This is a genomic window from Marichromatium sp. PS1, assembly GCF_041155115.1.
In the GTDB taxonomy this organism is placed as follows: Bacteria; Pseudomonadota; Gammaproteobacteria; order Chromatiales; family Chromatiaceae; genus Marichromatium; species Marichromatium gracile.
This window is the reverse complement of sequence record NZ_BAAFHB010000002.1, coordinates 1,247,087-1,303,446: the sequence shown is the minus strand read 5'-3', so window position 1 is coordinate 1,303,446 and position 56,360 is coordinate 1,247,087. Positions and strand designations below refer to the sequence as shown.

The following is a 56,360-nucleotide window of genomic DNA, read 5'->3' as shown; positions in this document are numbered from 1 at the left end:
TCGGCGTGGCCGGGGCAGTCGACGTGTGCGTAGTGACGCGTATCGGACTCGTACTCGACGTGCGCGGTGGCGATGGTGATACCACGCTCACGCTCTTCCGGGGCGTTGTCGATCTGGTCGTAGGCACGTGCCTCACCACCGAACTTGCGCGCCTGGTGCGTGGTGATCGCAGCCGTCAGCGTGGTCTTGCCGTGGTCGACGTGGCCAATGGTGCCAACGTTGACATGTGGCTTACTACGTTCGAATTTTTCTTTGGACATGAACGGCTCCCCGCATGTTTCAAATCGACCAGGCGCGCCTGGATGCGCGCAACCGTACCGAGAAATTGGAGCCCATGACCGGAATTGAACCGGTGACCTCACCCTTACCAAGGGTGTGCTCTACCATCTGAGCTACATGGGCAAAACTTGCTTTAAACGCGCTGCCAGCGCCTTAACTTCTTGGAGCGGGTGATGGGAATCGAACCCACATCATCAGCTTGGAAGGCTGAGGTTCTAGCCGTTGAACTACACCCGCAAGACTGGCGTACCAGCCTGCGACGCTCGCCTTCGACACAAGGCCGATCACCGCAGTGCCATGACTTGATCATGACGCCCGCCAACTAGCGGGAAACTTGGTGGAGGGGGGAGGATTCGAACCTCCGAAGGCTGAGCCGTCAGATTTACAGTCTGATCCCTTTGACCGCTCGGGAACCCCTCCAAAAGAGCTGCTCATTCTAGGCGCCGATTTAGACCCTGTCAACACTCTCTTGAAACTTTTTAACTCCGTCCCTGACCGTTTCTTTAACGTCCCAGACACTGCGGACTGATACTATGCTCGCGACAACGCCAGCAACGACGGGCCCGAGAGACTGAAACGATCAAATTCTACGGCCAGGATCGGGGGTCAATCCCCATCGCCAGCACCGGAGTAGCCCCTTAAGATACTCTCACTTCACCCCCGTACGCAACCCGATTCATCCAACATCAATTCAGTCAGACTCGGAGATCTCCCGATGGAAGTAACGATTTTCGGCAGCGGCTATGTCGGCCTGGTCACCGGCGCATGTCTTGCCGAGGTGGGCAACGACGTCCTCTGCATCGACGTCGACCCGGACAAGATCGACCTGCTCAACAGCGGCGGGGTGCCGATCTACGAACCAGGACTCGACGAACTGATCCGCAACAATCGCGAGGCCGGACGACTGCGCTTCTCGACCGACGCCGAGGCCGGGGTCAAGCACGGGCTCTTCCAGTTCATCGCCGTCGGCACCCCGCCCGACGAGGACGGATCGGCCGACCTGCAGTACGTGCTCTCGGTGGCACGCACCATCGGTCAGCACATGGAGGGCTACCGCATCCTGGTCGACAAGTCGACCGTCCCCGTCGGCACCGCCGACAAGGTTGCCGAGACCGTCCGCGCCGCACTCGCCGAGCGCGACCAGAGCATCGACTTCGATGTCGTCTCCAACCCCGAGTTCCTCAAGGAAGGCGCGGCGATCGAGGACTTCATGCGTCCCGATCGGATCATCGTCGGCACCGACAACCCACGCACCGCCGAGCTGTTGCGTGCGCTCTACGCCCCCTTCAACCGCAACCGCGACCGACTAATGGTGATGGACGTGCGTTCGGCCGAGCTGACCAAGTACGCCGCCAACGCCATGCTGGCGACCAAGATCAGCTTCATGAACGAGCTCTCGAACATCGCCGAGATCGTCGGCGCCGACATCGAGAAGGTCCGTGTCGGCATCGGCTCGGACCCCCGCATCGGCTACCAGTTCATCTATCCCGGCTGCGGCTACGGCGGCTCCTGCTTCCCCAAGGACGTGCGCGCACTCGAGCGCACCGCGCGCGGCGTCGGCTATGACCCGCAGTTGCTGCAGGCGGTCGAGGCGGTCAACTTCCGCCAGAAGGAGCTGCTGTTCGACAAGCTCAAGGCGCAGTTCGACGGCGACCTCGCCGGGCGCACCATCGCGCTCTGGGGGCTGGCCTTCAAGCCCAACACCGATGACATGCGCGAGGCCTCGAGCCGGGTGCTGATGGAATCGCTGTGGGCGGCCGGCGCCAAGGTGCAGGCGTTCGACCCAGTGGCGATGGACGAGGCCCGCCGGATCTACGGCGAGCGCCCCGACCTGGTACTCGCCGAGGACGCCACCGCCGCACTGGCCGGTGCCGATGCGCTGGTGATCGTCACCGAGTGGACCCAGTTCCGCAGCCCCAACTTCCGCCTCATCCGCGACACCCTCGCCCGCCCGCTGCTGCTCGACGGGCGCAACATCCTCGATCCGCAGCAGGCCACCGCCGCCGGCCTGACCTATCTCTCGATCGGTCGCGCACCGGCCACCCCCGCCTGAGACATCCCGCCACGCGGTCGCGCACCGGCGCGACCGCGCCCTAGCCCACCGTCAGAAACGCCGACTCCAGGCGATCTCGATGTCGAGCTGCTGCATGTACAGGCTCCCGGTCTGGTCCTGGGTGATGCTCGGATTGGCGCCGTCGAGCTGCTCCTCCGGCATATAGGACACGGCCAGGGTGAAGCGGTCGCGGTCGCTCGCCTGATAGCTCGCCCCCAGCGTCAGGTGCCAGCGCACGGTCGCCGGGGTGAGGATGTTGAACAGGGCCATGGAGCCATCGGTGAAGTCGCTGTTGTAGCTCACCCCACCCATCAGACTGAGCCGCTCGTCGACGTCGTAGCGCACCCCGAATTTGAAGACATCCATGGTCTCCCAGCCGAACCCCACGCCATTGTCGCCACCGAGACAGTAGGAGGGCTTGGTGCCGGGCGCGAAACAGGCGGAGATGTCGCGCGCATTGGAGTTGGCGATGGCGTCGATGTCACCATAGAAGATGCGCTGGTAATCGAGCGCTAGGGTCAGATCACGCCAGGGCCGGTAGCTCAGACCGAGATTGAGCATCGCCGGGATGTCGAATTCGCCACCACCGGCGAACAGCCCCTCGTAGTCGTCGAAATCGGTCATGTAGATGCGGGTGCGATAGGAGGCGCCGAGCGCCAGGCGCTCGTTCACCTGCCCGTACCAGCCCAGGTGCAGACCGGCACCATAGGACCACTCCTCACCGTTGTTGGTCACCCGGTCCGGGGCGACCGAGGCGCCACGGAAGGGCTCCAGGCCCTCGGCCTCGAAGCGCTGGATGGCGAACACCGGCGCGATACCCAGCGCTTGACGGCCACCGGCGAATCGATAGGTATAGGGGATCTCGATGAACAACTGCTCGAGGCTGACACCGGTCGGCGTGGTCGCGGTGAAGTAGCCACCGGGGTTGGCATTGTTGCCCGCCGGCGGCGGCGGCACACTCGGGTCGGTCACCGGCTGCGGCGGGTTGGTCGGCAGGAACAGCAACCCGCCCGGACTGGCGATCTGGCCGGCGCCCGGAACCCCGGCGAGCTGATCCGGCGCAGCGGCAAAGTTCTCCCACACCGCACGATCGCGATACCGGGTGTTCATGCCGCCGTTGCCGAAGATGCTGACCCCGATGGTCGCTCGCTCACCGAGCGGGCGGTTGTAGCCGAAGCTCGGGATCAGGAACCAGTCGGCATCGCTGTCATAGTCACCCGGGGTGACGAAGGGACCGGTCGGGAACCCCGTCGCCGGATCGACGGCGAAGTCGGGGTTGGCCTCATAGCCACGCGGCGACGGATGAAAGAAGGCGACGCCGATATCGAACCCCTCGCCGACGAAGGCCATGCCGGCGGGATTGGTGGCCGCGGCCAGACCATCCTGGGGGAGCGCGGTGGCGACCCCCGCCATCGCCTTGGAGCGCGCACCCCAGCCGTGCGAGAAATACCCATTGGTCGCCGACGCGAGCGTCGGCAGGCCACCCAACACCACCGACGCCACCAGGGCGCCTCGAAACGCTGAACCCATGCACTGCCCCTCCGTTGCGTGATCTGAGACGAAGCACTCGACGAACCGGCGGACTGCACACCCTGTACAGCGATCGAGCCGTCCTGGCACACGCCGAGCTCGTCGGCATCAGCGCGACGACGACCGATCAAGGGGTTGGGAGGGAATCCTGCTGGAACGATTGCGTTTTGTCAAAGACCGGCAATCATCGGCATGAGCGAGGAGAGCGTTCGCCCAGGAGAGCGGGCGACACCACCGACGGAGACGACGGAGAAGGGATCAGCGCCCGGCGTGCAGACGGTTCATCACCTGCTGGAAGCGCCCCTGCAACAGATCATCGAGGGCACGCTCGGTCTCGAACAGGGCATCGTCGATCGCCTGGCGATCGCTTCCCGAGGGCCGACCGAGCACATAGCCGGTCACCAGCGAGCGATCACCGGGATGGTCGATGCCGATCCGCAGACGCCAGAAATCACGCCCACCCAGGGCCGAGATCGAGTCGCGCAGACCATTGTGCCCGGCATGCCCGCCCCCCTGCTTGAGCCGGACCGCGCCGACCGGCAGGTCGAGTTCGTCATGAGCGATCAGGATGCACTCGAGCGGGATGTCGAAATAGCGCGCCACCGCAGCCACCGAGCGACCACTGTGGTTCATGTAGGTCGAGGGCTTGAGCAGGCGCAGGTCGCGACCACCGATCACGCAGCGACAGAGTTCGCCATGAAAGCGGCTCTCCGGGCGGAAGTCGACGCCGGCAGACCTGGCGATGGAGTCGACGAACCAGAAACCGACGTTGTGACGTGTCGCCTCGTACTGGGCCCCGGGGTTGCCCAGACCGACGATCAGACGAATGCCATCATTCGACATCTATGCAGGTCATTCCGTACAGAGGGACAGATTCAGGCATCGAAGAGATGCCCGGAAAAGAACAGAGACGCCTTGCGGGCGTCTGCCCCGGCGGCACACCGCCGGGGCCTGGAGACCGATCAGGCCTCGGCGGAATCCTCGCCCTCGGACTCCTCATCGGCACCACCGCGCGGCGCCTGGATGGCGACCACCACCTCGTCACCTGCGGCGTGGGCCAGCTCGACACCGGCCGGCAGCTGCAGCTCGGAGAGGTGGAGGATGGCACCAACCTCCATCGCGACCATGTCGATCTCGATGTACTCGGGCAGATCCTGCGGCAGGCAGCTCACCTCGACCTCGGTCAGCGAACGCGAGACCAGACCACCGGCCTTGACGCCGACGCAGCTCTCCTCGTTGAGGAAGTGCAGCGGCACGCTCATGCGCAGCTTCTCACCCTGGGTGACGCGCTGGAAGTCGACGTGCAGGATGAAGGGCTTGGCGGGATGACGCTGCAGGTCCTTGAGCACCACCGAGGAGGTCTCGTCACCGACCTGAAGGGTCAGCACGTGGGAGTAGAAGGCCTCGTGCTCGAGGTGCTTGAGCAGCTCGTTGTGCGGCAGGGTGATCATCTGCGGCTCCTGGTGGCCACCGTAGACGATGGCAGGCACCTCGCCGGCGCGACGCAGGCGGCGGCTCGCACCCTTCCCCACGGTTTCGCGCGGCTGCGCAACGATGTTGAAATCGACGCTCATCAGCGTTCTCCAGATCTATCAAGGGACTCAATGAAATACGCCGGGGTCCCGCGACCAGGACCCCGGCGCTCGGTGGCCACATGCTTGCGGCCGGGTCGCGCGCCAAGAGGGAGCGGCACGCGACGCAAGGACTGACTCAGTCGACGAACAGCGAGCTGACCGATTCCTCGCTCGAGATCCGACGCATGGTCTCGGCGAGCAGCTCACCGATGCTGAGCTGGCGAATCTTCGGGCACTCGGCCGCCGCGCCCCGCAGCGGGATGGTATTGGTCACCACCAGCTCATCGAGCACCGAGTTGGTGATGTTGTCGACCGCCGGCCCGGAGAGCACCGGATGGGTGCAGTAGGCCGCAACCATCTTGGCGCCATGATTCTTCAGCGCCTCGGCCGCCCGACACAGGGTGCCGGCGGTGTCGACCAGGTCGTCGACGATCACGCAGGAGCGATCGCGCACATCACCGATGATGTTCATCACCTGGGCCTCGTTGGCACGCGGACGACGCTTGTCGATGATCGCCAGGTCGGCATCATCGAGGCGCTTGGCCACGGCACGCGCACGCACCACGCCGCCGACGTCGGGCGAGACCACCATCAGATCGTCGTGCTTCTGGCGCCAGATGTCGCCGAGCAGGATCGGCGAGGCGTAGACGTTATCGACAGGGATATCGAAGAAGCCCTGGATCTGGTCGGCGTGCAGATCGACGGTGAGTACGCGATCGGCGCCCACCTTGCCGATCATCTTGGCCACCATCCGCGCACTGATCGGCACCCGCGCCGAGCGCGGACGCCGATCCTGGCGGGCATAGCCGAAATAGGGGATCACTGCGGTGACGCGCTTGGCCGACGCCCAGCGCAGGGCATCGACCATCACCAGCAACTCCATCAGGTGGTCGTTGGTGGGGGCACAGGTCGGCTGGACGACGAAGACGTCACGCCCACGCACGTTTTCCTGGATCTCGGCCATCACCTCACCATCACTGAACTGGCCGACGACGGCCTTGCCCAGCGGGAGATTGAGGCGACTTGCGATTTCAGCCGAAAGCTCCGGGTTGGCATTCCCGGAGAAGACCATCATATGGCTGGCGGGCACTGGCATCTTCCTGTCTGCGCGACTGCAGAGCTGATATGGCTGGGGCGCCAGGATTCGAACCTGGGGATGCCGGGATCAAAACCCGGTGCCTTAACCGCTTGGCCACGCCCCAAAAGATGAAAGACGATGTTCGGTTTGATACGACGAGACGCGCAGTCCCTTACGCTGGGCCATGCCGACTCGACAGTCGAGCGTCGATATCTGCGAGTCGATCGAGCAGCGGAGAGCGATTGCAGCCGCGTGCCACGAAGCCGTCGATTCCAGCGGGGCGTTGCTCCCAGGCCGCGAGTGCCTGATCGCGCCCGGCAAATGCCGCGAACACACAGGCCCCGGTCCCGGTGAGCCTGGCCTCACCCCATAGGGACAACCAATTAAGGGCATCGGCAACCGCTGGATACTCGTCGCGGACGACGGGGAGGCAATCGTTGACAACATCCCCGCCTGTAAAGTCCGCAAGTTTGATCGGTTTCGAGTCGCGTGTCAATCGCGGATGCATGAACACGGCCTGAGTCGACACCGAGCAGCGCGGCACCAGCACCAGGAACCAGGGCTCGGGGAGTTCGACCGGGGTGAGCCGCTCGCCGACCCCCTCGCCCCAGGCCGCCTGACCACGCACGAACACCGGCACATCAGCCCCCAACGGCAGCGCCAGCCGAGCCAGTGCCTCGGTATCGAGCCCAGTCCCCCAGAGCACGTTCAGCGCCACCAGGGTGGTCGCCGCGTCCGAGCTGCCGCCACCGAGCCCACCGCCCATCGGCAACACCTTCTCACAGCGGATATCGACCCCGAGCGAACAGCCGCTCGCCGCCTGCAGCGCACGCGCGGCGCGCACCGTGAGATCGGCCTCGGCAGCGACCCCGGGCAGCTCGCCATCGCGTCGCACCTCACCGTCCTCACGTACCCGGAAACCCAGGCGGTCGCAGCGATCGACGAACTGGAACACCGTCTGCAGCTCGTGGTAGCCGTCGGCACGCCGCCCCACCACCCGCAGCATCAGGTTGAGCTTGGCCGGAGCGGGCCAGACACTCCAGGCATCGTTGTCGGTGACGGCTTCGTCGATCATGGTTGCGACTCTCTTGGCTGCAGTTGGTTGTCATCGTCGGAGACGGTGTGCGAGGAGCGATGACGCTCGATCACGTCCATCAGATAGGCGTGCCCCGGATGCGTCTCGAGCGCCGCCTCCCATACCGCCCAGGCATCGGCATGACGGCCCAGCGCCCACAACACCTCGCCGAGGTGCGCGGCGATCTCGCCGTCATCGAGCGCGGCCAGGGCGCGCTCGAGATAGTCGAGCGCGGTGTCATAGTCACCGAGCCGGTAGTGGACCCAGCCCATGCTGTCGAGGATCGCCGGCTCCTCGGGCTTGAGCGCATAAGCGCGCTCGATGTAGTCGCGCGCCTCGCGATAGCGCTCGGTGCGATCGGCCAGGGTATAGCCCAGGGCGTTGAGCGCATCGGCATGCTCGGGATCGGCGGCGATGATCCGACGCAGATCCCGCTCGGCGAGATCGAGACGGTCTCGTTCCACGGCATAGAGCGCGCGAGCATATAGCAGGTTCGGCTCGTCCGGGTAGACCTCGAGGGCCGCGGCATAGACCGTCATCGCCTGCTCGGGCCGATCGACCTCGGCAAGGATCTCGGCCTCGACCATATAGAGTGCAATGGCGTCCTCGGGGGTGCGATCACGCAGTCGCTGCAGGATCTCGCGGGCGCGCTCGAGATCCCCGCCGCGGGCCTCGATCAGGGCGATGCGGACCTGGGCATCGGTCTCGTTGGCATCACCCACCCGGGCGTACCAGATGGCCGCCTGAGGGTCGCGCCCGGCGCGCTCCTCGGTCTGACCGAGATAGAAGGCGGCCTCGTCGCGTCGCTGCCCGGTGCCGTAGAGCCGCTCGAGATAACCGCGCGCGGAGTCGAGATCGTCGAGCTGCAAGGAGAGGATGCCGAGCGCGAACAGCACATCGGGCTGCTTGGGCTGATTGGCGAGCAGCCGCGCGAACACCTCGCGCGCGGTGCCGTATTCCTGATCGTCGACCAGCAGCTGACCGTAGAGCATGCGCAGCGCGGCATCGTCCGGGCTGTTGGCGACGAAGCCCTCGAGCAGGGTGCGCGCCTCCTCGCGCCGATCCTCCGAGAGCAGCAGACGGACCAGGAACAGCCGCGGCTTGTTCCAGTCCGGGCGCAGCGCCAGGGCGCGCCGCGCCGCCGCGTCGGCAAGTTCGAAGCGCCCGGCGCTGGCCGCCACCATCGCCAGCGACTGACGCGCCTCGGCGCTCTCGGGGAAGACATCGACCAGCGAGCGCATCAGCGCCAGACGGGTCTCCACGTCGGGGGCGCGGGCGACGATCGAGACCACCTGAGCATAGGCATCGGCGACCGCGTCGCCGGCCAGCTCGATGATCCGGCGCAGATGGTTCAGCGCCGCCCCCATGTCGCCGGCACGGATGCTCAGAAAGGCCGCGACCTGGTGGGCCGAGACCGCCTCCGGCGCAAGCGTCAGCCACAACCGGACCGCGCGCCAGGCGGCGGCGTCGGAGTCGGCGCTGATGGCGCTGCGCACCGCCAGCTCGGCCAGACGCGGGCTGCGCGTCAGCGTCGCCGCCTCCAAGTAATAGTGATGGGCCAGCGCCAGCTCGCCGCGCTGCGCCGCGACCTCGGCGGCGAGCACGGCGAACACCTGCTCGGCATCGGCGCCCGCGGCCGGTGCGGCGGCGAGCGCGCTGAACGGCCAAACCAGCGCCAACCCGAGCAGGCTGGCGGAAATCGGCTTGAGAGGCATCGAGGACATGGAGGCTTCCAGGCACTTGGCATCTGAATGTGGACTCTGCCGGCGCCGCGGTCGATAACCGGGCGCGGCGCTTGCGCGCGACGCCGACGGGGCACTATTGTGCATCACGATGCGCCAGCGGCGCGCAACCGGTGAGGGCCAACCGTGGCGCCCATCCCCCGACGGCCATAAACCGTCGAGACGACTGCGCCAGGTCAATCCGCATCCGTTTTTGCAACGCCTGAAGGGTGGACGGCATTGGTCCAGGGCGGCAAAAAGTTGCTACCATGTTGCTGCTTGCACCCATTGGATGCGCAGTCTATCGGTGGCAGGAACTCGGACGTAAGCCCTTTGAGATGATGCGACCGTGACGCCCCATGGGGCCGGGCCGGCGCCGGCAGCAACGACGGCAGCCCGACCTCTCCCATCGCTGAGCGAAATTCCAAGACAGATACCGATATGAAGCTGCTTGTTCTCGGACTCAACCACAAGACCGCCCCGGTCGACATCCGCGAACGGCTGGCGTTTGGTCCAGACATCATCGCCGGAGCCCTGCGTGACCTGACCGGATGCCAGGACGTGAGCGAGGGGGTGATCCTCTCCACCTGCAACCGTACCGAGCTCTACTGTGCCATCGAGGACGGCGCCGAGCTGTCCGTGCGTCACTGGCTCAGCCAGTTCCACGGCATCGAACTCGAGCGCATCGACCCCTTCATCTACGCCTATGCCGAACGCGACGCGGTCACCCACCTGCTGCGCGTCTCCAGCGGTCTCGACTCGCTGGTGCTCGGCGAGCCGCAGATCCTCGGGCAGGTCAAGAACGCCTACCAGACCGCCAAGGACTGCGGCGCCACCGGCAAGCTGCTCGGTCGGCTGTTCCAGCACACCTTCTCGGTGGCCAAGACGGTCCGTACCGAGACGGCGATCGGCAGCAACCCGGTCTCGGTCGCCTTCGCCGCGGTCAACCTCGCGCGCCAGATCTTCAGCGACCTGTCGCAGCAGACCGCGCTGCTGATCGGCGCCGGCGAGACCATCGAGCTGGCCGCCCGTCACCTGCACAACAACGGCATCGGCCGCATCATCGTCGCCAACCGCACCGTCGAGCGCGCGCACGAACTCGCCGCCCAGTTCGATGGCTTCGCCATCGCCCTGACCGAGATCGCCGGCCACCTCGCCGATGCCGACATCGTCATCGCCTCCACCGCCAGCCCGCTGCCGGTGCTCGGCAAGGGTACGGTCGAGCGCGCGCTCAAGAAGCGCAAGCACCGCCCGATGTTCATGGTCGACATCGCCGTGCCACGCGACATCGAACCCGAGATCGCCGACCTCAACGACGTCTATCTCTACACCATCGACGACCTCAAGGAGGTCATCGACGAGAACCTGCGCTCGCGTCAGGCCGCCGCCGAGCAGGCCGAGGAGATCATCGCCTTCCACACCGAGGAGTTCCTCGCCTGGTTGCGCTCGCTCGACGCCGCCGGTCTGATCCAGGACTACCGCCTCCGTGGCGAGGCGCTGCGCGACGAGGTGCTGGCCCGTGCGCTGCGTCAGCTCGACGCCGGCAAGCCCCCGGCCGAGATCGTCAAGTTCCTCGCCCACACCCTCACCAACAAGCTGCTGCATGCGCCCAGCTCGCGGCTGCGGCAGGCGGCGCGTGACGGTGATGCGGAGATCCTTGAGGCGGCCAACGAGCTGTTCCAACTCGACACCAACAACCGTACCGCCAATTCATGAACCCATCGATCCGGGGCAAGCTGGAGCGTATCTCGGATCGCTTCGACGAACTCATGGCGCTGCTCGCGGACGCCGAGACCCAGGCGGACACCAACCGCTTCCGGGACCTCAGCCGCGAGTATGCCCAGCTCGATCCGCTGATGGCCTGCTATCGGCGCTATCTCGAGGCCGAGGACGACATCGCCACGGCCCGCGAGATGCTCGCCGATGCCGAGATGGCCGCGCTCGCCCGCGAGGAGCTGGCCGAGGCCGAGGCGCGCTGCGCGGCACTCGAGCCCGAGCTCATCGCGCTGCTGATCCCGCCCGACCCCAACGACCGCTGCAACGCCTTCCTCGAGGTCCGCGCCGGCACCGGCGGGGCCGAGGCGGCGCTGTTCGCCGCCGACCTGATGCGCATGTACATGCGCTATGCCGAACTGCTCGGCTGGCGTGTCGAGCCGATCTCCGAGAGCGCCGGCGAGCTCGGCGGCTACAAGGAGGTGGTGCTGCGCATCAGCGGCAGCGGGGTGTTCTCGCGGTTGAAGTTCGAGCCGGGCGCGCACCGCGTGCAGCGCGTCCCCGAGACCGAGTCGCAGGGACGGGTGCACACCTCGGCCTGTACCGTCGCCGTGCTGCCCGAGGTCGAGGCGATCGACTCGATCGAGATCAACAGTGCCGATCTGCGCATCGACACCTATCGCGCCTCCGGCGCCGGTGGTCAGCACGTCAACAAGACCGACTCGGCGATCCGCATCACCCACCTGCCCAGCGGCATCGTGGTGGAGTGTCAGGAGGAGCGTTCGCAGCACAAGAACCGCGCGCGCGCCATGTCGCTGCTGCAGGCCCGGCTGCTCGCCGAGGCCCAGGCCAGCCAGACCTCGGAGCAGTCCGAGTCACGCCGCCTGCAGGTCGGTAGCGGAGACCGCTCCGAGCGTATCCGCACCTACAACTTCCCGCAGAACCGGGTCACCGACCACCGCATCAACCTCACCCTCTACAAGCTCGACGAGGTGATGGCCGGGGCGCTCGATCAGGTCATCGAGCCGCTGCTCACCGAATACCGGGGTGAGCAACTCGCCGCGATGATGAGCGGCGCCTGAGGGTGGCCCGAGCGCCCTCCCCCGCCACCTTCGCCGAGCAGCGCACCGACGAGACCCTGACCCGCGCCGCTGGCGCACTGGCTGCACTCGCCGGCGCGGCGGCCCGGCTCGAGGCCGAGCTGCTGCTCGAGCAGTGCAGCGGCTGGTCGCGCACCAGCCAGCGTGCCTGGCCCGAGCGCCCGCTCGATGCCGCCACCGCCACGGCCTTCGCCGCGCTGCTCGGACGTCGACTCGACGGCGAGCCGATCGCCTACATCCGCGGCACCCAGGCGTTCTGGACGCTCGAGCTCGACGTCACCCCGGACACCCTGATCCCGCGCCCGGAGACCGAACTGCTGGTCGAGACCGCGCTGGCGCGCGGCCCGGCGGGCACGGCCACCGTGCTCGACCTCGGCACCGGCAGCGGCGCGATCGCCCTGGCCCTGGCCAGCGAACGCCCGCGCTGGCGGATCACCGCCACCGACCGCAGCAGCGCAGCGCTCGCCGTGGCACGCGCCAACCGCGACCGCCTGGGACTCGACGTCGACCTGGTCGCGGGCGACTGGCTCGGGGCCGTCGCCACCGGGAGCTGCGACCTGATCCTCAGCAACCCGCCCTATATCGACGGCGACGACCCCCATCTCGACCAGGGCGACCTGCGCTTCGAGCCCCCCGGCGCGCTGACCCCGGGTGCCGACGGGCTGGCGGCGATCCGCGCCATCCTCGCCGATACGCCGCGCTGTCTGCGTCCCGGCGGCTGGCTGATGGTCGAGCACGGCTGCGACCAGGGCGCTGCGGCGCGCGCGCTGTTCGGCGGCGCCGGGCTCGTCGAGGTCGCAACCCTAGACGACCTCGCCGGACTCGACCGGATCACGCTCGGGCGCCGCTGATCGCGGCGCAGGCTGACCCTCTTCCATCCCCAACCGCCGCGCCGCGGTCTCGCGCATCCACTGCTCGACCCGCGCGCTGAGCCGCTCGGGATCACCGTCGCCACAACCGATCGGCGCCCCGATGATCAGCCGGATACGCCCGGGGCGGCGCAGCAGCGAGCGCGCCGGCCAACAATGACCGGCATCGTGCACCATCGGCAGCACCCGCACCCCGGCCTTGCAGGCGAGCTTGGCACCACCGCCGTTGAACCGCCCGATCCGCCCCGGCGGCTGGCGCGTCCCCTCGGGATAGATCACCACGCTGATGCCCGCGCGCAGCCGCTCGCGCCCGACCCGGAGGATGGTCTTGAAGGCGTTGACCGGGCGGCCGCGATCGATCGCGATCGGCTTGAGCAGCGCCAGCCCCCAGCCGAAGAAGGGCACCCACAGCAGCTCGCGCTTGAGCACCGTGGCCTGCGGCGAGACCAGCAGCTGCAGATAGAAGGTCTCCCACTGGCTCTGGTGATTGGCCATCACCACCACCGCCTCGCCGGCGGGGATGTGCTCGCGCCCCTCGACGACGATCTCGATGCCGTTGAGCCGGCGCAGCAACCACATGGTGGCGCGCGACCACAGGTTGACGAAGCGATAGCGCTGCGCGAAATCCATCCAGGGCGCCAGCAGCAGCGAGATCAGGCTGTGGACGATCCCCATCAGGTTGTAGAGGACGAAGAACAGGAGGCTGCGCAGCCACACCCCCAGGTCGGCCTTGTCGTTGTACATCGGCAAATCCGCTCCCATCTCTCGGACAGCAGGTCTACGGCCATCGCACCCGGCAGCACGCCCGGGATCAGGCCCTGCGCGCGCCGCCGACGCGACATCGTCACCCGTCGGAACAGGCGACACGCGGCCCGATTATAGCCACCGCCGCGACCGACCGGTCCGCCCGGGTTGATTCTTTCGCAACCACGACTAGCATTGGGCAGCCACTATGGACAGCGTCGACGTCGACCGTATCAAGGAGCGCGAGATCCCGTTCCAGGAGTTGCATCCGAACCCCGATCAGGCCGCGACCGCCGCGGCCTTCCTCGCCGAGGTCGAGGGCGTACTCGCCACCGAGGCGCTCTCGCCCTGTCTGCTGCGGGTACGCTACGACGTGCTCCAGCTCACCCTGCAGGAGATCGACGAGGCGCTCGGCGAGCTCGGGTTGCATCTCGACAACGGACTGCTCCCCAAGGTCAGGCGCGCGCTCTATCACTACACAGAGGAGACCCAGCGGGCCAATCTCGGCTACCCCAGGTGCAAGGGCAACTGTCTCAAGCAGGTCTTCGCCAAGCGCTACGCGCAGATCGAGCACGGCTGTCGCGACCAGCGGCCCGAGCACTGGCGCCGCTATCTCTGAGTCGCCACGACATCCGCCCGGGCCGGCCCGCAGCAGTACCATGAACCCGCATCCAGACCCACGCTACAGCCGCCAGATGCTGCTCCCCGGCTTCGGCGAGGACGGTCAGCGACGCCTGCGTCAGGCACGCGTGCTGCTGATCGGACTCGGCGGCCTCGGCTCGCCGATCGCCATGTATCTGGCCGCCGCCGGTGTCGGCGAGCTGCGCCTGGCCGACTTCGACGCCGTCGACCTCTCCAACCTGCACCGCCAGATCGTGCACGACAGCACCACCGTCGGCCGACCCAAGGTCGACTCGGCGATGACCCGGCTGGCGGCGCTCAACCCCGAGGTCGCGCTGGTGCCACTCAAGGGCAGCGCCACCGCCGCCCGGCTGCCCGAGCTGATCGCCGACGTCGATCTGGTGATCGACGCCTGCGACAACTTCGCCACCCGCTTCGCCATCAACGCCGCCTGCATGAGCGCCGGCATCCCCCTGGTCTCGGGCGCGGCGATCGGCACCGAGGGCCAGGTCAGCGCCTTCTCCGCTCGTCCCGGCGGCCCCTGCTATCAGTGTCTTTATCCTCGCGAGGTCGGCGAGGAGGAGGGCTGCGCGGTGCGCGGCGTGCTCGGACCGGTGGTCGGCATCATCGGTGCCACCCAGGCCACCGAGGCGATCAAGATCCTCACCGGCATCGGTGAGCCGCTGTTCGGTCGGCTGCTGCTGATCGATGCGCTGCGCATGCAGTGGCGCAGCCTGACCCTCCCCCCCGATCCCGACTGCCCGGTGTGCGGCGGGCACGGATGACCAGCAGGCCGCCTCGCGCGGCCCCGCAGCCGGAGACCCCTCAGATGCGATTCGCAGTCAGCCCCGACGAACTCCGCCGCGCCAAGGTGCCGCACGAGCTCTTTCTCACCAACCTGATCGGCAACCACATCCTGATGACGGTGGCCATCGGCGGCATCGCCGGCAGCTTCCCCTGGCTGCTGGCGCTGATCCCGACGATCTCCTTCGCCATCCTCGGCTTCATCCTGTGGCGGGCACGCCGCGCCCGCGGGCGCGACCCCTGGTACGTGATGTGTCACTGGCAGGTATGCGCGCGCCGCAGCCGAATCTTCCTGACCATGCTGACACTGCTGGTGGCGAGCGCGACCCTCGGCTGGGTCGGCTACACCTATGGCGGGATGATGAAGGAGGCGGTGTGGGCGCTGGTCGCCGGCACCGGCATCCTGCCGGTGATGGCGACCGTGCTGGTGCTGGTGATCGTCGAGTCCGACGCCCTCTACCACGCCCACGAGGCGCGGCTACCGGCCTGGGTGGTGGCGCGCCATCCCGCCCCGATCGCACAACAACGGATCGAGGGCGAGGCTCAACCGAGCGCGTAGTCGAGCACCAGCCCGACGAACACCGCCATGCCGAAGTAGTTGTTATTGAGGAAGGCGGCAAAGCAGGGGTCGGGCTCGCGCGCGCGGATCAGCCATTGCTGATAGAGGGCCAGCCCGGCGGCGGCGGCCAGCCCGAGCAGGTACCAGCCACCGCGCCCGGTGGCCATACCGACCCACAACAACAGCGCCAGCATGATGAGCTGCAACAGCCCGATGATGACACGGTCCCAGCGCCCGAACAGGATCGCGGTGGACTTGACCCCGATCTCGAGGTCGTCCTCGCGATCGACCATGGCGTACTGGGTGTCGTAGATCAGCGCCCAGATCAGGGTGGCGACGAACAGCACCCAGGCATAGAAGGGGATGGTCCCGGTCACCGCGGTGAAGGCCATCGGGATCGCCCAGCCGAAGGCGGCGCCGAGGAAGAGCTGCGGCAGATGGGTATAGCGCTTCATGAAGGGATAGAGCGCGGTCAGCGCCACCGCCACCACCGACAGCGCGATCGTCTGCCAGTTGAGCAGCAGCACCAGGCCGAAGGAGGCCAGACAGAGGACGATGAATACCCCCAGCGCCTCGCCTGCGCTCACCAGGCCGGTGGCCAGCGGGCGCTGGTTGGTGCGCCGCACATGACCGTCGAAGTCGCGATCGGCATAGTCGTTGATCGCGCACCCGGCCGAGCGCATCAGCACCACCCCGAGGACGAAAATGAGCACGATCGACCACGGCGGCTGCCCCGCGCCGGCGAACCACAGCGCCCAGAGCGCGGGCCACATCAGCAGCAGACTGCCGATCGGCCGATTGAACCGCACCAGCAGCATGTATCCATGCAGCCGCTCACGCCAGAAGGCGGGACGCAGCGCCTTGGCTGTTACCTCTTGAAGACTCATATCGCAGGTCGACTCTCACCTGATTCGTGACATTGGCGACGATGCCCCCGTCGGTACGACGGAGGACGGGACGGTCGGCAGGGGTCGCGACGAGGCGGCCACGGGAGACGGGCCCCGGCATCGTCCGCAGGTGGAGCGATTATCGCACAGCCGCGCCGGGGGCGATCGATGCGGCTCAGGCGCGACCGTAGTCGACGCGATCCCCGAGCCAGCGACGCACCAGCGGCTCGAACAGCCCGCGATGGCTGCTCAACACCAGGTCGGCGGCCTGCTGGGCGGCGGGCAGCAGCTGCTGGTCGCGCAACGGGTCGGCGATACGGAACTGCACCGCACCGGTCTGGCGGGTGCCCAGCACCTCGCCGGCACCGCGCAGCGCCAGATCACGCTCGGCGATCTCAAAGCCGCTGTTGGTAGCGCGCAGGATCCCCAGGCGCTCGCGCGCCACTGCCGAGAGCGGCGCACGATAGAGCAGCAGGCAGTGGCTCTCGACCGCGCCGCGCCCGACCCGGCCACGCAGCTGATGGAGCTGGGCGAGCCCCAGGCGCTCGGGGTTCTCGATGATCATCAGACTGGCGTTGGGCACGTCGACCCCGACCTCGATCACCGTGGTCGCCACCAGCAGGTCGAGTTCGCCCGCGGCGAAGGCGGCCATCACCGCCTCGCGCTCGGCGCCACGGATGCGCCCGTGCACCAGCCCCACGCGCAGCCCGCTGAGGCGCTCGGCGAGCTGACGCGCGGTCTCCTCGGCGGCCTGGCACTCGAGCACCTCCGACTCCTCGATCAGGGTGCAGACCCAGTAGGCCTGACGCCCCTGGGCACAGGCCTCGCGCACCCGCTCGATCACCTCGTCGCGGCGGGCATCGGGCACCGCCGCCGTGGTGATCGCCTGGCGCCCCGGCGGCAGGGCGTCGATCACCGAGAGATCGAGGTCGGCGTACATGGTCATCGCCAGCGAGCGCGGGATCGGCGTGGCGGTCATGATCAGCTGGTGGGCCAGCGCCCCCTCGCCCCCGCCCTTCTCGCGCAACCGCATGCGCTGGTGGACACCGAAGCGGTGCTGCTCGTCGATGATCACCAGCCCGAGCTCGGCGAAACGCACCTCGTCCTGGAACAGCGCATGGGTGCCGACCACCAGTCGCGCCTCGCCCGAGGCGATGCGCGCCAGCAGCTCGGCGCGCTCGCGCCCCTTGTGACGACCGGTCAGCCACAACGTGGTGATGCCGAGCTCGTCGAGCCAGCCCCCGAGGGTACGGTGGTGCTGCTCGGCGAGCAGCTCGGTGGGGGCCATCAGCACCGCCTGATGTCCGCACTCGATCGCCTGCAGCGCGGCGAGCGCGGCGACCACCGTCTTGCCGGCGCCGACATCGCCCTGCAACAGCCGATGCATCGGTCGCGGCAGCGCGAGATCGGCGGCGATCTCGCCGACCACCCGTTCCTGCGCCGGGGTCAGCGAGAACGGCAGGCGCGCACGCAACCGCGCGCGCAGCGCACCGTCACCGGCGAGCGGCGGTGCGACCTGCGTCCCCTGAGTCTCGCGCAACTGACGCAGACTCGCCTGGTGCGCCACCAGCTCCTCGAAGGCCAGGCGCTGGAAGCTCGGGTGACGGCGCTCGACCAGCGCCTCCAGGGTCGCCTCGGGCGGCGGGCGATGGAGATAGCGCAGCGCCTCGCTCAAGGTCGGCAGACCCAGAGGGTCGAGCACGCTGGCAGGCAGGCACTCGGCCGGGGCGCGGGTCTCGAGCAGCGCCAGGGCCTGCTCGGTGAGTCCGCGCAGCGACGCCTGGTTCAACCCCTCGGTGGCGGGGTAGACGGGGGTCAGTCCGGGCTCGAGCCCCTCCTGCCCGGCGCCCTGGATGCGATACTCCGGGTGCACCATCTCGAGGCCGCGCGGTCCTTGACGGACCTCGCCATAGCACGACAGCCGTACCCCCGGGCGCAACGCCGAGACCTGTTGACTGCCGAAGTGGAAGAAACGCAGCATCAGCGCACCGAGTCCACCGTCGGTGAGCCACACCTTGAGCGAGCGGCGCCGCCCGAGAGCGATCCCGGCCTCGCCGATCTCGGCCTCGACCAGTGCCTCCTGGCCGACCCGCAGCTCGGCGAGCGGCACCGCGCGACTGCGATCCTGATAGCGGGTCGGCAGGTGCAGCAACAGGTCCTGGACGCTGTGGATACCGAGCCGGGTCAGGCGCTCGGCCACCCGGGGCCCGACACGGTGCAACCGCTCGACCGGGATCTGGTCGAGCGCCTCGGTGTCGTCAGGCTTGTGATCTGGTACGGTTTGAATCAAGGCGCTGCTGTCTGCTCTAATCGCCGCGCGGGCCCCGTACATGGCGCCCGTCGCTGTACGGCGCCGCGACCCCACCTTCGTCACTGGACCCGGAGACCAGCAGCCCCTCGCCGATGATCGAACAACACCGCCTCAGCATCGCGACCCGGGGTCGCGGCACCTACGAGATCACCGACGCGGTTCAGCAACGGGTGTGCCAGAGCGCCATCGTTACTGGACTTTGCCACGTCTTCGTGCATCACACCAGTGCCTCGCTACTGCTGTGCGAGAACGCCGACCCCTCGGTCCGGCACGATCTGGAGCACTTCCTCGCCCGGCTCGCCCCCGACGGCGACCCGGTCTATACCCATGCCGCCGAGGGCCCGGACGACATGCCGGCGCACCTGCGCGCCATCCTCACCAAGATGGACCTGACCCTCCCGATCAGCGACGGACGCTGCGCGCTCGGCACCTGGCAGGGGGTCTATCTCTACGAGCACCGCACCGGCGCACAGCGGCGCCGACTCACCCTCACCCTCAACGGGGTCTGAGACGCGCTCAACGCCCGGCCAGGGCCGCGCCGTGACGGGCACGGACGGCCGCGGCGAGCTGGTGCACCGCCATGGCGTAATAGGTACTGCGGTTGTAGCGGGTGATCACCCCGAAGTTCTCGAACCCCACCCAGTACTCGGTGCCACCGCGCGCATCGAGCGCCAGCAGGCTCAGCCGCCCCCGTCCCGGCACGCCGTCGAGATCGACCCCATGGGCACGCAGCGCGGCGCGGCTGTGGGCGCTGGTGAAGCCGGTCTTGAGCGCGCCGATCCCCTGCCCCGCGCTCACCCGCACGCGCATCGTCACCGGCGCGCCGGCGCGCCAGCCGTGGGCCTTGAAATAGTGGGCGACGCTGCCGATGGCGTCGGTCGGGTCCCAGAGATCGCGCACGCCGTCGTCGTCGAAGTCGACCGCGTAACGCTGGAAGCTGGTGGGCATGAACTGTCCCAGCCCCATGGCACCGGCATAGGAGCCTTGCGGCTTGCGCGGATCGACCCCGGACTCGCGCGCCATCAGCAGGAAGGCCTCGAGTTCGCCGGTGAAGTAGTCGGCGCGGCGCGGATAGGCGAAGGCGAGCGTGGCCAGGGCATCGAGGGTGCGGGTGGTACCGACATAGCCGCCGTAGCGTGTCTCGACCCCGAGGATGGCGACGATGTACTCGGGCGGCACGCCGTAGCGCGCCCCGGCACGCTCCAGGGTGGCGGCGTGGGCGCGCCAGAAGCGCACGCCGCCGGCGATGTTGTCGGCGGTGACGAACTTGCCGCGATAGCGCGTCCAGGCCCCGTTCGGCGCCCGCTTGGCGCGCGGCGCCTGACGGTCCATCAGCTCGATGATCCACTGCTCGCGGCGCGCCTCGGAGAGCAGCCCGGCGAGCACCTCGGGGGCGAAGTCGTGCTCCCGCGCCATGCGTGCGACGAAACGCGCGGCCGCATCGCTGGCGGCGAAGTCGCCGCGCACCTCGGCGTCGGCCGCCACCGGCAGGACACCGCTGGAGAAGGGGTCGAGGGCGACGCGCTGCTGGGCGCTGGCGCTGCAGCCGGCGACCAGGACCGGCACGCAGAGGGCGAGGACGAAGGCGATGCGATGCATGGCAGACCCGGTTGATGGCTGAGGTTGAAGGAAAGGAATGGACTGGCGACCGATCGCGCCGCGGGCGCTACCGCCAATGGTATGCCAGGATCGCGCGAATACCATTCGCGTCGGCGCCGGGCGGTTCAGTCGGCCAGGGCCATCACCGCATCCATCTCGACCCCGGCCCCCTTGGGCAGGGCCGCCACCCCGACCACGGCGCGCGCCGGATAGGGCTCGGAGAAGTATTCGGTCATCACTTGGTTGACCACCGGGAAATGACCGAGATCGGTGAGGAAGACATTGAGCTTGACGATGTCGGCGAGGGTGCCGTTGGCGGCCCGGGCAACCGCCGTGAGATTGTCGAAGACCCGCCGCACCTGGGCCTCGATGTCGCCCTCGACCAGGGTCATGGTCTCGGGGACCAGCGGGATCTGGCCCGAGAGATAGACGGTATCGCCGACCCGCACCGCCTGCGAGTAGGTGCCGATGGCCTGGGGGGCCTGATCGGTGGAGATGACGCGTTTGTTCATCGAAGGACCTCAGATGCTCAGGATGGCGCCGACGGGCGTCGGGGATGGCCCACGAAGCGGCGTAAATCGTTATAATCTCAGCCTTGTCGTTCTGGGATCAACCGTCATGCCTGCGCTCTACGAATCGAACATCTCCACACTGCCGCTGCTCGGTCGCGGCAAGGTCCGGGACATCTATGCCGTCGGCGAGGATCATCTGCTGGTGGTCACCAGCGACCGCCTCTCGGCCTTCGACGTGGTGCTCCCGCAGCCGATCCCGGGCAAGGGCGAGGTGCTCACCCGGGTCTCCAACTTCTGGTTCGAGCGCACCGCCGACCTGATCCCCAATCACCTCTCCGACATCCCGGTCGAGGCGGTGATCACCGACCCCGAGACACTCGCCACGCTCGGCGAGCGCGCCATGGTGGTACGCCGCCTCAAGCCGCTGCCGGTCGAGGCGATCGTGCGCGGCTACCTGATCGGCTCGGGCTGGAAGGACTATCGCGCCACCGGCGCGGTGTGCGGCATCGCCCTGCCCCAGGGCCTGCGCCAGGCCGACCAGCTCCCGGAGGCGATCTACACCCCCTCGACCAAGGCCGAGATCGGCGATCACGACGAGAACATCGACTTCGCCCGCACCGTCGAGCTGCTCGGTCGCGAACTGGCCGAGCAGGTGCGCGACACCGCCATCGCCATCTACACCAGCTGCGCGGCCTATGCGCGCGAACGCGGCATCATCATCGCCGACACCAAGTTCGAGTTCGGACTCGACGAGGCGGGCCGGCTGCACCTGATCGACGAGGTGCTCACCCCCGACTCCTCGCGCTTCTGGCCGGCCGCCGAGTACCGCCCGGACACCAGCCCGCCGAGCTTCGACAAGCAGTTCGTGCGCGACTATCTCGAGACCCTCGACTGGGACAAGACCCCGCCGGGGCCGGAGCTGCCGCAGTCGATCATCGACCGCACCGCCGCCAAGTATCTCGAGGCCGAGCAGCGCCTGACCGGCGCCTGAGTCCGCCCTCCCCGGGGGTGATCCCACACCCCCGTCGTCCAAGCCCAGCCCCGACCAGCGGGGCACGAAAAGCTGACCTAGGCCGGTATCACACACCTTGTCGATGGCCGGGAGTCGACTAGCATTAGAATCAACGGGGCAATTGTCAGTGGCCCGTGCCCACCGATGATTCATCAGGGGGCAAGCCGTCGAACTGCACGGTGAGCGGTCGGCATCCAGGGGCGGAACACCCTCGACCAGCGTGGCGAACACGGCAGGCCAGGAGCATTGGTGGCACGAGCCGTGTCGTGTCAACGAAGAAGAGAGGGCGATGACCAGTCGAATCCGCACGATCGCGATGATGGGGCTCCCGGCCCTGCTGGTGCTCGGTGGCTGCGGGCAGCAGGATCGCATCACCTACGAGATGCACATCCAACCACTGCTGGAGACCCATTGCGTCGAGTGTCACCTGCCGGGCGGCGCGGGCGCCGAGGCCAGCGGCTTCCAGGTCGTCTCCTACGACACCCTGATGAAGGGCACCAAGTTCGGTCCAGTGGTGGTGCCGGGCGATGCGCTCTCGAGCAGCCTCTACCGTCTGCTCGCCGGCGAGGTCGATCAATCGATCCGCATGCCCCACGGCAAGGATCCACTCGCACCGGAGCAGGTCGCGCTCGTCGAGACCTGGATCGAGCAGGGCGCGCCCGAGCGCTGACCCCTCCAGTCCGGCTCGCCGCAGGCGCGCACGGGACCGGGCCTCAGGCCCCCACCCCATCTTGAGCACATGCGCCCGTCCCCACCGGACGGGCGTCTCGGGGTCCCGCGAGGGGCCCCTTCGTCAATGGAGGGATATGGATGAGACTGGCCCGCAACCTGTTTGCCATCTTCGGGGTGCTCTGTCTGCTCGCCATCGGCTATGGCGCCGCACGACTGGCGCCGATCCTCGCGACCTTCGACCCCGGCGCACCCCGGGTCTATGCCGAGTTCGGCCAGCGTCTGCTCGCGACCGGCGACCCCGGCATGGCGATGATGTGGTCGGTCCCCGTCGAAGAGGGGCTCGCGACCGAGGACGTCGTCGACTCGCTCAAGAGCCTCGCCGTCTCCAACAACCTGCTGTTCGTCGGCGAATCGCCCTTCTATCAGCAGATCGAGGCGATCACCGGCGAGCCCTATCGCTATGTCAACTTCCTCTCCTTCTGCGACGCCCGGGTCGGGCGCCAGATGCTCGAGCACCGCAACGAGTACAGCGGCTTCATGCCCTGTCGCATCGCCCTGGTCGAGGACGCCGAGGGACGGCTACACCTCTACAGCATGAACCTCGACCTGCTGATCCACGGCGGTCGCCCGCTCCCCCCGGAGCTTGAGCAGTCGGCCACGCGGGTGCGCGACATCATCTGGAGCATCATGCAGGGGGCGGCGGTCGGCGAGTTCTGATCCACGGGGACGGATTTGACCTCCATCAAGGGGCGATCGACGAGAGCGGACGAGACTGCGCCCGTCCCCGCCGTCAGTGAGACGCGGGACAGGTCCCGTCCGCCCACAGGAGATCGCCCCATGTATTGCAACCAGTGTGAACAGACCTTCCGCAACAGCGCCTGCGTGAACTCGCCCGGCACCTGCGGCAAGGACGCCGACGTACAGTCGCTGCAGGAGACCCTGCTCTACGGCCTCAAGGGGATGGCCGCCTACGCCCATCACGCACGCCGCCTCGGCCACCACGACGAGACCGTCTCGGCGTTCATCGAGGAGGCGCTGTTCGTCACCATGACCAACGTCAACTTCGACCCCGAGGCGCTGCTCGACTACTGTCTGCGCTGCGGCGAGATGAACCTGCGGGTGATGGAGCTGCTCGACGCGGCCCATGTCGAGACCTTCGGCGCCCCCGCCCCGAGCCGGGTGCGCGAGGGCACCGCGGCCGGTCCCGGCATCCTCGTCACCGGCCACGATCTGCTCGATCTCTGGGAGCTGCTGTGCCAGGTCGAGGGCACCTCGATCCGCGTCTACACCCACGGCGAGATGCTCCCCGCGCACATGTACCCGAAGTTGCGCGATCATCCCAACCTGGCCGGTCACTACGGCGGCGCCTGGCAGGATCAGAAGCGAGAGTTCGCCGCCTTCCCCGGCCCGGTACTGGCCACCACCAACTGCGTGCTGATCCCACCCGAGCAGTATCGCGACCGGCTCTACACCATCCGCGCCACCGGCGTCCCCAACGCCCGGCGTCTCCCCGATGGCGACTACTCGGCGCTGATCACCGCCGCCCTGACCTGCCCGCCCTGCCCCGAGGCGCCCGCCGGCGAATCGACCATCGGCTTCCACCGCCAGGTGCTGCTCGATCAGGCACCGACCCTCGTCGAGGCGGTCAGGTCCGGCGCGATCAGCCACTTCTTCGTCATCGGCGGCTGCGACGGTGCCGAGAAGGGGCGCAACTACTTCACCGACTACGCCCGCGCCACCCCGCCGGACTCCTTCATCCTCACCCTCGGCTGCGGCAAGTACCGCATCCGCGACCACGACTACGGCGAGCACCTGGGGCTGCCGCGGCTGCTCGACATGGGCCAGTGCAACGACGCCTATGGCGCCATCGCCGTCGCCGCCGCGCTGGCCGAGGCCTGCGATTGCGGCATCAACGACCTGCCGCTGACCCTGGTGGTGAGCTGGTTCGAGCAGAAGGCGGTGGCGGTGCTGCTGAGCCTGCTGCATCTTGGCGTGCGCGGCATCACCCTCGGCCCCAACCCGCCGGCCTTCATCACCCCCGGTGTGTTCGCGATCCTGCAGCAGCGCTACGACCTGCGCCTGACCGGCCAGGACCCCGCGGGCGATCTGGCGCGCGCGCTGGCCGCGGCCTGAGGGTCACTCCGGCCCGAGCCCAGGCTCGAGCGCGGCGAGTTCGACCAGCCGGGGGCGATCGAGCAGGGTCACATGACGCCCCTCGAGCGCGATCACACCGGCATCGACGAACTGACGCAGCGCCCGCGACAAGGTCTCGGGCTGGATCGACAGACGCGAGGCAAGCACCCCCTTGGGGACCTCCAGGCGCAGCGCGCGCCGCTCCGGCGGCAGCCGTTCGAGCAGATAGCGCGCCAGCCGACCGCTGGCGGTGTGCAGGGTGAGATGGTCGATCTCGCCGATCAGGCCACGCAGCCGCTGGCTCAGCGCCCCGAGCAGCAGGAAGCAGGTGTCGACCGATTCGCGCAGCATGGCGGCGAAGTCGGCCGCGTCGATCGCGATCAGCTCGGTCGGCGCGAGCGCGCTGGCGCACACCGGATAGCTCGGGCGGTTGAGGAACATCAGCGCTTCGGCGAAGGTCTGCCCGGGGGAGACGATCTCGATCACCTTGCGCGCGCCATCGGGCGCGAGCCGGTAGAGCTGCATCTGCCCGGCGCATACCAGGAAGAAACGCTCGGCCGCGTCGCCCTGGAGAAACAGCGACTGCTCGGCGGCCAGGGTGAGACGGGTGGTCCGCGCGGCGACCCGCTCGAGCTGCGCCGGTTCGAGCCGCGCGAGCAGGGGCGCGGCGCGCAATGACTCGATGATCTCGCGTTGCGACACTGTCCATCCCCAAGGTTTCGACCGTTCGTCGTCCATGCTAGCGCAGCCGGGCAGGCGACGCAGGCCGGGTATACTCTGGGAGACGCGCGCCGAGCGGCCGCATCCGTGGGGCGCAGCGCCAGCCGATCGCGTCCCGAACGAGAACCCCGCAACGAGACCCAGACATGCTCACGATCTTCTTTGGCGACATCAAGCACGGTCGTCTCTCCCGCCTCGCCTATCTCGGCTGTCACGCCGCCCTGATCGCCCTGCTGGTGCTGGCCAGCTTCGGCCTCGCCAAGGGGCCCGAGGACTCGGCGCTGATCGCCGACATCAAGCTGGCGGTGCTGGTCGCCATCGCCGCCGTGCTGCTGGTCGCCCAGGCCAACATCGCCGCCAAGCGCATCCGTGACGCCGGGCTGCCCGGCTGGTGGATACTGCTGTTGATCGCGCTGCTCAGCCTGATGATCGGGGCGCTGTTCGGTCACGAGCTGATCGCCGGTCTCGATCTGCTGCTGCTGCTGCTGCTACTGGTGCTGCCGACCGAGGCATTCGGTAGACGCGAGGCCTGAGCCACGCATCGCACCCGCTGGTCCGGCGCGCTACAATGGTGCCCCGACCAGCCTCGGACACCGTCCCCGATGAAAAGGCCGTCGCCCTCCCTCCTGCTCGTCCTCGCGCTCGGCGGCGCGCTGCTGCTGTGGTGGTACATCAGTCGACCCGGACCGCCCCGGGTCGAGTTGGTCGCGGTCAGCGAGGGCGCCATCGAGCGGCTGGTCGCCAACACCCGCGCCGGCACCGTCAAGGCCTGTCGGCGTGCCCGACTCGCGCCCAGCCTGGGCGGTCAGATCGCCCGTCTCGAGGTCCACGAGGGCGATCGGGTGGGCGCCGGCGAGCTGCTGCTCGAACTCTGGAACCGCGACCTCGTCGCCCGTGTCGAGCTCGCCGAGCGCGAGGCCGAAGCGGCCACGGCCCGCGCCCGCGCCGCCTGTCTGCACGCCGAGCAGGCCGGGCGCGAGGCCGAGCGCCAGCGCCGGCTCGATACCCGTGCGATGACCTCGGAGGAGGCGCTCGACCGTGCCCAGACCGCCGCCCGCGCCGGCGCAGCCGAGTGCGAGGCGGCACGCGCCAACGCCGAGGTCAGCCAGGCCCAGATCGGGGTTGCGCGTGCCGAGCTGGAGCGGACCCGGCTCGTCGCCCCCTTCGCCGGAGTGGTCGCCGAGGTCTCGGGCGAGCTCAACGAGTACGTCACCCCCTCGCCGCCGGGCATCCCCACACCCCCTGCGATCGATCTCATCGACGACGCCTGCTACTACATCTCCGCCCCCATCGACGAGGTCGACGCCGCGCGCATCGCCCTCGGGCTGGAGGCGCGGATCACCCTCGATGCATTCGGCGATCGGGTCTTCGCCGGGGTGGTGCGCCGCATCGCTCCCTATGTCTTCGACCAGGAGAAGCAGGCGCGTACCGTCGAGATCGAGGTGGTGATGACCGAACCGCCGACCGACACGCCACTGCTCGCCGGCTACAGCGCCGACGTGGAGATCGTGGTCGAGCGCCGCGAACAGGTCCTGCAACTGCCCACCGCGGCGATCCAGGCCGGCCTCACGCCAAGCGTGCTGTTGTTCGATCCGACCAGCGGACGACTGCAACGACGCGAGATCCGCATCGGGATCGAGAACTGGGAGCGCACCGAGATCCGCTCCGGTCTCGCGCCCGGCGACCGCGTGGCGCGCACGCTCGGCGGTGAGGACGTGACCGACGGCGCTCGTATCGAGCCGGCGCCATGATCGCGCTCCGGGGGATCAGTCGCAGCTTCCGTGTCGGCGAGCAGCAGGTGCGGGCTCTGCATGGGGTGGAGCTGGATATCGACACTGGCGACTATGTCGCCATCATGGGCCCGTCGGGATCGGGCAAGAGCACCCTGCTCAACATCCTCGGTCTGCTCGACCGCCCGGACCAGGGCCGCTACCGGCTCGACGACATCGAGACCACCGGCCTCGACGAGGAGGCGCGCGCTGCGCTGCGCGGCAACCGCATCGGTTTCGTCTTCCAGTCCTTCCACCTGATCCCGCGACTGAGCGCCGCGGAGAACGTCGAGCTGCCGCTGATGCTCGCCGGCATCGCACCCGCGGCGCGAGGCGAGCGAGTCGCCCAGGCGCTCGACCGGCTGGGGCTGACCGACCGCGCCGACCACCGCCCCGACCAGCTCTCCGGCGGCCAGCGCCAGCGCGTGGCGATCGCCCGGGCCACGGTGATGCAACCGGGGCTGCTGCTCGCCGACGAACCCACCGGCAACCTCGACCGACGCTCGGGCGATGAGGTGATCGCCACCCTCGAGGCGCTCAACGACCAGGGCGTCACCCTGGTGGTGGTCACCCACGACCCGGTCGTGGGCGGACGCGCCGGACGGCGCATCGACATGGAGGACGGCGGCATCCGTGCCCACTGACGGTCCACACCGAGGCCTCTGCATGGACGCACGTGCACCAGGACGGCAGGATTCGCCCCATCGCACTTCGCGATCCCAGGCAACACACCTGTACCAGGCACCCTCGCCATGCCCATGCCACTGCAGTCGCTGAAGCGCCTGCTCGAGACGCCACAGCGCTTTGCTCGGGACCCGCTGCTGTTTCGTCGCGCGCAGCTGCTCAACTTCACCCTGCTCGCCCTCATTGCAGTGATGACCATCGCCGCACTGTTCAACCTCATCGTCCTCGGCGACTCGACGCTCGCCCGGATCCAGCTGGCGATGGTGGCGACCATACTGCTGGCGCTATGGCATTTTCGCCGTCGCGCCAGCCTGCAGGGTCCGGCGTGGCTGGCCTCGTCTTGCGCCGGCGCGATGCTGCTGTACCTGATCATCCAAGCCAAGGGGGATAGCACCCCCTACCTGATGCTGTTGCTCTACCCCTTGTTCGCCTACCCGCTGCACGGCCCGCGTGCCGCCACCCTCGCCTATCTGGTCTTCGTCGCCGCCGTCCTCGCCGTCTTTGCCTACGACTGGCTGCACTGGGACGTGCTCAACCCCGCCAGGAAGCTGTTCAATACCCTGGTCACACTGGTGGTCGGCGGTGGCATCATCTACTACTACGAGCACACCCGCGAGGAGACGCTCAACCGGACACGCATCCTGTCGATGACCGACCCGCTCACCGGTCTCTGGAACCGCACCATGTTCGACGAGATGCTCGCGCGCGAGATCGCCAAGACCGGTCGTCATCAGCGCTGTTTCTCGCTGATCCTGCTCGATCTCGACCACTTCAAGCGGATCAACGACACCCTGGGACACGATGTCGGCGACGCGGTACTGCACGAGTTCGCGCGGCTGCTCGCCACACGCACGCGCGCCAGCGACAGTCTGGCGCGCTGGGGCGGCGAGGAGTTCGCGCTGATCCTGCCCGACACCTCGCGCCGTCAGGCCGAGCAGCTCGCACGCGACCTGCTCGGGACCGTCCGCGCACACCGTTTCCCCCGTGCCGGACGGGTCACCGCAAGCCTCGGGGTCGGCACCTTCTGTCCCGGCAACGACCGCGCGACCTTCTTCCGCGCAATCGATCAGGCCCTCTATCGCGCCAAGCGTCAGGGGCGCGACCGCTATGCCATGACCGAGGACGACCAGGCAGCCGACTGATGCGCCCCCGCGACACCGCCACCACCGCACTGCGCGCGCTCGTCGCCCACCCCGGCCGCGCCGCGCTGACCCTGCTGGCCGTCGCCCTCGGCTGCGCGGCGGTGGTCGTCCTGTCGGGGATCGGCGATGGCGCGCGCCGCTTCGTGCTCGACGAGTTCAGCCAGCTCGGCACCCGGCTGCTGATCGTCGTCCCCGGGCGCAACGAGACCACCGGGGGCGCACCACCCCTGCTCGGCGAGACCCCACGCGACCTCACCCTGGACGACGCCCTGGCGCTGCTGCGCGCCCCGGGGGTCGCGCGGGTCGCCCCGGTAGCGATGGGCGAGGCCCCGGTGTCGACCGGGGCGCTGGCGCGCGAGGTCGGCATCCTCGGCACCACCGCCGACTATCTCGCCATCCGCGAACTGACGCTGGCCGCCGGGCGCTTTCTGCCCGGCGCCGATCCCGGGCGCGCGGCGCCGGTGGCGGTGCTCGGCGCGACCCTGGCGCGCGAGCTGTTCGGCACCGCCAGCCCGCTCGGGCAGCGCATCCGGATCGCCGACCGGCGCTTCCGGGTGATCGGCGTGCTCGCCGGCGGCGGTGTGTCGCTGGGCACCGACATGGCCGACCTGGCACTGATCCCGGTGGCCTCGGCCCAGGCGGTGTTCGACAACCCCGGGCTGTTCCGGGTGCTGGTCCAGGGGCGAGTCGGCGCCGATCTGACGGTCACCGCCGAGCAGATCCGTGCCATCGTCCGCGACCGCCACGAGGGCGAGGACGATGTCACCGTGATCACCCAGGACGCGCTGCTCGGCACCTTCGACCAGATCCTCTCGACGCTCACCCTGGCGGTGGCGGCGATCGCTGCGATCAGCCTGGTGGTCGCCGGGGTGTTGATCATGAACGTGATGCTGGTGTCGGTCTCCCAGCGCAGCGCCGAGGTCGGGCTGCTCAAGGCGCTGGGGGCGAGTGCGGCCCAGGTGCGCGCGCTCTTCCTCACCGAGGCCCTGATACTCGGTGCGCTCGGCAGTCTCGCCGGGCTGGGGTGCGGTCACGCCCTGCTCTGGCTGATCGACCGCCAGTTCGCCGGGTTCACCCTCGCCGCACCCCTCTGGGCGAGCCTGGCGGCGGTGCTCACCGCACTGGGCAGCGCGCTGGTGTTCGGACTGCTGCCGGCACGACGGGCCGCGCGGCTCGATCCGGTCGCGGCGCTCAACGGTCGTTGAGGCACGGAACGATGCGCACCACGGACCTGATGCGTTATGCCCTGGGCGCGGTCGGCGAGCGCCCCGGTCGCAGCCTGTTGACGGTGCTCGGGATCGCCATCGGGGTCGCCGCGGTGGTGCTGCTGACGGCGATCGGCGAGGGCGTGCACCGCTTCGTGCTCGCCGAGTTCAGCCAGTTCGGCACCAACCTGATCGCCGTCTCGCCGGGACGCACCACCACCCTGGGGATGTCCGGGGCGCTGGTCTCCAACGTCCGGCCACTGAGCCTGGAGGATGCCCGTGCGCTCGCGCGTCTCCCCGAGGTCGAGGCAGTGGTCCCCGTGGTGCAGGGCAATGTCGCCGTCGAGCACGCCGGGCGCAGCCGCCGCACCACGGTGTTCGGCGCCGGTCCCGGGGTCCCCGAGATCTGGTCGATGCGGCTGGCCAGCGGTCGCTTCCTCCCCGAACGCGGCGCCAATCCGCCGGCCTTCGCGGTGCTGGGGGCGGAGCTGGCGGTGCAGCTGTTCGGCCGGCACTCGCCGCTCGGCGCCCGTATCCGCATCGGCGGCGAGCCCTATCGGGTGATCGGGGTGATGGCGCGCAAGGGCCAGATGCTCGGCTTCGACCTCGACGACACCCTCTACATCCCCGCCGAGCGGGCGCTGGCACTGTTCGACCGCGACAGCCTGATGGAGATCGACCTGCTCTACGACCGTCATGCCGACAGCGCGGTGGTGGCCGAGCGGGTGCGCACGCTGCTGATCCGTCGTCATGGCACCGAGGACTTCACCATCACCACCCAGGACCAGATGCTCGCGGTACTCGGGTCGGTGCTCGGCGCGCTGACCACGGTGGTCGGGGCGCTCGGCGCGATCTCGTTGCTGGTCGGCGGGATCGGCATCCTCACCATCATGACCATCGCCGTCGGCGAGCGTCGGCGCGAGATCGGGCTGCTGCGCGCGCTCGGCGCCGGACGCGAGCAGATCCGCTGGCTGTTCCTGCTCGAGGCGATGCTGCTGGCGCTGCTCGGCGGACTCGTCGGACTCGCCATCGGCGCACTGGTGGTGGTGCTGCTCGGGCTCGCACTGCCGGGGCTGCCGCTGCAACCGGCCTGGGACTTCGTGTTGCTGGCCGAGTGCGGCGCACTGCTGCTCGGGCTGGTCGCCGGGGTCGTCCCGGCGCTGCGCGCGGCGCGACTCGACCCGGTGCGGGCACTGCACGAGCAATGAGCCGCGCGGGTTGGACGGAAAGGGGAACTGGGGTTAGAGTCGCCGAAACACTCGGCGGTGGAGCACGATGATGCCGACCCCAGCACCCGCACAACCGCTTCGCGATCCAGCCGCAGCCCTTGCCAGCGTGGGCGGCGACGCTGAGCTCGCCCACGAGCTGTTCTGCGCCCTGCGCGCGGAGCTGCCGGCCGAACTCGAGGCGCTGCGCGCCTGTCGAGCCGAGAGCGACTGGCCGGGCCTGGCCGACTACGTCCATCAGATGCGCACGGTCATCCGCTACTGTGGCGTACCGGCACTCGATGCCGCACTCGACGCGCTCGAGCGCGCCGCTCGCATCGGTGACGCCCTGCGCATCGATCACGATATCGAGCAGGTCGCGACCCAGGCCGGACGACTGAACAGCATGCCGGATCGGGAGACGATCGAACACGGATAGAAAGCCAACCAAACCGCACTCGCCCCCCCCCGCCAGTCTCCCTCCTCGCCCGCTCCAGGTGCACCCTTTTCCGCTCCCGCCGACGCCTCAGAGGCCCCGGCGAGCCAACAGGCACGGCCCGGCAATCAGATTCTCTGATAGCGAAAACAAAGATTTAAATGAAACAAAATCCACGAGCGGGTTGATTCGTGGTGTCAGCCCTGTAGGATAAAACCCTCTTCCAGTCGGGGCCACCCCGACCATCATCCGGCGGCATCCAGCTGCCACTTCGAGTGCGCAATCGCGCTGTTTTCAGTGAGCGCCCCCTGTATACCAGGGTGTATTCCGGCGCCACAAGAAGACCTCTCGTGTATCGCCATGCCGTGCGCCATCTCCGCACTGGCCACTGAATCGCCACCCCGCGAGGCGTACACACGTCATCACCACCGACCCGAGCAGGCCCAGGAGCGACGCCATGTACAACCCCACGCATACCCAGCAGGACTATGGCAACGACCCGCTTGCAGTCAGACACACCGATCACTACCAGGCCGAATACATCCAGTCCTTCGTCGAGAAGTGGGACCAGCTGATCGACTGGGACGGACGCGCCCAGAGCGAGGGCGACTTCTTCGTCCGGGTACTGCGCGAGCACGGTGCACGCAAGGTGCTGGATGTGGCCACCGGCACCGGCTTCCACTCGGTCCGGTTGCTCAAGGAAGGGTTCGAGGTCACCAGCGCCGACGGTAATCCCAACATGTTGGCCAAGGCCTTCGCCAACGCCCGCAGCCACGGCAAGCTGCTGCGCACCGTGCAGGCCGACTGGCGCTGGCTCAACCAGGACGTCCACGACTATTACGACGCGGCGATCTGTCTCGGCAACTCCTTCACCCATCTGTTCGACGAGCGCGACCGCCGCAAGGCACTCGCCGAGTTCTACGCCACACTGCGTCACGACGGCATCCTGATCATCGACCAGCGCAACTACGACGCCCTGCTCGATCACCAGGTCGCGCCCAGCCACGACTTCTACTACTGCGGCGACAACGTCCGCGCCACCCCCGAGCACGTCGACGACTCGCTCGCCCGCTTCCGCTACGAGTTCCCCGGCGAGAACGTCTTCCATCTCAACATGTTCCCGCTGCGCAAGAACTATCTGCGCCGGTTGCTGCACGAGGTCGGCTTCCAGAAGGTGACCACCTACGGCGACTTCAAGGAGACCTATCGCGAGGATCAGCCCGATTTCTTCATCCACGTCGCCGAGAAGCGCTATCGCCAGGAGGACGAGAACGCATGAGCGCACCCTACTCCGAGGTCGTCGAGACCGCCCGCAACTATTACAACAGCGAGGATGCCGACAACTTCTACTTCCACGTCTGGGGCGGTGAGGACATCCATATCGGCATCTACCAGCATGCCGACGAGGCGATCGCCACGGCCAGCCGCCGTACCGTCGAGCGCATGGCGACGGTCGCCGCGCCCATCACCCCGGAGACCCGGGTGCTCGACATCGGCTCGGGATTCGGCGGCGCGGCGCGCTATCTCGCCGCCACCTTCGGCTGCACGGTGACCTGCCTGAACCTCAGCGAGAAGGAGAACGCGCGCAACCGCGCGATGAATCGAGAGCAGGGACTGGAGGATCGCATCGATGTGCGTGACGGCAGCTTCGAGTCGATCCCGCTCGCCGAGACGAGCGTCGATCTGGTGTGGTCGCAGGACGCCATCCTGCACAGCGGCGAGCGCGAGCGGGTGATTGCCGAGGTGGCACGGGTGTTACGCCCGGGCGGGCGCTTCGTCTTCACCGACCCGATGCAGACCGACGACTGTCCGTCAGGGGTGCTGCAGCCGGTGCTCGAGCGTATCCATCTCAGCACACTGGGGTCATTCAGGTTCTATCGTACGACGGCCGTGGACAACGGGCTCGAGGAGGTCGAGATCATCGATCTCACCGAACAGCTGGCGGTTCACTATAGCCGGGTCGGGGAGGTGCTGGAGAGGTCGCGCGAACAGCTGGCAGGGAAGATCTCGGCGAATTATGCCGCGCGCATGCAGGAGGGTCTCACGCGCTGGGTCGAGGCGGGGCGCGCCGGCTATCTGCGCTGGGGGATCATGCACTTTCGTAAACGCACCGACTGAATCGGCTCACATCCGACGGGCATGGGCGTCGGGAGAACAGCGGATCGGGTGACGGGCACCCGATCCGCGCCCTGATCGGCCCGGGCCCCAGGGGCCGGGCCAGGATCAGGCTCAGACCGGGTTGACGTTCTCGGCCTGGGGGCCTTTCGGGCCCTGGGTGACCTGCATGGTCACCTGCTGACCCTCGAGCAGGGTCTTGCGGCCACCAGCGCCATTGATCGCGCTGTAATGCACGAAGACGTCCTTGCCGCCTTCACGCGCAATAAAACCGTAACCCTTCTCGTCGTTGAACCACTTAACCGTCCCGGAAACCATTTCGCCTGGCATATCAACCTCATCACAATATAAAGCACCGGCATTCATCTCGCCGGTATTGCTAAAAATCCGCGTCCCGCACGCAATTACGAGCGCGGCTTCATCACCCTGTCACGGACAGGATGACGAATCGAACGGGAGCCACGCAGGCATCCCGCAATCGGTGGCGACACCAGGTGTCGCACCATATCCGTTATCGACCCGTGTCGATGAACGAGACCAGGCTTCCGCGGCGTGCCGAGCGCCACACACCACTCAGTGGCGTGCGAAATGCCGTTCGGCATACCTCCACGAGCACGGACGACCTGTCATCACACACTGATGACCATGGCTGTCCTGACCGGGGGAAGGGGCATCATCGTGACCGAGCATCAACCGTTCGGCAGCGACGCTCACACAGAGCGGCAGTCGCTTTCGCGGTGATCTCAAGGCCCGTGGCCCCATGCGATTGATCGGGCGGTATTGGTTCCGAGCGGGACGACCACTGGCCACCTAGGGCGGCACTGGGCCGGTTCGCCGGGCCCGCGGCCAAGATGACCGTCAACCCGACACCGGACTCCGACTCCATGGGGTCCCGCGTAACTATCCTTCCATCAAGCACACGCATCCGGCGTATTCGTTCTCGAGGTGATGCGTCCTGCATCACCAGTGCTTCTTCGTCATTATGCGATTCTATTTGGCCAGTGTAAACCGGAGAACGTAATCGCAACATGGGCGTTCGCCGTCATCCCTTTTGCACCGTTTCATTATCACCACATCATCACCAGGACCACTCAGGCAACACGGCCAGCGGCTGTCATTGCTATCGGGACGAACATGATGGATACACCTCGCCTGTTCCACGCAAGACGACAGCCATGCGGTCGGGACAACGAGCGTTGGGGGAAATGCGATGGTGATCGGCGGTGATACCGCGAGTGGGGGAAATGCGACGGAGGCGGCCTTCAGTAAAGCGGAATCGAAATTCTCATGCCGGCTAGTGTAACCCTGAATCCCGCCCTTGGCGACGAAAATCTGCGTCTGGCGCACCGCACGCTCAGGATTCGATGAAGCTCGACTCGGACTCGATGCGTTGAACCGCCGGGTACATCAGGTCCTGATAGGGCATGCTGACGAAGTGCCCCTGGATGGCATCGACCCCGGCGCTGAACAGCATCGGCAGCAGCCGGGCGCTCTCCACGGCCAGCGCGATCACCTGGATGTCGCGGGCATGGGCGCAACCGACCAGACGGTCGAGATCCCGCTGTTCGACCTCGCCCTCGACCAGACCACGGGTGATCCTGCGGTTGAGCTTGACATGGGTCATCAGCCCGCCGTGACGCTCGAGAAAGCGACAGTCGCCGACACCGGGGTCTTCCAACAGGAGACCATGACGATTGAGACGCAGCAGCTCGGCGAGTTGCTCCACCCCCTCGGGTTCGCGCACGAAGGCATCGCGATGGAGCTCGACCACGATCGAGCCCGAGGAGATACGCGCCGCCGAGGTGAAGCCGCCGATGGCCTTGATCAGGGCGCGCGAACGCAGGGTCTCGGTAGCGAGGTTGACGAACAGCATGGCATCGGCGCGACCGGCACCTTGCAGCTCCTCGAGGATGGTCAGCGCCCGCCGGTAGATCCACAGATCGATCTTGCCCATCCAGCCCGCCTCGGCGATGGTCGGCAGGAAGTCGCCGGGCAGCATCAGCGCCCCGGACTCGTCCTTGAGCCGCACCAGTGCCTCGAACTGACTGCGGGCCCGCTCGGGCGCCTCGAGCGGCACGATCGGCTGGAACTCGAGGGTCAGACCGCCCTCATCGATCAGCGACTTGATCCGCAACTGCTCGGCCGATAACCCGGACTCGTGGACGGTGGTTTCGGCGACGAACTCGGTCTGGGGCTCGGAATCATGGGTCGCGGCCTTGCTCAGGTCGGTGATGGTCGGGATCACCACAGCACGCCCTCCTCGCCGCCCCTCACGACTGTCGGCATGCCCCGGCGCCACCCCCGGCGATGCGGTCTCGACCTGCTCGAGCATGCGCAAGCGCCGGCGCAGCACGGCATTGCCGAGTTCGCGCTCGCAGACCATCAGCAAGTGGTCGGTATCGCCCTTCATCACCACATCGGCCGCGCCCCACCGATAGCCCTCGGCCGGCGAGAGCTGGCTGTCTCTGGGCTTGATCAGCACCACCGATGCATCGAGGACGTCACCGATCGTATCAAGACGCTCATCGAGGGCCAGATCGAAGAAGGACCCGGCCTCACACAACACCAGATCCCAGTGTCCCGGTTCGCTCAGGGCCTGATCGAGCGACGCCTGATCACTGGCCGCGTTCAGCGCAACCTTGACCCCCCGGCGACCGAGCAACGCAGGGATGCGTAGCTTGAAGGGTTCGGGGTCCACACACAGGATGTGCTTTTTCTCGATCATCCAAGGTCCATTGGTGAGTGGTTGCGCCAGCAGCGAGTCCAATGCGCAAAAATAAGTCGAGCACAGAACTAACGCAACCCCAAAGGATCGAGCGCGCCAGCACAACACCCCGTCCCGAGATGAATCGAAGGCGTCAGACTCCTGTCGAATCACAACGCCAGACGGCCGTCACCGGCAACATCGGGCATCCCCGCCTAGACCTCAGCGGTCGCGATCATCTTCGGCCGCTTGCGGATCCGCTCCCAGACCAATTCGTGGAAGAAATAGGCCACGGTGTTGATCATCGGCTCGACCAGGGCGATGGCGCCGCCGACGACCCAGCTGCCGGTCATCACATAGGCCACGGTGAAGGCCACCGTCATGTGCACCGCGCCGAAGGTGAGTGTCTTGATCATGGTCGCTACCCTCCTCGATTACCTTGAGGACAAGCATAGACCCAGACCGCCTTTAAATGAAATAGATTCTCATTTACGCCCCAATAGGCATGGACGATCACGCCCCGGCCCGGCACTCAGCGCCCGGCCTCGACGAGGAGACAATGGACACGATGCGTCGCACTGACCGCCCGCCCCTCGGGATAGGCCAGGGCGCACTCGGGGCGTGCCTCGGGGCAGCGCGGATGGAAGTGACAGCCCGGCGGCGGCGCACTCGGCGAGGGCATGTCGCCCTCCAGACGCAGGGTACGCCGCTCGGCCCGGGGGTCGGCCACCGGCACCGCCGAGAGCAGCGCGCGGGTATAGGGATGACGCGGACGCTCGAGGATCTCATCGACCCTTCCCCGCTCGACCACCCGGCCCAGATACATCACCGCGACCTCGTGGGCGAGATAGGCGACCACCGACAGGTCATGGGTGATGAACAGATAGGACAGACCGAGACGGGCCTGGAGATCCTTGAGCAGGTTGAGGATCTGCGCCTGCACCGAGACGTCGAGCGCGCTGGTCGGCTCGTCGCAGACGATCACCCTGGGGTCGACGGCGAGCGCGCGGGCGATACAGATGCGCTGACGCTGCCCGCCGGAGAACTCGTGCGGATAGCGCTCGACGGCCGCACCCGGCATCCCTACCAGCTCGAGCAGCTCGGCGGCGCGGCGCAACCGCTCCGGGCGGGTGCGCGCCAGCCCCAGCGCTTGCAGCCCCTCGCCGATCACGTCACCGACCAGCATGCGCGGATTCATCGAGGCGTGCGGGTCCTGGAAGATGATCTGCAGGTCCTTGCGGAAGCGGCGCATCCGGCGATGGCCGAGCCCAGCCAACTCGTGGCCCTGGTAACGGATCGAGCCGGCGGTGGGCGCGATCAGCTGCAGCAGCGCCTTGCCGGCAGTGGTCTTGCCGCAGCCGGACTCGCCGACCAGCGCCAGGGTACGGCCCGGGCGCAATTGCAGTGACACCCCGTCGACCGCGCGCACCTGCCCGACCACCCGGCGCAGCACCCCACGATGGATCGGGAAGTGCACCTTGAGATCGGCGACCTCGAGCAGCGGGGCCGCATCCTCCCCGGCGGGCGCATGCTCACCCTCCGCCACCGCAGGCGCGGCCACGGTGGCGGCGTCGACCTGGTCGGCGTCCCACAGATGGCAGCGCACCCAGTGCCCCGCCCCGGCCTCGTGCCAGCGCGGCAACTGCTCGGCGCAGCGCGCGAGCGCGCGCGGACAGCGCTCGACGAAGCGACAGCCGGTGAACGCGCGATCGAGCGGCGGCACCCGCCCGGGGATGGCCGCAAGCCGCGCGCCGCGCTTGTCCGCCGTCGGCAGGCTGTCGAGCAGCATGCGGCTGTAGGGGTGCGCGGGCGCGGCGAAGAAGGCGGCGGTGGTTGCCGTCTCGACGATCTCGCCGGCATACATCACCGCCAGCCGCTCGGCGGTCTCGGCCACCACCCCGAGGTCGTGGGTGATCAGCAACACCGCCAGCCCGCTTTGCTGCTGCAGGGTCTTGAGCAGGCCCAGCACCTGCGCCTGGATGGTGACATCGAGCGCGGTGGTCGGCTCGTCGGCGATCAGCAGCTCGGGATCACCGGCGAGCGCCATGGCGATCATCACCCGCTGTTTCATCCCGCCCGAGAGCTGGTGCGGATACTCGCGCGCGCGCCGCTCGGGGTCGGGGATGCCGACCGCGTGCAGCAACTCCAACACCCGCGCATCCACCGCCGCAGCAGCGGCGCCCGCGTGCAGCCGCACCGCCTCGGCGATCTGCGCGCCAATCCGCATCACCGGGTTGAGCGAGGTCTGCGGCTCCTGGAAGATCATCGCCAGACGCGCGCCACGCACCCGGCGCATCTCGGCCTCGCTGAGCCGCAGCAGGTCGACCCCGTCGAGTCGCACCGCACCGGACTCGATCCGTCCCGCAGGCGGCAGCAACCGCATCAGCGACAGCGCGGTCATCGACTTGCCGCAGCCCGACTCGCCGAGCAGCGCGAAGGTCTCGCCGCGCGCCAGCTCCAGTCGCAGGTCGTCGACCACCCGCGCCGCGCCGATGGTGGTACTCAGCCCCTCGACCTCGAGCAGCGGCGCGCTCATCGCCAGCCCCCCGGGACGACGAGGATGACGGACGCGTGGCGACGATGGCGGATCACGGCGAGGGACCTCCGGGGTTGGGTGGACACGACGGCTCAGGCGGCGCCGCGCAGGCGCGGGTCGAAGGCATCGCGCACCACGTCGGCAAACAGGTTGGCGGCGAGCACCAGGGTGAACATGAACACGAAAGCGGCGCTCAGCGACCACCACACCACCGGTTCGCGCGCCAGCTCCAGCCGCGCGCCGTTGATCATGTTGCCCCAGCTGTTCATGGTCGGGTCGACCCCGATGTTGACATAGGAGAGCACCGCCTCGGCCAGCACCAGACCGCTGAAGTCGAGCACCAGGGTGATCAGCACGATGTGCATCACGTTGGGCAGGATGTGACGACCGATGATGGTGAAATGACCGACCCCGAGCGCGCTGGCGGCCTGGACATAATCCGACTCGCGAAGCTTGAGCGTCTCGCCCCGCAGCAACCGGCACAGCCCGGTCCAGCTGGTCACGCCGAGGATCAGGCAGAGAAAGAGCAGGCGCAGGTCGGCGCGCTCGACCAGGCTGGCGAAGTCCTCGGCGTGGTTGCTCATGTAGACCTGCAGCATCAGCACCGCCGCGGCGATCAGCAACACCCCGGGGATGGCGTTGAGGGTGGTGTAGAGATACTGGATCAGGTCATCGACCCAGCCCCTGAAGTAACCGGCCATGATCCCCAGCAGCAGCGCCGCGGGCAGCATCACCAAGGTGGTCAGGGTGCCGATCAGCAGCCCGGTGCGCACGCTCTTGAGCGCCTGGTAGAGCACGTCCTCGCCGACCTTGTCGGTGCCGAGGACATGATAGTGACCGGCGAGCAGCGCCACCGCCCCGCCGAGCGCCAGGATCGACGCCAGGGTGAGCAGCGCCGCACGCCACGGCACCTCGGTGCGCCCGGCTTTGATGCGCGCGCGCATCAAAGCCGGGGTGATGCCGCGCCGCCGCGCCAGTGCCGCGCTCAGCGCGAACAGGATCGCCCCCCACAGCGCCAGCCCCAGCAGCGCGCCGAGCAGCCCGCGCCAGAGGATGTCGAGACCACGCGCGGCGGGGTCGTCGAGATGGGCACCACCGTGCGCCAGACGGGGATAATCGCGCAGCACCCGGCCATCGGGCAGCTCGATCGCCTCCTTGACGTAGAGATGGGTGGCGAAGGGCGCCGAGTAGGTCTTCTCCGACTGGCTGCGCAGCCCGGCGAGCGCCAGGTCGAGCAGGCTCAGCACCTCGGGCGAGTAGCGCGTCTCGGCGCTCGTCGCGCCGGACTGGTCAGCGAGGCGCAGCCGCAGATGCACCGAGTCGAGCACCGCGACCAGCAGATAGCAGCCGAGCACCACCAGGGTGACCACCCCGATGCGCGAGCGCGCCACCCGACGCCAGGGCGCGCGCAGGTGCTCGTGGCGCGCGGCGTGCCAGGCGAACCCGCCGAGCAGCGCCAGCAACAGATAGAGCAGCGCGTCGGTCCACAGCACCACCGGCATCAACGGCATGGCATCGCTCCACTCATTGCAGCCGCACCCGCGGGTCGGCGAGGGTGTAGGAGATGTCGGTGAGGATCAGCCCGAGGATATAGAGCACGGCGCCGAGGAACACCATCGAGCGAACGATGGCGAAGTCCTGGTTGCTGATCGCATCGATGGTGTAGCTGCCCAGCCCCGGGATGGCGAAGAAGGACTCGGTGATCAGGCTACCCATGAACAGCAGCGGCAGCACCACCACCACCCCGGTGAGGATCGGGATCAGGGCGTTGCGCAACACGTGGCGGAACAGCACCAGGCGCTCGCCCAGCCCCTTGGCGCGGGCGGTACGGACATAGTCGCGACCGATCTCCTCGAGAAACAGGGTGCGATACCAGCGTGTCCCCGCACCGATACCGCCGATCACCCCGACGATCACCGGCAGCACCAGGAACTTCAACCCGGCCAGCCCGCTGTCGTAGCCCGAGATCGGCACCAATTGGAACAGCTTACCGAGCAGGAACTGGCCGCCGATGATGTAGAACAACCCCGAGATCGACATCATCGTCACCAGCAGCACCACGCTGGCCAGATCGACATAGGTGGCGCGGAAGAAGACGATGAACAGCGCATAGCTGATGTTGAAGGCCAGCCCCACCAGCAGCACCGGCAGCGCGATCGCCAGGCTCGGCCACATCCGCTGGGCGATATCACGCCCGATGTCGCGCCCATCGTCGGAGCTGCCGAAGTCGAAGACGAACAGCCGCACCGACTTGTCGAAGAAGATGGTCTCGGTCAACCGCCCCAGCCCCTCGGCCTCGGCGTTGTAGAGCATCGGCCTGTCGTAGCCGTGATCGGCCTTCCAGGCCGCGACCGCCTCGGCGGTCACCCGCTTCTCGCCGAGATGCATGCGCGCCATATCATCGGGCGAGTTGACCACGAAGAAGAGCACGAAGGTCAGCAGATTGACCCCGATCAGGATGGGGATGGCATAGAGCAGCCGACGCAGGATATAGGCACTCATAGCGCGCGACTCCGCTCGCGTCGGCGCACCAGCCACCAGGCCGGCAGCAGCAGCGCCAACAGCACGGCGGCGGCCGCGCCCAGCGGCCACAGCACCGGCTGGTTCCAGGCGCGGCGCAGCTCGGCGCGCAGCGCCGGGTCGATACGACGGTACTTGAGGGTGTTGTTGGCCATCTGGTTGGGGTAGGCGTTGTGATACCAGCGGTGATAGAGACTGAAGGCGCGCGGGTGGAAGCCCCAGATCCAGGGCGCGTCGGTACGCGCGATCTCGACCATGCGATCGATCAGCGCCTGGCGCTCGGGGCCGTCCTCGAGGTTGCGCATGCGCTCGAACAGCCGGTCGAACTCGGGGTTGGTGTAGTTGACCGAGTTCTCGCCCTGGTGCTCGACCCGACCGTTGGGGCCGTAGAGCAGGAAGAGGAAGTTCTCCGGGTCGGGGTAGTCGGCGTTCCAGCCCCAGAAGAAGATCTGGCCGGTGCCGTTGCGGATCTTGTCCTGGAAGCGGTTGTAGTCGGTGGAGCGGATCACCAGCTCGATGCCGAGCTTGGCGAACTGCTTGCGCAGCCAGTTGAGCCGGGCGCGGTCGTCGGGACCGGTGGCCACCGCCTCGTAGTTGAGTGTCAGCGCCCGACCGGTGTCGCGATCACGCCCGCCGGGATAGCCGGCCTGGACCATCAGCGTGCGCGCCTCGTCGAGCGAGCGGCGCACCGCCCGCCCCGCCTCCCAGCGATAGACGAAGGGATTGATCCCGGCCTCGCCCGTGCGATGACCGAAGATGCCCGGCGGCAGCGGGCTCTGGGCGACAACGCCACGACCATTGAGGAAGATCGAGATGAACTCCTCCATGTCGACCGCGATCGAGATCGCCCGACGCAGCAGGCGCGCGCGCTGGCCCTCGCCGCCGATCACCGGATCGAGCATGTTGAAGCCCATGAAGAAGATCGTCGGCTCGACCGCGGTCATCAGCTCGACCCCGCGCGCCTCCAGCGTCTCGGTGAGCATGGGGCGGCCGCTGGCGTCGACCCGCACCGCCTGATCGAAGGCGTCCGAGGAGATCCCGGAGAAGTCGTAATAGCCCTGGAGGAACTTGTTCCAGCGCGGAATGCTCTCCTTCTCCAGGCTGTAGACGACGCGATCGATGAACGGCAGCGGCGCCCCGGCATCATCGAGGATACCGGCGGCGCGATCGCCCGGCATGCCGCTGTCGGGATAGCGCTCGCCGTGGAAGTTGGGGTTGCGCTCGAGCACCATGCGCAGGTTGGGGTTGTTCTCGGTGAGCATGTAGGGACCGGTGCCGACCGGATACCAGTCGAGCATCAGGTTGCGCTCGCGCATCCCCGGCTGGGCGTAGAAGGCCTCGGCCTCCCAGGGCATGGGCGCGAAGAAGGGCATCGCCAACCAGTAGGAGAACTGCGGGTACTTGCCCTCGAGGGTGATGCGCAACCGATAGCGATCGAGCACCTCGACGCCCTCGAACTCGGTATCGCGCAGCAGCGCCACCCGGGCGCGCGCCTGCTCCGGGTCCGCGGCCTCGAGCCGCTCGCCGAGCGCGGCGAAGCCGAGGATGTGCTCGCCCATCACCCCGTTGATCGGCGAGTGCAGCCAGGGCGCGGCCAGACGCTTGATCTGATAGGCGAAGTCGGCGGCGACCAGCTCGCGGGTGCCGTGCTCGGCGAAGTCGCCGAGGGTGTCGATCCCGGCGAGCGCGCCGGGCTCGAGGTCGAGATAGCGCGGCGCGCCCTCGGCGTCGCGAGCAAGGGCCGGATGCGGCTGGTAGCGGGTGCCGGGACGGATGCGCAGCTCGTACTCGCTGCGGGCGATCGCCGCGGCCGGCGCATCATCGGGCAGCGGCTCGCCGGCGGCGTCGTAGAAGCGCACCTGCGGCATCTCGGCCAGGGCGAGCGGGATCAGCTGGTAAGGCCGGTGGAGAAAGTGATACTGCAGCGGCGGCTCGTAGATCTGGGCGATGAAGGTGTTTTCATTGACGGTGTAGGAGCGCGCCGGATCGAGATGCTTGGGCCGCTCGCCAAAGGAGCTGTAGAGGGTGTTGCTGGTGGCCGTGTCACGCGGATAGGGATCGTTCCAGGGGCGGTCGTCGCATGCGACCAGCCCCGCGATCAGCAGCGACATCACCGACACCACCCGGATGCCTCGCCACAGCACACGCCATCTCGCCGCCTTGTCCACCATCGGCATCATCGTCCTCACCCGCTTCGCGCCACGACGACCATGCTCGGTCCCCGGTCACAGGTCTCATCGGCACCGCAGCTCATCGAGCTCTCCCTCGCGTACACCCTTCCACCTCAATACGAGTTTCGGTACTGTTATCGGTCCCCGAACCACGGGGTATCGGTTGCGGCCCGTGAGACCGCGAGGCTCGCCGCGCCCGATCCGGCGCCAGCGTCCCGGCCCCGGGTCCCGACAGGAGCGGGTGTCCGTGCCAGAGCCCCGAGCAACGATCCCCAATCATCGAATGATCTGACTGAAATGTCCAAGGGTGAACACGGACCATCAGCAGATCCCGACCCGAACGGTCGCCGGCGCACCCGCGCCCGGCCAGCGAACGCGAGAGACTACCGAACATGGGATTCCTTGAAGGCAAGAAGATTCTGATCACCGGCGTGGCGAGCAACCGCTCGATCGCCTGGGGCTGTGCCGAGGCGATGCACCGCCAGGGCGCCGAGCTGGCCTTTACCTACCAGAACGACAAGCTCAAGTCGCGTGTCACCGACATGGCCGCCAAGTGCGGTTCGGACCTGGTGCTGCCGCTCGACGTCAGCCGCGACGAGGACATCGACGCGCTGTTCGCCGCGCTCGGCGAGCAGTGGGACGGACTCGACGGCATCGTCCACTCGATCGCCTTCGCCCCGCGCGAGCAGCTCGAGGGTGAGTATGTCGATGCGGTCACCCGCGAGGGCTTCAACACCGCCCACGAGATCAGCGCCTACAGCTTCGCCGCCCTGGCCAAGGGCGGGCGGGCGATGATGGAGGGGCGTAACGGCGCGCTGCTCACCATGAGCTATCTGGGTGCGGTGCGCGCGGTTCCCAACTACAACGTGATGGGCGTGGCCAAGGCCAGTCTGGAGGCCAACGTACGCTATCTGGCCGCCTCGCTCGGCCCGCGCGGCACCCGCGTCAACGCCGTCTCGGCCGGCCCGATCCGCACCCTCGCCGCCGCCGGCATCTCCGACTTCCGCGACATGCTCAAGCAGGTCGAGGAGCGCACCCCGATGCGCCGCAACGTCACCATCGAGGAGGTCGGCAACGCCGCCGCCTTCCTCTGCTCCGACCTGGCCAGCGGCATCACCGGCGACGTCCTCTACGTCGACACCGGCTACCACATCCTCGGGCTCGGCTGAGCCCGCTCACGCCGCCGCGCCCGTCTGGTCGCGGCGGCGCCCCGAGGCGTCACTCGACGCATCGCCCTCCCCTCGCTCCCCCGCCCGGCGCACCGCTCGGCCCCCAGGGACACAACCCTGGACAGCAGGCAGGCGACGAGCGCATCAGCAAGGCCGCGCACAAAAAAACCGCCTCGGCGCCGGCGTCATGACGCCTCCACCTGACGGTTCGATCGCATATCGCTTGATGGCGCAGCAGCGATGCCACGCATCGCTCGGGGCGTCGGCCGCGTCGCCGGTCCCCGAGCGAAGTCGCAAGGTCAGAGCTGGTCGTCGTCCACGCTCAGTGGCTCGCGGGTGATCTCGGCGCGACGCTCGATGTCGGCGAGCACCACATCATAGAGATCACGCCCGGCGAGTTCGGCGAGCAGTCCGGCCTCCGGGATGGTCGCGCCCTCGCCACCGACCGTCACCTCACCATCCTCGACCTGGGTCAGCCGCACCACCACGGCATCGCCGTCGGCAAGCGCCACCGCCTCCAGCTCAGACTCTCCGGATTGCGGCGCCGGCAGCTTGAAGGCGAGATCGAGCACCGCTTCGGGCAACACCGCGCCGCGCCCGACCAGCCCGACCGATTCGATCACCGCCGCAGCCATCGCCTCGGACCACTCGGCCTCACCGTCGCGCACCTGGGCGAGCGCCGCCTCCGCCGCGGCCATCGCGGCCTGCTGCGCGCGCTGCTCACGCAGCGCGGCGACGATCTCCTCGCGCACCGTCTCGAGCGGGCGCGGCGCCGACTCGCGATGATCGCGCACCCGCACCACCACGGCGCTGAGCCGCTCGTGATCGGGCTCGATCAGCTCGCTGTTGTTGCCCTCGACCAGCACCTCGTCGCTGAAGGCCGCCGACAGCACACCGGGCTCGGCGAGCAGTCCCTCGCCACCCTCGCGTCCGATCCAATCGCTCTGACGCAACTCCAGGCCGAGCTCCTCGACCACCGGCTCGAGGCTGTCCGGACGCTCGTAGGAGAGGGTTGCGAGGCGCTCGCCGAGATCGTAATAGAGCGACTCGGCCTGGGCACGCGCCTGCTCTTCGTGCAGCTGCTCACGGACCGCCTCGAACGGCTGGGTCTCGCCGGGGCGGACCGCCTCGACCTCGATCAGGTGATAGCCGAAACGGGTCCGCACCGGCTCGCTCAGTCCACCCTCGGGCAGCGAGAACACCGCCTCGTCGAACACCGGATCCATCATCCCCGGCTCGATCAGACCGAGTTCGCCACCCTCGGCGGCGCTACCGGGGTCGTCCGAGTGCTCGGCGGCGAGATCGGCGAAGGATTCGCCCTCGAGGATGCGCGCGCGCAGCGCCGTGATCTCGCGCTCGGCGGTGGCGACCTGTTCGTCATCGGCCTGTTGCGGCAGCGCGATCAGCAGATGACGGACCTGTCGCTGCTCGGGCATGACGAACCGCCCCTGCTCGGCGGCATAGGCCTCGCGCAGCGCCGCCTCGTCGATCTCGATGCCCTTGGCCAGTTCGGCGACGTCGAGGACCACGTAATCGAGCTTGACCTGCTCGGGGCTGCGGAAACGCTCGGCGTGTTCCTGGTAGTAGGTCTCGATCGTCTCGTCGGCGAGCGGCTCGTCGCTCAGATAATCGGCGGCGGCAAAGCGCGCATAGTCGATGTCGCGCTGCTGTGCGGAGAGACGCTGGAACTGCTCGAGTTCGAGACGGGTCGGGAACTCGCTGGCCACCACCGCGCGGATCAGCTGGGTGCCGGTCAGCTGCCGGCGCAGCTGCTCGACGAACTGCTGCTCGCTCATCCCCTGCAGTTGCAGCAGGCGCTGGAAAGCCTCGTTGTCGAAGCGACCATCACGCTGAAAGGCCGGCTCGGAGAGGATGCGCAGCTTGAGCTCCTGATCCGAGACACGCAGCCCCAGACGCTGCGAGACGTCGATCAGCAGCACCTCGCGGATCATCTCCTCGCGCACCATGCGGCGCAGCTCGGCGCTGTCGAAGGCGGCAGGGTCATAGGCGGCGCCGAGACGCTCGCGTAGCTCCATGCGGGTCTGCTGGACCCGACGATCGAGATCGCGCTCGGTGAGTTCGACACCATTGACGGTGGCCGTCACCGTCTCGCCATTGATGCCGAGATAGGACTGGATGCCCCAGAGCGCGAACGGAATACTGATCAAGATGACGATGACCCAGGCGATCCAGCCCTGGGCACGATCCCTGATGGATTGAAGCATGGCGGTCGATCCAAACGAAGGTGTGGGCCAAAAAAAAACGGGGCACCCTTGCGGATGCCCCGTTTTTATCGAATTTGGCGGAGCGGACGGGACTCGAACCCGCGACCCCCGGCGTGACAGGCCGGTATTCTAACCAACTGAACTACCGCTCCAGAAGAATTGCCATTATACTGCAATTTTTTTTCTTTGCAACACCTTTTTTTCGGTGTTGGTGGGTGCTACAGGGATCGAACCTGTGACCCTCGCCTTGTAAGGGCGATGCTCTCCCAGCTGAGCTAAGCACCCCACCCTTCGGCTTGGGAGGAAGTTTTTATCCTTCCCCCCGAAGGCGAAGCGCTATTGTACGGCATCCTTGAGCGCTTTGCCAGCCTTGAATGCAGGCGTCTTCGATGCCTTGATCTCGATGGTCGCGCCGGTCTGCGGGTTGCGGCCGGTACGGGCGGCACGCTCCTTGACGCTGAAGGTGCCGAAGCCGATCAGCGACACGGTACCGCCGTCCTTGAGGGTCACGGCGACCGAGTCGGTGAAGGCATCGAGGGCACGGGCTGCCGCAGCCTTGGAGATATCCGCGGCATCCGCCATGGCTTCGATGAGGTCGGATTTGTTCATTGATCCCCCTGTTACCTGTCTCGTTTGGTACACACTGACTGCGCGACGACGATGAGGCGGATGCCACGCATCGGACGCGGGGCCGGAGACCCCTGTGCGCAAGCCTTCTTCAAGATTGACGCATGCTAAATCGGAGTCCATGCGAGGGCAACCGGCTTTTCTGCCTGTTGGTCACAAAAACCCGCCGTTAAGCAGAGCCGCGGCACTTGACATGGCAGATTAGCCATCATGAGCAGACACAATCACCGTGCCAGCACCGCTGATGACCTTAACAATCGAATCGGACTCCGTCGATACAACAGAGCAAATGATCGCCGCCGACGCACCGTCCGCCCCCCCTGGGGCATCGGACGATGGGCCGGAGCGGGAACATCGATCGCGGTGTTGATCGGCACCCCGGATGGGTGCGGGTGCCGACCCGACGGCGACATGCCCATCACATCAGTGATGCAGCGGCGCCCCCTGATCTCGAGCACCCTCAGCCGAGTCGGCCGACTCCTCCTCGGCCTCCTTGGCCTCGGCCGACTCCCCGGCGGGGCGCGGCGGTTGGACCAGGGCGATATCGAGGACCTCGTCGATCCAGCGCACCGGATGGATCTCCAGATGCTGCTTGATGTTCTTGGGGATCTCGACCAAGTCGCGCTCGTTCTCCAGCGGGATGATCACTTCCTCGATCCCACCGCGATGCGCGGCGAGCAGCTTCTCCTTGAGCCCACCGATCGGCAACACCTCGCCGCGCAGGGTGATCTCGCCGGTCATCGCCACCGTCGAGCGCACCGGGATCTTGGTCAGCGCCGAGACCAACGCGGTGCACATGGCCACGCCCGCGCTCGGACCATCCTTGGGGGTCGCGCCCTCGGGGACGTGGATATGGACATCGAAGGTGCTGTGGAAGTCGGTCGGCACCCCAAGCCCCTCGGCACGCGAGCGCACCACGGTCATCGCCGCCTGGATCGACTCCTGCATCACATCACCGAGCTGACCGGTATAGCTGAGCTTGCCCTTACCCGGCATCAACGCCGACTCGATCTGCAACAGCTCGCCGCCGACCTCGGTCCAGGCCAGGCCGGTGACCTGACCGACCTGGTCGTGCTCCTCGGCGCGGCCGTAGCGATAGCGCTGCACCCCGAGATACTTCTCCAGTGACTTGGCGGTCACCGTGGTGGCGCTGTCGCGCTTCTTCAGCAGCACCTCCTTGACCACCTTGCGGCACACCTTGGAGATCTCGCGCTCGAGGTTACGCACCCCGGCCTCGCGGGTGTAGTGACGGATGATGTCGCGCAGCGCCGCCTCGCGGATCACCAGCTCACCGGGCTTGAGACCATTGTTCTTGGTCTGCTTGGGGATCAGGTAGCGCTCGGCGATGGCGACCTTCTCGTCCTCGGTGTAGCCCGAGAGCCGGATCACCTCCATCCGATCGAGCAGCGCCGGGGGGATGTTGAGGGTGTTGGCGGTGCCGACGAACATCACCTCGGAGAGGTCGAAGTCGACCTCCAGGTAATGATCGGCAAAGGCGTGGTTCTGCTCCGGGTCGAGGACCTCGAGCAGCGCCGAGGCCGGGTCGCCACGGAAGTCCATCGCCATCTTGTCGATCTCGTCGAGCAGGAAGAGCGCGTTGCGCGAACCGGCCTTGGAGAGGTTCTGGATGATCTTGCCCGGCAGCGCACCGATATAGGTGCGCCGGTGACCGCGGATCTCAGCCTCGTCGCGCACCCCACCGAGCGACATGCGCACGAACTTGCGGTTGGTGGCGCGGGCGATCGACTGACCGAGCGAGGTCTTGCCGACACCGGGCGGACCGACCAGGCACAGGATCGGGCCCTTGAGCTTGCGCACCCGCTGCTGCACGGCGAGGTACTCGAGGATGCGCTCCTTGACCCGATCGAGCCCGTAGTGGTCCTTGTCGAGCACCGCCTCGGCGACCTTGATGTCGTTACGGATACGCGAGCGCTTCTTCCACGGCACCTGCACCAGGGTCTCGATATAGTTGCGCACCACCGTCGCCTCGGCCGACATCGGCGACATCAGCTTGAGCTTGTTGAGCTCGGACTGGGCCTTGTTGTGCGCCTCGCGAGGCATCTTCGCCTCCTCGATGCGCTTGGCCAGGTCCTCGATCTCGTTGGGGGCGTCCTCGAGCTCGCCGAGCTCCTTCTGGATCGCCTTCATCTGCTCGTTGAGATAGTACTCGCGCTGGTTCTTCTCCATCTGGCGCTTGACGCGCCCGCGGATGCGCTTCTCCATCTGCAGGATGTCGTTCTCCGACTCCATCAGCCCCATCAGGTGTTCGATGCGCAGCTGCACATCGGTCATCTCCAGCACGCGCTGCTTCTCGTCGAGCTTCAGCGACATGTGCGCGGCCATGGTGTCAGCCAGACGACCGGCCTCGTCGATGCTCGAGAGCGAGGTCAGCACCTCGGGCGGCACCTTCTTGTTGAGCTTGACGTACTGATCGAACAGCCCGACGGCCGAGCGCATCAGCACCTCCTGCTCGCGCTCGTCGGTCTCGAGCGTCTCCTCGAGCGGCTCGATGACCGCGGAGAAGGCGTCATCGGTGGTGAGGAAACGCTCGATGCGGGCACGCTGGTTGCCTTCGACCAGCACCTTGACGGTGCCGTCGGGCAGCTTGAGCAGTTGCAGGATATTGGCCAGGGTGCCGATCTCGTGCAGATCCTTGACCTCGGGGTCGTCGACCTCGGCACTCTTCTGTGCGATCAGCAGGATCTGCTTGTCGCTCGCCATGGCGGTATCGAGCGCGCGAATCGACTTGTCGCGCCCGACGAACAATGGAATCACCATGTGCGGATAGACGACGACGTCGCGCAGCGGCAGCACCGGCAGCTCCTGCGGAGTCGAGGATGTCAGGTTGGAATCGTGTTGCGCCATGGAAACCCGTTCTCATTGAAAGCGACGGCCCGCGGGGCCGTGGTCGGTACGATCGGGCCGAGCCCAGGGACCGTTCCACGGACGCCGACGTCGGTACGATTGGATGATGGGGAAAGGATCGGGGCGGCCGACGCGCAGTTCAACGCGCCGGCGCGCCTGGATTGGGGGGCGGGCGGACAGTCCAGCGGCGGGTGTCCGTCCGCCTCCTGGGGGTGGGACAGCGCGATCGATCAGTCTCCCGATGCCGCCTGCTTCTCCATCCCGTCGTAGATCAGGAACGGCTTGTTCTCACCGGCGATCACCGAAGCGTCGATGACGACCTTGCTGACATGCTCCATGGAGGGCAGCTCGTACATGGTGTCGAGCAGCACCTGCTCCATGATCGTCCGCAGGCCGCGGGCCCCGGTCTTGCGCTCCATCGCCTTGGTGGCGATCGCGCGCAGCGCGTCCTCACGCAGCTCGATCTCGACGTCCTCCATCTCGAACAGGCGCGCGTACTGACGCACCAGCGAGTGTTTGGGCTCGGTGAGGATGCGCATCAGCGCTGCCTCGTCGAGTTCCTCGAGGGTCGCCATCACCGGCAGTCGACCGACGAACTCGGGGATCAGGCCGTAGCGGATCAGGTCCTCGGGCTCGACGCCGCTGAGCAGCTCGCCGATCATCCGCCCGTCATCCTTGCTGTGGACCTCGGCGGAGAAGCCGATACCGGTTTTGCGCGAACGATTCTGGATGATCTTGTCGAGCCCGGCGAAGGCACCACCGACGATGAACAGGATGTTGGAGGTGTCGACCTGGAGGAATTCCTGCTGCGGATGCTTGCGCCCACCCTGCGGCGGCACCGAGGCGACGGTCCCCTCGATGAGCTTGAGCAGTGCCTGCTGCACGCCCTCGCCCGAGACGTCACGGGTGATCGAGGGGTTGTCCGACTTGCGCGAGATCTTGTCGATCTCGTCGATGTAGACGATGCCGTTCTGCGCCTTGTCGACGTCGTAATCACACTTCTGCAGCAGCTTCTGGATGATGTTCTCGACGTCCTCGCCGACATAACCCGCCTCGGTGAGGGTGGTGGCATCGGCGATGGTGAAGGGGACGTTGAGCAGTCGCGCCAGGGTCTCGGCGAGCAGCGTCTTGCCGGAGCCGGTGGGGCCGATCAGCAGGATGTTGCTCTTGGCGATCTCGATGTCTTCCTTGGCCTCGGCGACCTCGAGACGCTTGTAATGGTTGTAGACGGCGACCGAGAGCACCTTCTTGGCGAACTCCTGGCCGACGACGAACTCATCGAGACGCGCCTTGATCTCACGCGGCTTGGGAAGACTGCTGGCGGCCTCGCCGACGCCCTCTTGCATCTCCTCGCGGATGATGTCGTTACACAGCTCGACGCACTCGTCGCAGATGAACACGGACGGCCCTGCGATGAGCTTGCGGACTTCATGCTGACTCTTGCCACAGAACGAACAGTAGAGCAGCTTGCCTTCGTCGCTCTTGTTTCCACTCATCGGGAATAGCTCTCCGGGGGGTCGGTTGGGGATGGGGATCGGACAATCCCCATCGAGGCGAATTCAATCATAACGGTTTGCGCTTATATGGCAAGAGAGTGAAGAGACGAAGGCTTGGCGGTCGTCACACTCCGGTGACGCCCGACAAGCCCCCTGACTCCGACCGCTTGCGACGTCGCGCGTCGCGCCACTTACTCCTTGCCGGAGGCGGCACCTCGCTCGCTGATGACGCGATCGATCAGCCCATAGGCCTGGGCCGCTTCGCCACCCATGAAGCGGTCGCGCTCGGTGTCCTCGGCGATCTTCTCGACCGACTGACCGGTGTGCTCGGCGAGGATCTGGTTGAGACGCTCGCGGATGTAGAGGATCTCGCGGGCGTGGATATCGATATCGGAGGCCTGCCCCTGGAAGCCGCCGAGCGGCTGATGGATCATCATCCGCGAATGCGGCAGGCAGTAGCGCTTGCCCGCGGCGCCGCCGGCGAGCAGCAGCGCGCCCATGCTCGCCGCCTGACCGATGCACATGGTGCTGACGTCGGGGCGGATGAAACGCATGGTGTCGTAGATCGCCAGGCCCGCGGTGACCGCGCCACCGGGCGAGTTGATATAGAGATGGATATCCTTGTCCGGATTCTCCGACTCCAGGAACAACAGCTGCGCGACCACCAGGTTGGCCATGTGGTCCTCGACCGGGCCGACCAGGAAGATCACGCGCTCCTTCAGCAGGCGCGAATAGATGTCGAACGAGCGCTCGCCGCGGGCGGTCTGCTCGATGACCATCGGCACCAGCCCCAGTGCCTCGGGCCTCCAGTCGGTGCGGCTCTCGATGTTGCTCATGGGATACGCCTTCAACTCTCTGCGGATTGGCTTCTGGAAGGCGTCCGCCGTCACCGGCGGACGCATCGCGTGGGTGTCGATCAGCCCGCGGCGCCCGGGTTGGTCAGCGCCTCGAAGCTGGTTTCCTCGTCCTCGACCGAGACCTGGCCGAGCACCAGGTCGACCACCTGGGACTCGAGCACCGCGGCCTCGAGCGCGGCCATGCGGCCACGCTCGGCCTTGTAGTAGTCGATCACCGCCTGCGGGTTCTCGTAGGTGGCGGCCATCTCGTCGAGCATCGCCTGGACGCGGTCCTGATCGGCCTTGAGCTCGTTTTGCTTGACCAGCTCGCCGATGATCAGACCGAGGGCGACACGGCGACGCGCCGGCTCCTCGAACAGCGCGTCGGGCAACTGCACCTCGCCCTGGGCGCCCACCGAGCGACGCATCTCCTCCTGCATCGAGGCGATCTCGTCGCGCACCAGCGCCTGCGGCACCTCGACCGGATTGGCCTCCATCAGCAGGTCCATCACTGCTTCCTTGGTGCGGGCCTCGAGACGCTGTTTCAACTCGCGCGCCATGTTCTCGCGCACATCGTTCTTGAAGCGCTCGACGTCGCCGTCCTCGATGCCGAAGCGCTTGACGAACTCGCCATCGACCTCGGGCAGGGTCGGCTCGGCGACCTGGCTGACGGTGATCTCGAAGCTCGCCGGCTTGCCGGCCAGTGCCTCGACCTGATACTCCTCGGGGAAGGTCACCTCGACGGTCCGGGTCTCGCCGGCGGCGGCGCCGACCAGACCGTCCTCGAAGCCGGGGATCATCCGCCCGGAGCCGAGCTCGAGCTCGACGTCGGCGGCCGAGCCACCCTCGAAGGCCTCGCCGTCGATGGTGCCGGCGAAGGAGATGGTGAGCTGATCGCCCTGCTCGGCGGCGCGCTCGACCGGGGTCCAGGTCTTGTGCTGGTCGCGCAGCCGCTCGATCAGCGCGTCGAGATCAGTCTCGGCGAGCTCGCAGACCGGACGCTTGAGTGCGCGGCCCTCGAGTGCGGCCAGCTCCACCTCGGGCATCACCTCGAAGGTGGCGACATAGGCGAAACGACCGGCCTCGACGTCGATCTCGGGCTCGACCTCCGGCTGACCGGCCGGACGCAGCGACTCCTGGGTGAGCGCCTCGTAGAAGCTCGCCTGCACCTGCTCGCCGAACACCTCCTCGAGGACCTGGGCGCCGTAACGCTTGCGCACCAGCTTCATCGGCACCTTGCCGGGGCGAAAACCGGGCAGCTTGGCGCTGCGCGCGAGCTGCTGCAGACGCTGATCGACCGCACTGGTGACCTGCTCGGAGGGCAGCTCGACCTTCACACGACGCTCGAGACCCTCGCCCGATTCCACCGAAACTTGCATTGACTCATCTCCTGTCGGCGCCGGGATTCTGACCAGGCCCGCACCTTGCTAAAAAACGCGTGCGGGCAAGACGCCCGCACAATCAAAAGTTGTTCAGTATAACGCGTGGTTTTTCGCGCCACCAAGCACCATCGCACGCGAAATCACCCCGTCACCGGGCCTTCAGTCACGCTTTCATCACTCTCGCGCCGCAACGCGCGCTTGAGGATCTTGCCCGAGGCGTTCTTCGGCAGCGCCGCGTGCAGCACCACCCGGCGTGGCACCTCGTGGCTGCCGAGGCGGTCGCGGCACCAGGCGCGCAGCTCGCCCGGCGTGACCTCGGCGGTGTCGGCGAGCGCCACGTGGGCCACCACCACCTCGCCGTGCCGGGGATCGGGATCGCCGACCACCGCCGCCTCGGCGACCGCCGGGTGGGCGTAGAGCGCCTCCTCGACCACCCGCGGATAGACATTCATGCCGTTGGTGATCACCAGATCCTTGATGCGATCGACCAGATAGACATGACCATCGCCATCGATCCGCGCCAGGTCACCGGTACGGAACCAGTCGCCATGAAAGCTCTCCCGGGTCGCCTCGGGCAGCCCCAGATAGCCGAGCATCACGTTGGGACCGCGCACGCACAACTCACCGGCCTCGCCACTGGACAGCACCCGTCCGGCGCGATCGCGCACCGTCAGCTCAACCCCCGGCAGCGCCGGACCGATCGAGCCCGGCTTGCGCGGCCCACTCGGACGATTGACGCTGAACACCGGGCTGCATTCGGTCGCGCCCGCGCCCTCCACCAGGAGGGTCGCGAAGCGCGTCTCGAACGCGCGCATCAACGCCGCCGGCAGCGCCGCACCACCACTGATGCACAGTCGCACCCCGCGCCACTGCTCGGACAGGACCTCGGCATGACGCAACAACACGCCGTACATGCTCGGCACCCCGAGGAACACGGTAGCGCCATGCCGGGCGATCGCTTGGGTGACCAGCCGCGGCTCGAAGCGCGGCACCGGGATCATCGCCAGCCCGTGGAGCAGCGGCGTGAGCATCGCGGTGGTGGCGGCGAAGGAGTGAAACAGCGGCAACACCGCCAGCACGCGGTCGCCGGGCACCAGCTCGAAGCCCTGCCGGGACCCCTCGGCGTTGGCGATCAGGTTGGCGTGACTGAGCATCGCCCCCTTGGGCCGTCCGGTGGTCCCCGAGGTATAGAGCACTGCGGCAACCTCGGTGCCCGGCAACGGCGACAGCGGCGGATGCGTGATCAGCGTGGCGAAGTCGGCTCGGGCGGCATCCAGCTCGATCCGTCTCGGTGACGCCGCGCTGCGCGCGCTGGCCGCCTCGGCGAGCGCAGCAAAGGCCGGCTGATGGAGCAACAGCGCCGGCCTTGCGTCGTCGAGGATATAGGCGATCTCACGATCGCTCTGCAGCAGGTTGACCGGCACCACGGTGGCGCCGGCCTTGAGGATCGCGAGATAGGCGATGACGAACTCACGCCCGTTGGCGCACAGCAGCGCGGCACGGGCACCGGGCTGCAGCCCGGCTGCCGCCAGCGCCCCGGCCATGGCATCGGAGGCGCGATCGAGCCCGGCATAGTCGAGCGCCCCGGCCTCGTCGAACAGGGCGGGCGCCCCCTGGTGCGTGGCCGCGCACGCCCGGAACCGGGCGGCAATGTCCGTCAGCTCGATCGCCCCCACCATGACCGCCGGCTCAGATGACCTTGGAGAA

50 protein-coding genes and 6 tRNA genes (2 of these 56 running past the window's edge) are annotated in these 56,360 nt (G+C 67.6%); 22 read left to right on the top strand and 34 right to left on the bottom strand.

Annotation, left to right across the window (positions count from 1 at the left end; genetic code table 11):
* The 4 genes from tuf to ACAM26_RS07220 form a co-directional block, all read right to left on the bottom strand.
* Window positions 1–260, bottom strand: the 5' end (the start) of a protein-coding gene (tuf, locus tag ACAM26_RS07235; protein WP_200189273.1) for an elongation factor Tu. 931 nt of this gene lie to the left of the window's left edge; only the first 260 of its 1,191 coding nucleotides appear in the window; it begins with the start codon at window positions 258–260; the stop codon falls past the left edge of the window.
* 66 nt (window positions 261–326) lie between these two features.
* Window positions 327–402, bottom strand: a tRNA-Thr gene (locus ACAM26_RS07230).
* A gap of 39 nt (window positions 403–441) precedes the next feature.
* Window positions 442–516 (bottom strand) — tRNA-Gly (locus tag ACAM26_RS07225).
* A 98-nt stretch (window positions 517–614) separates the two neighbouring features.
* Window positions 615–699: transfer RNA gene (locus tag ACAM26_RS07220), tRNA-Tyr, on the bottom strand.
* Window positions 700–994: 295 nt separating this feature from the next.
* Between ACAM26_RS07220 and ACAM26_RS07215 the strand changes: the two genes are divergently transcribed.
* Window positions 995–2,332: a UDP-glucose/GDP-mannose dehydrogenase family protein gene (locus ACAM26_RS07215; RefSeq protein ID WP_123141131.1), complete on the top strand. Its 1,338-nt coding sequence runs from the start codon at window positions 995–997 to the stop codon at window positions 2,330–2,332.
* Between the two features lie 51 nt (window positions 2,333–2,383).
* Here the strand turns inward: ACAM26_RS07215 and ACAM26_RS07210 are convergent, their stop codons facing one another.
* The 7 genes from ACAM26_RS07210 to ACAM26_RS07180 form a co-directional block, all read right to left on the bottom strand.
* Window positions 2,384–3,862 (bottom strand): OmpP1/FadL family transporter, encoded by a 1,479-nt coding sequence (locus ACAM26_RS07210; RefSeq protein WP_369613356.1) that lies wholly within the window; start codon window positions 3,860–3,862, stop codon window positions 2,384–2,386.
* A gap of 258 nt (window positions 3,863–4,120) precedes the next feature.
* On the bottom strand, window positions 4,121–4,705 hold the full coding sequence (gene pth / locus ACAM26_RS07205; protein WP_123141129.1) for an aminoacyl-tRNA hydrolase: 585 nt from the start codon (window positions 4,703–4,705) through the stop codon (window positions 4,121–4,123).
* 119 nt (window positions 4,706–4,824) lie between these two features.
* Complete coding sequence (locus ACAM26_RS07200) at window positions 4,825–5,436, bottom strand: 50S ribosomal protein L25/general stress protein Ctc (RefSeq protein WP_123141128.1); 612 nt, start codon at window positions 5,434–5,436, stop codon at window positions 4,825–4,827.
* A 136-nt stretch (window positions 5,437–5,572) separates the two neighbouring features.
* Window positions 5,573–6,526, bottom strand: coding sequence for a ribose-phosphate diphosphokinase (locus ACAM26_RS07195; protein WP_123141127.1), 954 nt, complete (start codon window positions 6,524–6,526; stop codon window positions 5,573–5,575).
* A gap of 36 nt (window positions 6,527–6,562) precedes the next feature.
* A tRNA-Gln gene (locus ACAM26_RS07190) sits at window positions 6,563–6,638 on the bottom strand.
* Window positions 6,639–6,686: 48 nt separating this feature from the next.
* Window positions 6,687–7,589, bottom strand: coding sequence for a 4-(cytidine 5'-diphospho)-2-C-methyl-D-erythritol kinase (ispE, locus tag ACAM26_RS07185; RefSeq protein WP_369613355.1), 903 nt, complete (start codon window positions 7,587–7,589; stop codon window positions 6,687–6,689).
* Complete coding sequence (locus ACAM26_RS07180) at window positions 7,586–9,313, bottom strand: lipopolysaccharide assembly protein LapB (protein ID WP_123141125.1); 1,728 nt, start codon at window positions 9,311–9,313, stop codon at window positions 7,586–7,588. Before ACAM26_RS07180 ends, ispE begins: the two co-directional genes overlap by 4 nt.
* Before the next feature lie 438 nt (window positions 9,314–9,751).
* Here ACAM26_RS07180 and hemA point away from each other — a divergent pair, with 438 nt between their 5' ends.
* The 3 genes from hemA to prmC are packed head-to-tail and all read left to right on the top strand — an operon-like array spanning window position 9,752 to window position 12,974.
* Complete coding sequence (gene hemA / locus ACAM26_RS07175; RefSeq protein WP_062275454.1) at window positions 9,752–11,026, top strand: glutamyl-tRNA reductase; 1,275 nt, start codon at window positions 9,752–9,754, stop codon at window positions 11,024–11,026.
* The gene (prfA, locus tag ACAM26_RS07170; RefSeq protein WP_123141124.1) at window positions 11,023–12,105 is read left to right on the top strand and encodes a peptide chain release factor 1; all 1,083 of its coding nucleotides are present in this window, start codon (window positions 11,023–11,025) and stop codon (window positions 12,103–12,105) included. Before hemA ends, prfA begins: the two co-directional genes overlap by 4 nt.
* A 2-nt stretch (window positions 12,106–12,107) precedes the next feature.
* Complete coding sequence (prmC, locus tag ACAM26_RS07165; RefSeq protein ID WP_200189272.1) at window positions 12,108–12,974, top strand: peptide chain release factor N(5)-glutamine methyltransferase; 867 nt, start codon at window positions 12,108–12,110, stop codon at window positions 12,972–12,974.
* Here prmC and ACAM26_RS07160 read toward each other — a convergent pair.
* Window positions 12,927–13,736, bottom strand: a complete 810-nt coding sequence (locus ACAM26_RS07160; RefSeq protein ID WP_123141123.1) for a 1-acyl-sn-glycerol-3-phosphate acyltransferase — start codon at window positions 13,734–13,736, stop codon at window positions 12,927–12,929. The two genes, prmC and ACAM26_RS07160, sit on opposite strands and share 48 nt — an antisense overlap.
* 208 nt (window positions 13,737–13,944) lie before the next feature.
* Between ACAM26_RS07160 and ACAM26_RS07155 the strand changes: the two genes are divergently transcribed.
* From ACAM26_RS07155 to ACAM26_RS07145, 3 genes are read left to right on the top strand one after another with little or no spacing between them, the layout of a single operon-like run.
* Complete coding sequence (locus tag ACAM26_RS07155; protein WP_123141122.1) at window positions 13,945–14,355, top strand: hypothetical protein; 411 nt, start codon at window positions 13,945–13,947, stop codon at window positions 14,353–14,355.
* Window positions 14,356–14,395: 40 nt separating this feature from the next.
* The gene (locus tag ACAM26_RS07150) at window positions 14,396–15,142 is read left to right on the top strand and encodes a ThiF family adenylyltransferase (protein ID WP_369613354.1); all 747 of its coding nucleotides are present in this window, start codon (window positions 14,396–14,398) and stop codon (window positions 15,140–15,142) included.
* A gap of 44 nt (window positions 15,143–15,186) precedes the next feature.
* The gene (locus ACAM26_RS07145) at window positions 15,187–15,720 is read left to right on the top strand and encodes a hypothetical protein (protein ID WP_123141120.1); all 534 of its coding nucleotides are present in this window, start codon (window positions 15,187–15,189) and stop codon (window positions 15,718–15,720) included.
* Here the strand turns inward: ACAM26_RS07145 and ubiA are convergent.
* Complete coding sequence (ubiA, locus tag ACAM26_RS07140) at window positions 15,705–16,607, bottom strand: 4-hydroxybenzoate octaprenyltransferase (protein ID WP_123141119.1); 903 nt, start codon at window positions 16,605–16,607, stop codon at window positions 15,705–15,707. The genes ACAM26_RS07145 and ubiA overlap by 16 nt on opposite strands.
* 175 nt (window positions 16,608–16,782) lie before the next feature.
* Window positions 16,783–18,897, bottom strand: a complete 2,115-nt coding sequence (gene recG / locus ACAM26_RS07135) for an ATP-dependent DNA helicase RecG (protein WP_123141118.1) — start codon at window positions 18,895–18,897, stop codon at window positions 16,783–16,785.
* A gap of 113 nt (window positions 18,898–19,010) precedes the next feature.
* Between recG and ACAM26_RS07130 the strand changes: the two genes are divergently transcribed.
* Entirely contained in the window at window positions 19,011–19,427 is a 417-nt protein-coding gene (locus tag ACAM26_RS07130) for a secondary thiamine-phosphate synthase enzyme YjbQ (RefSeq protein WP_132230264.1), read from the top strand.
* Between the two features lie 7 nt (window positions 19,428–19,434).
* Here the strand turns inward: ACAM26_RS07130 and mltB are convergent, their stop codons facing one another.
* Together mltB and ACAM26_RS07120 are read right to left on the bottom strand one after the other, a co-directional pair.
* Window positions 19,435–20,517, bottom strand: a complete 1,083-nt coding sequence (mltB, locus tag ACAM26_RS07125; protein ID WP_123141116.1) for a lytic murein transglycosylase B — start codon at window positions 20,515–20,517, stop codon at window positions 19,435–19,437.
* A gap of 125 nt (window positions 20,518–20,642) precedes the next feature.
* Window positions 20,643–21,029: a RidA family protein gene (locus ACAM26_RS07120; protein WP_123141115.1), complete on the bottom strand. Its 387-nt coding sequence runs from the start codon at window positions 21,027–21,029 to the stop codon at window positions 20,643–20,645.
* A gap of 106 nt (window positions 21,030–21,135) precedes the next feature.
* Between ACAM26_RS07120 and ACAM26_RS07115 the strand changes: the two genes are divergently transcribed.
* From ACAM26_RS07115 to hcp, 4 genes are all read left to right on the top strand, one after another.
* On the top strand, window positions 21,136–22,020 hold the full coding sequence (locus tag ACAM26_RS07115; RefSeq protein WP_369613353.1) for a phosphoribosylaminoimidazolesuccinocarboxamide synthase: 885 nt from the start codon (window positions 21,136–21,138) through the stop codon (window positions 22,018–22,020).
* A gap of 310 nt (window positions 22,021–22,330) precedes the next feature.
* Window positions 22,331–22,711: a c-type cytochrome domain-containing protein gene (locus tag ACAM26_RS07110; protein ID WP_123141113.1), complete on the top strand. Its 381-nt coding sequence runs from the start codon at window positions 22,331–22,333 to the stop codon at window positions 22,709–22,711.
* Window positions 22,712–22,851: 140 nt separating this feature from the next.
* Window positions 22,852–23,430 carry a DUF302 domain-containing protein gene (locus tag ACAM26_RS07105; protein ID WP_123141112.1) on the top strand — a complete coding sequence of 193 codons (579 nt, stop codon included), beginning with the start codon at window positions 22,852–22,854 and terminating at the stop codon, window positions 23,428–23,430.
* Window positions 23,431–23,550: 120 nt separating this feature from the next.
* Window positions 23,551–24,846: a hydroxylamine reductase gene (gene hcp, locus ACAM26_RS07100; protein WP_369613352.1), complete on the top strand. Its 1,296-nt coding sequence runs from the start codon at window positions 23,551–23,553 to the stop codon at window positions 24,844–24,846.
* 3 nt (window positions 24,847–24,849) lie between these two features.
* Here the strand turns inward: hcp and ACAM26_RS07095 are convergent, their stop codons facing one another.
* Complete coding sequence (locus ACAM26_RS07095) at window positions 24,850–25,548, bottom strand: Crp/Fnr family transcriptional regulator (protein WP_123141110.1); 699 nt, start codon at window positions 25,546–25,548, stop codon at window positions 24,850–24,852.
* A 164-nt stretch (window positions 25,549–25,712) separates the two neighbouring features.
* On the opposite strand from ACAM26_RS07095, the gene ACAM26_RS07090 reads away from it, so the two are divergent.
* The 9 genes from ACAM26_RS07090 (at window position 25,713) to ACAM26_RS07050 (ending at window position 34,125) form a co-directional block, all read left to right on the top strand.
* On the top strand, window positions 25,713–26,099 hold the full coding sequence (locus ACAM26_RS07090; protein WP_123141109.1) for a DUF805 domain-containing protein: 387 nt from the start codon (window positions 25,713–25,715) through the stop codon (window positions 26,097–26,099).
* A 69-nt stretch (window positions 26,100–26,168) separates the two neighbouring features.
* Window positions 26,169–27,317, top strand: a complete 1,149-nt coding sequence (locus ACAM26_RS07085; RefSeq protein WP_123141108.1) for an efflux RND transporter periplasmic adaptor subunit — start codon at window positions 26,169–26,171, stop codon at window positions 27,315–27,317.
* Window positions 27,314–27,979: an ABC transporter ATP-binding protein gene (locus ACAM26_RS07080; RefSeq protein ID WP_123141107.1), complete on the top strand. Its 666-nt coding sequence runs from the start codon at window positions 27,314–27,316 to the stop codon at window positions 27,977–27,979. The genes ACAM26_RS07085 and ACAM26_RS07080 overlap by 4 nt, the downstream gene beginning before the upstream one ends.
* A gap of 108 nt (window positions 27,980–28,087) precedes the next feature.
* Window positions 28,088–29,161 (top strand): diguanylate cyclase, encoded by a 1,074-nt coding sequence (locus tag ACAM26_RS07075; protein ID WP_369613351.1) that lies wholly within the window; start codon window positions 28,088–28,090, stop codon window positions 29,159–29,161.
* Entirely contained in the window at window positions 29,161–30,366 is a 1,206-nt protein-coding gene (locus tag ACAM26_RS07070; protein ID WP_123141105.1) for an ABC transporter permease, read from the top strand. The genes ACAM26_RS07075 and ACAM26_RS07070 overlap by 1 nt, the downstream gene beginning before the upstream one ends.
* Window positions 30,367–30,377: 11 nt before the next feature.
* Window positions 30,378–31,574: an ABC transporter permease gene (locus ACAM26_RS07065; protein WP_369613350.1), complete on the top strand. Its 1,197-nt coding sequence runs from the start codon at window positions 30,378–30,380 to the stop codon at window positions 31,572–31,574.
* A 70-nt stretch (window positions 31,575–31,644) separates the two neighbouring features.
* The gene (locus tag ACAM26_RS07060; RefSeq protein WP_369613349.1) at window positions 31,645–32,010 is read left to right on the top strand and encodes an Hpt domain-containing protein; all 366 of its coding nucleotides are present in this window, start codon (window positions 31,645–31,647) and stop codon (window positions 32,008–32,010) included.
* A 454-nt stretch (window positions 32,011–32,464) separates the two neighbouring features.
* Complete coding sequence (locus ACAM26_RS07055) at window positions 32,465–33,286, top strand: class I SAM-dependent methyltransferase (protein ID WP_123142470.1); 822 nt, start codon at window positions 32,465–32,467, stop codon at window positions 33,284–33,286.
* A complete protein-coding gene (locus ACAM26_RS07050; protein WP_369613348.1) occupies window positions 33,283–34,125 on the top strand; it encodes a cyclopropane-fatty-acyl-phospholipid synthase family protein in 843 nt (280 codons plus the stop codon). The genes ACAM26_RS07055 and ACAM26_RS07050 overlap by 4 nt, the downstream gene beginning before the upstream one ends.
* A 111-nt stretch (window positions 34,126–34,236) precedes the next feature.
* Here the strand turns inward: ACAM26_RS07050 and ACAM26_RS07045 are convergent, their stop codons facing one another.
* From ACAM26_RS07045 to ACAM26_RS07015, 7 genes are all read right to left on the bottom strand, one after another.
* On the bottom strand, window positions 34,237–34,440 hold the full coding sequence (locus ACAM26_RS07045) for a cold-shock protein (protein WP_190287958.1): 204 nt from the start codon (window positions 34,438–34,440) through the stop codon (window positions 34,237–34,239).
* A 1,036-nt stretch (window positions 34,441–35,476) separates the two neighbouring features.
* Window positions 35,477–36,847, bottom strand: a complete 1,371-nt coding sequence (locus ACAM26_RS07040; RefSeq protein WP_123141100.1) for an EAL domain-containing protein — start codon at window positions 36,845–36,847, stop codon at window positions 35,477–35,479.
* A 194-nt stretch (window positions 36,848–37,041) separates the two neighbouring features.
* Window positions 37,042–37,242 carry a DUF2061 domain-containing protein gene (locus ACAM26_RS07035; protein ID WP_123141099.1) on the bottom strand — a complete coding sequence of 67 codons (201 nt, stop codon included), beginning with the start codon at window positions 37,240–37,242 and terminating at the stop codon, window positions 37,042–37,044.
* Between the two features lie 116 nt (window positions 37,243–37,358).
* A complete protein-coding gene (locus ACAM26_RS07030; protein ID WP_369613347.1) occupies window positions 37,359–39,362 on the bottom strand; it encodes a dipeptide ABC transporter ATP-binding protein in 2,004 nt (667 codons plus the stop codon).
* A gap of 92 nt (window positions 39,363–39,454) precedes the next feature.
* Complete coding sequence (locus ACAM26_RS07025; protein WP_369613346.1) at window positions 39,455–40,873, bottom strand: ABC transporter permease; 1,419 nt, start codon at window positions 40,871–40,873, stop codon at window positions 39,455–39,457.
* A gap of 13 nt (window positions 40,874–40,886) precedes the next feature.
* Window positions 40,887–41,864 (bottom strand): ABC transporter permease, encoded by a 978-nt coding sequence (locus tag ACAM26_RS07020; RefSeq protein ID WP_005224694.1) that lies wholly within the window; start codon window positions 41,862–41,864, stop codon window positions 40,887–40,889.
* Window positions 41,861–44,059, bottom strand: coding sequence for an ABC transporter substrate-binding protein (locus ACAM26_RS07015; protein ID WP_369613483.1), 2,199 nt, complete (start codon window positions 44,057–44,059; stop codon window positions 41,861–41,863). Before ACAM26_RS07015 ends, ACAM26_RS07020 begins: the two co-directional genes overlap by 4 nt.
* A gap of 386 nt (window positions 44,060–44,445) precedes the next feature.
* Between ACAM26_RS07015 and ACAM26_RS07010 the strand changes: the two genes are divergently transcribed.
* Window positions 44,446–45,222: an enoyl-ACP reductase gene (locus ACAM26_RS07010; protein WP_062275390.1), complete on the top strand. Its 777-nt coding sequence runs from the start codon at window positions 44,446–44,448 to the stop codon at window positions 45,220–45,222.
* A gap of 299 nt (window positions 45,223–45,521) precedes the next feature.
* Here the strand turns inward: ACAM26_RS07010 and ACAM26_RS07005 are convergent, their stop codons facing one another.
* From ACAM26_RS07005 to hemN, 10 genes are all read right to left on the bottom strand, one after another.
* Window positions 45,522–47,447, bottom strand: a complete 1,926-nt coding sequence (locus tag ACAM26_RS07005; protein WP_369613345.1) for a SurA N-terminal domain-containing protein — start codon at window positions 47,445–47,447, stop codon at window positions 45,522–45,524.
* Between the two features lie 75 nt (window positions 47,448–47,522).
* A tRNA-Asp gene (locus ACAM26_RS07000) sits at window positions 47,523–47,599 on the bottom strand.
* A gap of 57 nt (window positions 47,600–47,656) precedes the next feature.
* Window positions 47,657–47,732 (bottom strand) — tRNA-Val (locus ACAM26_RS06995).
* Between the two features lie 51 nt (window positions 47,733–47,783).
* Window positions 47,784–48,197, bottom strand: coding sequence for an HU family DNA-binding protein (locus ACAM26_RS06990; RefSeq protein ID WP_165913526.1), 414 nt, complete (start codon window positions 48,195–48,197; stop codon window positions 47,784–47,786).
* Between the two features lie 300 nt (window positions 48,198–48,497).
* The gene (gene lon / locus ACAM26_RS06985) at window positions 48,498–50,939 is read right to left on the bottom strand and encodes an endopeptidase La (RefSeq protein WP_123141095.1); all 2,442 of its coding nucleotides are present in this window, start codon (window positions 50,937–50,939) and stop codon (window positions 48,498–48,500) included.
* A gap of 230 nt (window positions 50,940–51,169) precedes the next feature.
* A complete protein-coding gene (gene clpX, locus ACAM26_RS06980) occupies window positions 51,170–52,435 on the bottom strand; it encodes an ATP-dependent Clp protease ATP-binding subunit ClpX (protein WP_062275383.1) in 1,266 nt (421 codons plus the stop codon).
* Window positions 52,436–52,626: 191 nt separating this feature from the next.
* Window positions 52,627–53,271: an ATP-dependent Clp endopeptidase proteolytic subunit ClpP gene (clpP, locus tag ACAM26_RS06975; RefSeq protein WP_123141094.1), complete on the bottom strand. Its 645-nt coding sequence runs from the start codon at window positions 53,269–53,271 to the stop codon at window positions 52,627–52,629.
* A gap of 80 nt (window positions 53,272–53,351) precedes the next feature.
* Entirely contained in the window at window positions 53,352–54,650 is a 1,299-nt protein-coding gene (gene tig / locus ACAM26_RS06970) for a trigger factor (protein WP_123141093.1), read from the bottom strand.
* A 143-nt stretch (window positions 54,651–54,793) separates the two neighbouring features.
* Complete coding sequence (locus ACAM26_RS06965; RefSeq protein WP_369613344.1) at window positions 54,794–56,332, bottom strand: AMP-binding protein; 1,539 nt, start codon at window positions 56,330–56,332, stop codon at window positions 54,794–54,796.
* Window positions 56,333–56,342: 10 nt separating this feature from the next.
* Window positions 56,343–56,360: the 3' portion of an oxygen-independent coproporphyrinogen III oxidase gene (gene hemN, locus ACAM26_RS06960; protein ID WP_123141091.1), read on the bottom strand. It continues 1,368 nt past the right edge of the window; only the last 18 of its 1,386 coding nucleotides appear in the window; its start codon lies beyond the right edge, outside the window; it ends in the stop codon at window positions 56,343–56,345.

Excerpts from the sequence above, each read along its gene's own strand:
- ACAM26_RS07215 (WP_123141131.1), top strand. The coding sequence starts at position 995 with ATGGAAGTAACGATTTTCGGCAGCGGCTATGTCGGCCTGGTCACCGGC.
- ACAM26_RS07210 (WP_369613356.1), bottom strand. The coding sequence starts at position 3,862 with ATGGGTTCAGCGTTTCGAGGCGCCCTGGTGGCGTCGGTGGTGTTGGGT.
- pth (WP_123141129.1), bottom strand. The coding sequence starts at position 4,705 with ATGTCGAATGATGGCATTCGTCTGATCGTCGGTCTGGGCAACCCCGGG.
- ACAM26_RS07200 (WP_123141128.1), bottom strand. The coding sequence starts at position 5,436 with ATGAGCGTCGATTTCAACATCGTTGCGCAGCCGCGCGAAACCGTGGGG.
- ispE (WP_369613355.1), bottom strand. The coding sequence starts at position 7,589 with ATGATCGACGAAGCCGTCACCGACAACGATGCCTGGAGTGTCTGGCCC.
- ACAM26_RS07180 (WP_123141125.1), bottom strand. The coding sequence starts at position 9,313 with ATGTCCTCGATGCCTCTCAAGCCGATTTCCGCCAGCCTGCTCGGGTTG.
- hemA (WP_062275454.1), top strand. The coding sequence starts at position 9,752 with ATGAAGCTGCTTGTTCTCGGACTCAACCACAAGACCGCCCCGGTCGAC.
- prfA (WP_123141124.1), top strand. The coding sequence starts at position 11,023 with ATGAACCCATCGATCCGGGGCAAGCTGGAGCGTATCTCGGATCGCTTC.
- ACAM26_RS07160 (WP_123141123.1), bottom strand. The coding sequence starts at position 13,736 with ATGTACAACGACAAGGCCGACCTGGGGGTGTGGCTGCGCAGCCTCCTG.
- ACAM26_RS07155 (WP_123141122.1), top strand. The coding sequence starts at position 13,945 with ATGGACAGCGTCGACGTCGACCGTATCAAGGAGCGCGAGATCCCGTTC.
- ACAM26_RS07150 (WP_369613354.1), top strand. The coding sequence starts at position 14,396 with ATGAACCCGCATCCAGACCCACGCTACAGCCGCCAGATGCTGCTCCCC.
- ACAM26_RS07145 (WP_123141120.1), top strand. The coding sequence starts at position 15,187 with ATGCGATTCGCAGTCAGCCCCGACGAACTCCGCCGCGCCAAGGTGCCG.
- ubiA (WP_123141119.1), bottom strand. The coding sequence starts at position 16,607 with ATGAGTCTTCAAGAGGTAACAGCCAAGGCGCTGCGTCCCGCCTTCTGG.
- ACAM26_RS07130 (WP_132230264.1), top strand. The coding sequence starts at position 19,011 with ATGATCGAACAACACCGCCTCAGCATCGCGACCCGGGGTCGCGGCACC.
- mltB (WP_123141116.1), bottom strand. The coding sequence starts at position 20,517 with ATGCATCGCATCGCCTTCGTCCTCGCCCTCTGCGTGCCGGTCCTGGTC.
- ACAM26_RS07120 (WP_123141115.1), bottom strand. The coding sequence starts at position 21,029 with ATGAACAAACGCGTCATCTCCACCGATCAGGCCCCCCAGGCCATCGGC.
- ACAM26_RS07115 (WP_369613353.1), top strand. The coding sequence starts at position 21,136 with ATGCCTGCGCTCTACGAATCGAACATCTCCACACTGCCGCTGCTCGGT.
- ACAM26_RS07110 (WP_123141113.1), top strand. The coding sequence starts at position 22,331 with ATGACCAGTCGAATCCGCACGATCGCGATGATGGGGCTCCCGGCCCTG.
- ACAM26_RS07105 (WP_123141112.1), top strand. The coding sequence starts at position 22,852 with ATGAGACTGGCCCGCAACCTGTTTGCCATCTTCGGGGTGCTCTGTCTG.
- hcp (WP_369613352.1), top strand. The coding sequence starts at position 23,551 with ATGTATTGCAACCAGTGTGAACAGACCTTCCGCAACAGCGCCTGCGTG.
- ACAM26_RS07090 (WP_123141109.1), top strand. The coding sequence starts at position 25,713 with ATGCTCACGATCTTCTTTGGCGACATCAAGCACGGTCGTCTCTCCCGC.
- ACAM26_RS07085 (WP_123141108.1), top strand. The coding sequence starts at position 26,169 with ATGAAAAGGCCGTCGCCCTCCCTCCTGCTCGTCCTCGCGCTCGGCGGC.
- ACAM26_RS07080 (WP_123141107.1), top strand. The coding sequence starts at position 27,314 with ATGATCGCGCTCCGGGGGATCAGTCGCAGCTTCCGTGTCGGCGAGCAG.
- ACAM26_RS07075 (WP_369613351.1), top strand. The coding sequence starts at position 28,088 with ATGCCCATGCCACTGCAGTCGCTGAAGCGCCTGCTCGAGACGCCACAG.
- ACAM26_RS07070 (WP_123141105.1), top strand. The coding sequence starts at position 29,161 with ATGCGCCCCCGCGACACCGCCACCACCGCACTGCGCGCGCTCGTCGCC.
- ACAM26_RS07065 (WP_369613350.1), top strand. The coding sequence starts at position 30,378 with ATGCGCACCACGGACCTGATGCGTTATGCCCTGGGCGCGGTCGGCGAG.
- ACAM26_RS07060 (WP_369613349.1), top strand. The coding sequence starts at position 31,645 with ATGCCGACCCCAGCACCCGCACAACCGCTTCGCGATCCAGCCGCAGCC.
- ACAM26_RS07055 (WP_123142470.1), top strand. The coding sequence starts at position 32,465 with ATGTACAACCCCACGCATACCCAGCAGGACTATGGCAACGACCCGCTT.
- ACAM26_RS07050 (WP_369613348.1), top strand. The coding sequence starts at position 33,283 with ATGAGCGCACCCTACTCCGAGGTCGTCGAGACCGCCCGCAACTATTAC.
- ACAM26_RS07045 (WP_190287958.1), bottom strand. The coding sequence starts at position 34,440 with ATGGTTTCCGGGACGGTTAAGTGGTTCAACGACGAGAAGGGTTACGGT.
- ACAM26_RS07040 (WP_123141100.1), bottom strand. The coding sequence starts at position 36,847 with ATGATCGAGAAAAAGCACATCCTGTGTGTGGACCCCGAACCCTTCAAG.
- ACAM26_RS07035 (WP_123141099.1), bottom strand. The coding sequence starts at position 37,242 with ATGATCAAGACACTCACCTTCGGCGCGGTGCACATGACGGTGGCCTTC.
- ACAM26_RS07030 (WP_369613347.1), bottom strand. The coding sequence starts at position 39,362 with ATGAGCGCGCCGCTGCTCGAGGTCGAGGGGCTGAGTACCACCATCGGC.
- ACAM26_RS07025 (WP_369613346.1), bottom strand. The coding sequence starts at position 40,873 with ATGCCGTTGATGCCGGTGGTGCTGTGGACCGACGCGCTGCTCTATCTG.
- ACAM26_RS07020 (WP_005224694.1), bottom strand. The coding sequence starts at position 41,864 with ATGAGTGCCTATATCCTGCGTCGGCTGCTCTATGCCATCCCCATCCTG.
- ACAM26_RS07015 (WP_369613483.1), bottom strand. The coding sequence starts at position 44,059 with ATGCCGATGGTGGACAAGGCGGCGAGATGGCGTGTGCTGTGGCGAGGC.
- ACAM26_RS07010 (WP_062275390.1), top strand. The coding sequence starts at position 44,446 with ATGGGATTCCTTGAAGGCAAGAAGATTCTGATCACCGGCGTGGCGAGC.
- ACAM26_RS07005 (WP_369613345.1), bottom strand. The coding sequence starts at position 47,447 with ATGCTTCAATCCATCAGGGATCGTGCCCAGGGCTGGATCGCCTGGGTC.
- ACAM26_RS06990 (WP_165913526.1), bottom strand. The coding sequence starts at position 48,197 with ATGGACTCCGATTTAGCATGCGTCAATCTTGAAGAAGGCTTGCGCACA.
- lon (WP_123141095.1), bottom strand. The coding sequence starts at position 50,939 with ATGGCGCAACACGATTCCAACCTGACATCCTCGACTCCGCAGGAGCTG.
- clpX (WP_062275383.1), bottom strand. The coding sequence starts at position 52,435 with ATGAGTGGAAACAAGAGCGACGAAGGCAAGCTGCTCTACTGTTCGTTC.
- clpP (WP_123141094.1), bottom strand. The coding sequence starts at position 53,271 with ATGAGCAACATCGAGAGCCGCACCGACTGGAGGCCCGAGGCACTGGGG.
- tig (WP_123141093.1), bottom strand. The coding sequence starts at position 54,650 with ATGCAAGTTTCGGTGGAATCGGGCGAGGGTCTCGAGCGTCGTGTGAAG.
- ACAM26_RS06965 (WP_369613344.1), bottom strand. The coding sequence starts at position 56,332 with ATGGTGGGGGCGATCGAGCTGACGGACATTGCCGCCCGGTTCCGGGCG.